General features: G+C 63.9%; 54 protein-coding genes (1 of these 54 running past the window's edge). 26 read left to right on the top strand and 28 right to left on the bottom strand.

Features of this window, described 5'->3' with window-relative positions; translation table 11 throughout:
- A protein-coding gene (locus AWB68_RS18715) for an ornithine cyclodeaminase family protein (RefSeq protein ID WP_087645835.1) crosses the window boundary here: on the bottom strand, window positions 1–343 show its 5' end (the start). The gene continues 635 nt to the left of window position 1, outside the view; the window shows 343 of its 978 coding nt (coding positions 1–343); the start codon lies at window positions 341–343; its stop codon lies off the left edge, out of view.
- Window positions 344–490: 147 nt separating this feature from the next.
- On the opposite strand from AWB68_RS18715, the gene AWB68_RS18710 reads away from it, so the two are divergent.
- The gene (locus tag AWB68_RS18710; RefSeq protein ID WP_087645845.1) at window positions 491–1,276 is read left to right on the top strand and encodes an ABC transporter substrate-binding protein; all 786 of its coding nucleotides are present in this window, start codon (window positions 491–493) and stop codon (window positions 1,274–1,276) included.
- A 56-nt stretch (window positions 1,277–1,332) separates the two neighbouring features.
- Window positions 1,333–2,574: an NAD(P)/FAD-dependent oxidoreductase gene (locus AWB68_RS18705; RefSeq protein ID WP_087645834.1), complete on the top strand. Its 1,242-nt coding sequence runs from the start codon at window positions 1,333–1,335 to the stop codon at window positions 2,572–2,574.
- Between the two features lie 46 nt (window positions 2,575–2,620).
- On the opposite strand, the gene AWB68_RS18700 is transcribed toward AWB68_RS18705, so the two are convergent.
- The 4 genes from AWB68_RS18700 to AWB68_RS18685 form a co-directional block, all read right to left on the bottom strand.
- Entirely contained in the window at window positions 2,621–3,439 is an 819-nt protein-coding gene (locus AWB68_RS18700) for an ABC transporter permease subunit (RefSeq protein WP_087645844.1), read from the bottom strand.
- On the bottom strand, window positions 3,439–4,365 hold the full coding sequence (locus tag AWB68_RS18695; protein WP_087645833.1) for an ABC transporter permease subunit: 927 nt from the start codon (window positions 4,363–4,365) through the stop codon (window positions 3,439–3,441). The genes AWB68_RS18700 and AWB68_RS18695 overlap by 1 nt, the downstream gene beginning before the upstream one ends.
- Entirely contained in the window at window positions 4,362–5,531 is a 1,170-nt protein-coding gene (locus AWB68_RS18690) for an ABC transporter ATP-binding protein (protein WP_087645843.1), read from the bottom strand. Before AWB68_RS18690 ends, AWB68_RS18695 begins: the two co-directional genes overlap by 4 nt.
- Window positions 5,532–5,711: 180 nt before the next feature.
- The gene (locus AWB68_RS18685; protein ID WP_087645842.1) at window positions 5,712–6,815 is read right to left on the bottom strand and encodes a polyamine ABC transporter substrate-binding protein; all 1,104 of its coding nucleotides are present in this window, start codon (window positions 6,813–6,815) and stop codon (window positions 5,712–5,714) included.
- 571 nt (window positions 6,816–7,386) lie between these two features.
- On the opposite strand from AWB68_RS18685, the gene AWB68_RS18680 reads away from it, so the two are divergent.
- Both AWB68_RS18680 and AWB68_RS18670 read left to right on the top strand, forming a co-directional pair.
- Entirely contained in the window at window positions 7,387–8,727 is a 1,341-nt protein-coding gene (locus AWB68_RS18680; RefSeq protein ID WP_087645832.1) for an Nramp family divalent metal transporter, read from the top strand.
- A gap of 259 nt (window positions 8,728–8,986) precedes the next feature.
- The gene (locus tag AWB68_RS18670; protein ID WP_087645831.1) at window positions 8,987–9,190 is read left to right on the top strand and encodes a DUF1289 domain-containing protein; all 204 of its coding nucleotides are present in this window, start codon (window positions 8,987–8,989) and stop codon (window positions 9,188–9,190) included.
- A 14-nt stretch (window positions 9,191–9,204) separates the two neighbouring features.
- Here AWB68_RS18670 and AWB68_RS18665 read toward each other — a convergent pair whose 3' ends face one another.
- The 5 genes from AWB68_RS18665 to AWB68_RS18645 all read right to left on the bottom strand — a co-directional run bounded on the left by AWB68_RS18665 (window position 9,205) and on the right by AWB68_RS18645 (window position 16,479).
- Entirely contained in the window at window positions 9,205–10,359 is a 1,155-nt protein-coding gene (locus AWB68_RS18665) for an NAD(P)H-dependent flavin oxidoreductase (RefSeq protein ID WP_087645830.1), read from the bottom strand.
- 248 nt (window positions 10,360–10,607) lie between these two features.
- A complete protein-coding gene (locus AWB68_RS18660; RefSeq protein WP_087645829.1) occupies window positions 10,608–12,200 on the bottom strand; it encodes an ABC-F family ATPase in 1,593 nt (530 codons plus the stop codon).
- A 238-nt stretch (window positions 12,201–12,438) separates the two neighbouring features.
- Window positions 12,439–13,884, bottom strand: coding sequence for a threonine synthase (gene thrC / locus AWB68_RS18655; RefSeq protein ID WP_087645828.1), 1,446 nt, complete (start codon window positions 13,882–13,884; stop codon window positions 12,439–12,441).
- 10 nt (window positions 13,885–13,894) lie between these two features.
- Complete coding sequence (locus tag AWB68_RS18650) at window positions 13,895–15,217, bottom strand: homoserine dehydrogenase (RefSeq protein WP_087645827.1); 1,323 nt, start codon at window positions 15,215–15,217, stop codon at window positions 13,895–13,897.
- 23 nt (window positions 15,218–15,240) lie between these two features.
- On the bottom strand, window positions 15,241–16,479 hold the full coding sequence (locus tag AWB68_RS18645; RefSeq protein WP_087645826.1) for a pyridoxal phosphate-dependent aminotransferase: 1,239 nt from the start codon (window positions 16,477–16,479) through the stop codon (window positions 15,241–15,243).
- Window positions 16,480–16,978: 499 nt separating this feature from the next.
- Between AWB68_RS18645 and AWB68_RS18640 the strand changes: the two genes are divergently transcribed.
- The 12 genes from AWB68_RS18640 to AWB68_RS18575 all read left to right on the top strand — a co-directional run bounded on the left by AWB68_RS18640 (window position 16,979) and on the right by AWB68_RS18575 (window position 30,061).
- Complete coding sequence (locus tag AWB68_RS18640; protein ID WP_087645841.1) at window positions 16,979–17,353, top strand: Mth938-like domain-containing protein; 375 nt, start codon at window positions 16,979–16,981, stop codon at window positions 17,351–17,353.
- A 351-nt stretch (window positions 17,354–17,704) separates the two neighbouring features.
- Window positions 17,705–19,390 carry a glycosyltransferase family 39 protein gene (locus tag AWB68_RS18635; RefSeq protein WP_087645825.1) on the top strand — a complete coding sequence of 562 codons (1,686 nt, stop codon included), beginning with the start codon at window positions 17,705–17,707 and terminating at the stop codon, window positions 19,388–19,390.
- 82 nt (window positions 19,391–19,472) lie between these two features.
- Window positions 19,473–19,844, top strand: a complete 372-nt coding sequence (locus AWB68_RS18630; RefSeq protein ID WP_087645824.1) for an SMR family transporter — start codon at window positions 19,473–19,475, stop codon at window positions 19,842–19,844.
- Window positions 19,845–19,870: 26 nt separating this feature from the next.
- Window positions 19,871–21,031 carry a DegT/DnrJ/EryC1/StrS family aminotransferase gene (locus AWB68_RS18625; RefSeq protein ID WP_087645823.1) on the top strand — a complete coding sequence of 387 codons (1,161 nt, stop codon included), beginning with the start codon at window positions 19,871–19,873 and terminating at the stop codon, window positions 21,029–21,031.
- Window positions 21,032–21,053: 22 nt separating this feature from the next.
- Window positions 21,054–22,091 carry a glycosyltransferase gene (locus tag AWB68_RS18620; protein WP_087645822.1) on the top strand — a complete coding sequence of 346 codons (1,038 nt, stop codon included), beginning with the start codon at window positions 21,054–21,056 and terminating at the stop codon, window positions 22,089–22,091.
- Window positions 22,088–23,074 carry a formyltransferase gene (locus tag AWB68_RS18615; RefSeq protein WP_087645821.1) on the top strand — a complete coding sequence of 329 codons (987 nt, stop codon included), beginning with the start codon at window positions 22,088–22,090 and terminating at the stop codon, window positions 23,072–23,074. Before AWB68_RS18620 ends, AWB68_RS18615 begins: the two co-directional genes overlap by 4 nt.
- Window positions 23,071–24,117, top strand: coding sequence for a bifunctional UDP-4-keto-pentose/UDP-xylose synthase (locus tag AWB68_RS18610; RefSeq protein WP_087645820.1), 1,047 nt, complete (start codon window positions 23,071–23,073; stop codon window positions 24,115–24,117). The genes AWB68_RS18615 and AWB68_RS18610 overlap by 4 nt, the downstream gene beginning before the upstream one ends.
- 9 nt (window positions 24,118–24,126) lie before the next feature.
- The gene (locus AWB68_RS18605; RefSeq protein ID WP_087645819.1) at window positions 24,127–25,023 is read left to right on the top strand and encodes a polysaccharide deacetylase family protein; all 897 of its coding nucleotides are present in this window, start codon (window positions 24,127–24,129) and stop codon (window positions 25,021–25,023) included.
- A 76-nt stretch (window positions 25,024–25,099) separates the two neighbouring features.
- Window positions 25,100–25,561, top strand: a complete 462-nt coding sequence (locus AWB68_RS18600; RefSeq protein ID WP_087645818.1) for a peroxiredoxin — start codon at window positions 25,100–25,102, stop codon at window positions 25,559–25,561.
- A gap of 402 nt (window positions 25,562–25,963) precedes the next feature.
- Window positions 25,964–27,838: a PhoH family protein gene (locus AWB68_RS18585; RefSeq protein WP_087645816.1), complete on the top strand. Its 1,875-nt coding sequence runs from the start codon at window positions 25,964–25,966 to the stop codon at window positions 27,836–27,838.
- Window positions 27,839–28,006: 168 nt separating this feature from the next.
- The gene (locus AWB68_RS18580; RefSeq protein ID WP_087645815.1) at window positions 28,007–29,191 is read left to right on the top strand and encodes an NlpC/P60 family protein; all 1,185 of its coding nucleotides are present in this window, start codon (window positions 28,007–28,009) and stop codon (window positions 29,189–29,191) included.
- A 63-nt stretch (window positions 29,192–29,254) separates the two neighbouring features.
- On the top strand, window positions 29,255–30,061 hold the full coding sequence (locus AWB68_RS18575) for an SDR family oxidoreductase (RefSeq protein WP_087645814.1): 807 nt from the start codon (window positions 29,255–29,257) through the stop codon (window positions 30,059–30,061).
- Between the two features lie 19 nt (window positions 30,062–30,080).
- Here the strand turns inward: AWB68_RS18575 and AWB68_RS18570 are convergent, their stop codons facing one another.
- From AWB68_RS18570 to AWB68_RS18535, 8 genes are all read right to left on the bottom strand, one after another.
- Complete coding sequence (locus AWB68_RS18570) at window positions 30,081–31,091, bottom strand: inorganic phosphate transporter (protein ID WP_087645813.1); 1,011 nt, start codon at window positions 31,089–31,091, stop codon at window positions 30,081–30,083.
- Window positions 31,092–31,185: 94 nt separating this feature from the next.
- The gene (locus AWB68_RS18565; RefSeq protein ID WP_087645812.1) at window positions 31,186–31,812 is read right to left on the bottom strand and encodes a DUF47 domain-containing protein; all 627 of its coding nucleotides are present in this window, start codon (window positions 31,810–31,812) and stop codon (window positions 31,186–31,188) included.
- 142 nt (window positions 31,813–31,954) lie between these two features.
- Complete coding sequence (locus AWB68_RS18560; protein ID WP_087645811.1) at window positions 31,955–33,343, bottom strand: replicative DNA helicase; 1,389 nt, start codon at window positions 33,341–33,343, stop codon at window positions 31,955–31,957.
- A 132-nt stretch (window positions 33,344–33,475) separates the two neighbouring features.
- Window positions 33,476–33,931 (bottom strand): 50S ribosomal protein L9, encoded by a 456-nt coding sequence (gene rplI / locus AWB68_RS18555; RefSeq protein WP_087645810.1) that lies wholly within the window; start codon window positions 33,929–33,931, stop codon window positions 33,476–33,478.
- A 28-nt stretch (window positions 33,932–33,959) separates the two neighbouring features.
- On the bottom strand, window positions 33,960–34,235 hold the full coding sequence (rpsR, locus tag AWB68_RS18550; protein ID WP_087645809.1) for a 30S ribosomal protein S18: 276 nt from the start codon (window positions 34,233–34,235) through the stop codon (window positions 33,960–33,962).
- Window positions 34,236–34,237: 2 nt separating this feature from the next.
- Entirely contained in the window at window positions 34,238–34,537 is a 300-nt protein-coding gene (priB, locus tag AWB68_RS18545) for a primosomal replication protein N (RefSeq protein ID WP_087645808.1), read from the bottom strand.
- 35 nt (window positions 34,538–34,572) lie between these two features.
- Window positions 34,573–34,944 (bottom strand): 30S ribosomal protein S6, encoded by a 372-nt coding sequence (rpsF, locus tag AWB68_RS18540; protein ID WP_087645807.1) that lies wholly within the window; start codon window positions 34,942–34,944, stop codon window positions 34,573–34,575.
- Window positions 34,945–35,127: 183 nt separating this feature from the next.
- Window positions 35,128–36,039, bottom strand: coding sequence for a LysR family transcriptional regulator (locus AWB68_RS18535; protein ID WP_087645806.1), 912 nt, complete (start codon window positions 36,037–36,039; stop codon window positions 35,128–35,130).
- A gap of 178 nt (window positions 36,040–36,217) precedes the next feature.
- Here AWB68_RS18535 and gcl point away from each other — a divergent pair, with 178 nt between their 5' ends.
- The 4 genes from gcl (at window position 36,218) to lysM (ending at window position 40,694) form a co-directional block, all read left to right on the top strand.
- On the top strand, window positions 36,218–37,993 hold the full coding sequence (gene gcl / locus AWB68_RS18530; protein ID WP_087645805.1) for a glyoxylate carboligase: 1,776 nt from the start codon (window positions 36,218–36,220) through the stop codon (window positions 37,991–37,993).
- Window positions 37,994–38,050: 57 nt separating this feature from the next.
- Complete coding sequence (gene hyi, locus AWB68_RS18525) at window positions 38,051–38,863, top strand: hydroxypyruvate isomerase (protein ID WP_087645804.1); 813 nt, start codon at window positions 38,051–38,053, stop codon at window positions 38,861–38,863.
- A gap of 74 nt (window positions 38,864–38,937) precedes the next feature.
- A complete protein-coding gene (locus AWB68_RS18520; RefSeq protein WP_087645803.1) occupies window positions 38,938–39,846 on the top strand; it encodes a 2-hydroxy-3-oxopropionate reductase in 909 nt (302 codons plus the stop codon).
- Between the two features lie 353 nt (window positions 39,847–40,199).
- Entirely contained in the window at window positions 40,200–40,694 is a 495-nt protein-coding gene (gene lysM, locus AWB68_RS18515) for a peptidoglycan-binding protein LysM (protein ID WP_087645802.1), read from the top strand.
- A 55-nt stretch (window positions 40,695–40,749) separates the two neighbouring features.
- On the opposite strand, the gene AWB68_RS18510 is transcribed toward lysM, so the two are convergent.
- From AWB68_RS18510 to AWB68_RS18485, 6 genes are all read right to left on the bottom strand, one after another.
- Entirely contained in the window at window positions 40,750–41,757 is a 1,008-nt protein-coding gene (locus AWB68_RS18510; protein WP_087645801.1) for an asparaginase, read from the bottom strand.
- A gap of 41 nt (window positions 41,758–41,798) precedes the next feature.
- A complete protein-coding gene (locus tag AWB68_RS18505) occupies window positions 41,799–42,725 on the bottom strand; it encodes a CysB family HTH-type transcriptional regulator (RefSeq protein ID WP_087645800.1) in 927 nt (308 codons plus the stop codon).
- Window positions 42,726–42,746: 21 nt separating this feature from the next.
- The gene (locus AWB68_RS18500; protein ID WP_087645799.1) at window positions 42,747–43,805 is read right to left on the bottom strand and encodes a sulfate/molybdate ABC transporter ATP-binding protein; all 1,059 of its coding nucleotides are present in this window, start codon (window positions 43,803–43,805) and stop codon (window positions 42,747–42,749) included.
- Window positions 43,806–43,820: 15 nt separating this feature from the next.
- Window positions 43,821–44,753 carry a sulfate ABC transporter permease subunit CysW gene (gene cysW, locus AWB68_RS18495; RefSeq protein ID WP_200828731.1) on the bottom strand — a complete coding sequence of 311 codons (933 nt, stop codon included), beginning with the start codon at window positions 44,751–44,753 and terminating at the stop codon, window positions 43,821–43,823.
- Window positions 44,750–45,640: a sulfate ABC transporter permease subunit CysT gene (cysT, locus tag AWB68_RS18490; protein WP_087645798.1), complete on the bottom strand. Its 891-nt coding sequence runs from the start codon at window positions 45,638–45,640 to the stop codon at window positions 44,750–44,752. The genes cysW and cysT overlap by 4 nt, the downstream gene beginning before the upstream one ends.
- Window positions 45,641–45,775: 135 nt before the next feature.
- Window positions 45,776–46,813, bottom strand: a complete 1,038-nt coding sequence (locus tag AWB68_RS18485; protein ID WP_087645797.1) for a sulfate ABC transporter substrate-binding protein — start codon at window positions 46,811–46,813, stop codon at window positions 45,776–45,778.
- Window positions 46,814–47,081: 268 nt separating this feature from the next.
- On the opposite strand from AWB68_RS18485, the gene lexA reads away from it, so the two are divergent.
- The 3 genes from lexA (at window position 47,082) to AWB68_RS18470 (ending at window position 48,934) form a co-directional block, all read left to right on the top strand.
- The gene (gene lexA, locus AWB68_RS18480; RefSeq protein WP_087645796.1) at window positions 47,082–47,735 is read left to right on the top strand and encodes a transcriptional repressor LexA; all 654 of its coding nucleotides are present in this window, start codon (window positions 47,082–47,084) and stop codon (window positions 47,733–47,735) included.
- Window positions 47,736–47,872: 137 nt separating this feature from the next.
- Window positions 47,873–48,199 (top strand): hypothetical protein, encoded by a 327-nt coding sequence (locus AWB68_RS18475; RefSeq protein ID WP_087645795.1) that lies wholly within the window; start codon window positions 47,873–47,875, stop codon window positions 48,197–48,199.
- An 87-nt stretch (window positions 48,200–48,286) separates the two neighbouring features.
- The gene (locus AWB68_RS18470) at window positions 48,287–48,934 is read left to right on the top strand and encodes a DUF2939 domain-containing protein (RefSeq protein WP_087645794.1); all 648 of its coding nucleotides are present in this window, start codon (window positions 48,287–48,289) and stop codon (window positions 48,932–48,934) included.
- Window positions 48,935–49,080: 146 nt separating this feature from the next.
- Here AWB68_RS18470 and AWB68_RS18465 read toward each other — a convergent pair whose 3' ends face one another.
- Window positions 49,081–49,590, bottom strand: a complete 510-nt coding sequence (locus tag AWB68_RS18465) for a universal stress protein (protein ID WP_087645793.1) — start codon at window positions 49,588–49,590, stop codon at window positions 49,081–49,083.
- Window positions 49,591–49,899: 309 nt separating this feature from the next.
- Between AWB68_RS18465 and nodI the strand changes: the two genes are divergently transcribed.
- The 3 genes from nodI to AWB68_RS18450 are packed head-to-tail and all read left to right on the top strand — an operon-like array spanning window position 49,900 to window position 51,924.
- Window positions 49,900–50,844 (top strand): nodulation factor ABC transporter ATP-binding protein NodI, encoded by a 945-nt coding sequence (gene nodI / locus AWB68_RS18460; RefSeq protein ID WP_087645792.1) that lies wholly within the window; start codon window positions 49,900–49,902, stop codon window positions 50,842–50,844.
- Between the two features lie 5 nt (window positions 50,845–50,849).
- Window positions 50,850–51,704 carry a nodulation factor ABC transporter permease subunit NodJ gene (gene nodJ / locus AWB68_RS18455; RefSeq protein ID WP_087645791.1) on the top strand — a complete coding sequence of 285 codons (855 nt, stop codon included), beginning with the start codon at window positions 50,850–50,852 and terminating at the stop codon, window positions 51,702–51,704.
- Window positions 51,705–51,723: 19 nt separating this feature from the next.
- Window positions 51,724–51,924 carry a BrnA antitoxin family protein gene (locus AWB68_RS18450; RefSeq protein ID WP_087645790.1) on the top strand — a complete coding sequence of 67 codons (201 nt, stop codon included), beginning with the start codon at window positions 51,724–51,726 and terminating at the stop codon, window positions 51,922–51,924.
- Window positions 51,925–52,072: 148 nt separating this feature from the next.
- Here the strand turns inward: AWB68_RS18450 and gnd are convergent, their stop codons facing one another.
- The 3 genes from gnd to AWB68_RS18435 form a co-directional block, all read right to left on the bottom strand.
- Complete coding sequence (gene gnd / locus AWB68_RS18445; RefSeq protein ID WP_087645789.1) at window positions 52,073–53,053, bottom strand: phosphogluconate dehydrogenase (NAD(+)-dependent, decarboxylating); 981 nt, start codon at window positions 53,051–53,053, stop codon at window positions 52,073–52,075.
- A gap of 6 nt (window positions 53,054–53,059) precedes the next feature.
- Window positions 53,060–55,165: a transketolase gene (gene tkt / locus AWB68_RS18440; protein WP_087645788.1), complete on the bottom strand. Its 2,106-nt coding sequence runs from the start codon at window positions 55,163–55,165 to the stop codon at window positions 53,060–53,062.
- A gap of 239 nt (window positions 55,166–55,404) precedes the next feature.
- Window positions 55,405–56,457, bottom strand: a complete 1,053-nt coding sequence (locus AWB68_RS18435) for an NADP(H)-dependent aldo-keto reductase (protein WP_087645787.1) — start codon at window positions 56,455–56,457, stop codon at window positions 55,405–55,407.
- Between the last annotated feature and the right edge of the window lie 110 nt (window positions 56,458–56,567).

Below are 56,567 nucleotides of genomic sequence, written 5' to 3'. Positions count from 1 at the left end.
GCGCGGCGTCGCACCACATCAGCGGCCGGCCTGTGCGCATCGACATCAGCGCCGTCCACGCGGTGATCACCGGCGCGCCGGCCGTCGCGATGTACGGCGAGAGCTTCGCGCCGAACACCTGCTCGCTCGCGAGCACGCCGAGATACGTGATGAAATCGCCCGCGTCGCGCGGAAAGAGCGTGAGCGTCTGCGGCGGCTGCACGGCCTCGCCGCGGCCGAGCGCGCCGAACATGCGCTCGAGCGCGCCGCGCACGTCGAGCGCGGGAAGTGCCGCGCGGACCTGCGCTTCATCGACGATGATCGGCACCGATATGTCAGCGCGGTCTTCAAGTGAGTGATCCATCCTTTCCTCCGTCGCCTTGCTGTAGACATTTTTGTCCATTCTAGACTTTTATTTTATTTTTGGTCTATATTTCGCTGACGGCAGCGACATTCGCAACGCGCCTGAACGGAATTCGGCACGCTCAACCCCACGACTACGGTGACGACGATGAACTGGAAAATGATTTGCTTCGCGGGCGCTGCAAGCCTTGCGTTCGCGCTTGGCTCGGCACAGGCAGAAACGCAGCAGACGCTGCGCTTCGGCGTCGAGGCGTCCTATCCGCCCTTCGAGAGCAAGTCGCCGTCGGGGCAACTGGAAGGCTTCGACATCGACATCGGCAATGCCGTCTGCCAGCGCATCAAGATGAAATGCGTGTGGGTGGAGAACAGTTTCGACGGCCTGATCGCCGCACTTCAGGCACGCAAGTTCGACGTGATCAACTCGGCGATGAACATCACCGACAAGCGCAAGCAGGCCATCGACTTCACTCCCCCCGTCTACGTGATGCCGATCCAGATGGTCGCCAGACGCGGCTCGAAACTGGAGCCGACGCCCGCGAGCCTCAAGGGCAAGTCGGTCGGCGTGCTGCAGGGTTCGACGCAGGAGGACTTCGTCCGCAAGCACTGGGCCAGTGAAGGCGTGCAGGTCGTCACGTACCAGAGCCAGGACCAGATTTTCGCGGACCTGTCGGCCGGGCGGCTCGACGGCGGCGTGCAGGAAGTGCAGACCGCGATCGACGGCTTTCTCGCCAAGCCGGAGGGCAAGGATTTCGATTTCGCGGGACCGGCGCTCTCCGATCCGAAGACACTCGGCGAAGGCACGGGATTCGGCTTGCGCAAGAACGACGCCGCGCTCAAGGCGAAGATCGTCGCGGCGCTCGACGCGCTGAAGAAGGACGGTACGCTCAGCCAGTTGTCGCAGAAGTACTTCAAGCGCGACATCATTGCAAAGTGATTCGAGCGAGTGCAATCGGGCATCATCGGGCACCGCATGTTTCGACCAGGGAGCGTATGGCTAAGGACGTGATCGTGCTCGGCGCGGGCATCGTGGGCGTGAGCGTCGCGCTGCATTTGCAGCAGCGCGGATGGAGCGTCGTGCTCGTCGACCGGCGCGCGCCCGGCGAGGAAACGAGCTTCGGCAACGCGGGGCTGATCGAGGCGTCGTCGGTCGTGCCGTATTCGTTTCCGCGCGACTGGCCCACCGTGCTGCGCTTCGCGCGCAACGGATCGACGGCGCTGCGCTACGACATCCGCTCGCTGCCGTCGTATGCGCGCTGGCTCGCGCGTTTCTGGTGGGAGTCTGCGCCCGACCGCCTTCAGGCCGCCTCGCGCGACATGCTGCCGCTGATCGGGCGATGCGTCGCGGAGCACGATGCGTTCATCGACCGGGCCGGTTTGCGCGATCTCGTGCGTCCGACTGGCTGGCTCGAAGCGTACCGGGAGGCGGCGTCATTCGAGCGCGAGGCGCTCGATGCCAAGCGGATCGCGGCGACGCACGGCCTGCACGTCGCCATTCTCGATGACGCAGCATTGCGGAGTACCGAGGCGTCGCTTGCGGGCGGGTATGCCGGTGCGATCCACTGGACCGACCCTCGAAGCGTGTCCGACCCGGGCGCGCTGACGAAGGGTTACGCGCGGCTTTTCGAGCGCGAGGGCGGCACGATTGCGCGTGGCGATGCAGCGACGCTCGAAGCACTCGCCAATGGCTGGCGCGTGCGCACGGACGCTGGCGTGATCGAAGCCGGGGCGGCGGTGGTCGCCCTCGGCGCGTGGTCGGATGTGGTGCTGCGGCCGCTTGGTTATCGCGTGCCGCTGATGGCGAAGCGCGGTTATCACATGCATTACGAGAGCGCGGCACAGGCGCCGCTGTTGCGTCCTGTCGTCGATATCGAAGGCGGCTATGTGGTCGCGCCGATGCGGCGGGGCTTGCGGCTTACGACCGGCGTCGAACTGGCTTCGCGCGAGCGGCCGGCGAACCCGGTGCAACTGGATCTGGCGGAACGCGCGGCGCGGCCGGTGTTCGGGCTGGGTCGACGGCTCGACGAGAAGCCCTGGGTCGGGCTGCGCCCGTGTACGCCGGACATGCGCCCGGTGATCGGTGCGGGGCATCGGCATGCGGGGCTGTGGTTCGCCTTTGGCCATGCGCATCACGGGCTTACGCTCGGGCCGGTGACGGGGCGGCTTCTGGCCGAGATGATGTCGGGGGAGACGCCCTTCACCGATGTTGCGCCGTATCGGGCGGCGCGGTTTTAGCGCTGGCCGCTGACGCCTGAAGGTGGGGCGTGGGGGTCAGCGACAATCAGATAACCCCGGCCAACCGCCGCCTCTCACTGCGCTGCATGAAGTAATTGGCGGCCACCACGCCCGCCGTCACGAACGCGATGAACAACGTCGCGAGCGCATTCATCTCGGGATTCAGCCCGAGCCGCACGCGCGAAAACACCACCAACGGCAATGTCGTCGACCCCGGCCCCGAAAGAAACGCCGACAACACCAGGTCATCGATCGAAAGCGTGAACGACAACAGCCACCCGGCCACCAACGCCTGCGAAATCAGCGGCAGCGTGATCGAAAAAAACACCCGCAACGGCGTGGCGCCCAAATCGAGCGCCGCCTCTTCGAGCGAAGGATTCAATTCCCGCACGCGCGATTCCACGATAATCGCGACATACGAGATACACAGCATGACGTGCCCGATCCAGATCGTGAAAATGCCACGTCCGGCGGGCCAGCCCAGCACCTTCGCCATTTCCACAAACAACAACAGCAGCGAAATCCCCTGAATCACTTCCGGAATCACGAGCGGCGCATTGATCATGCCGGTATAAAGCGTAAATCCGCGAAACCGCCCCATCCGGGCGAGCACGAACCCGGCCCAGGTCCCGATCACCACCGAGGCGCAAGCCGTCAACAGCGCGACGCGCAAGGAAAGCCACGCAGCGTTGATCAATTCTTCGTCGTGCAGCAGCGCCTTATACCAGCGCAGCGAAAATTCCGTCCAGACCGTCACCAATTGCGACTCGTTGAACGAATAAACAATCAAACTGATGATCGGAATATAAAGAAACAAGAAACCGATTCCGAGCGAAGTCATCTGGAGCGAGCGACTCGGCTTGATCATCGCCTCTCCTCCAGTTGCTTCGCCTGATAATGCTGGAAGAGCGCCATCGGCACGAGCAGCAGCAGCACCATCGCGCAGGTGACGGCGGAGGCCATCGGCCAGTCGGCGTTATCGAAGAACTCGTTCCACATGACGCGGCCGATCATCAGCGTATCCGCGCCGCCAAGCAGTTCAGGAATCACGTATTCCCCGACCGCCGGAATGAATACGAGCAAACAACCCGCGATAATCCCATTTTTCGAGAGCGGCAACGTGATCTGCACAAACGCTTTCCACGGTTTCGCGCCGAGATCGTAAGCCGCTTCGAGCAAGGTCAAATCCATTTTCACGAGATGCGCGTAAAGCGGCATCACGAGAAACGGCAGATACGAATACACCATGCCGATATAAACCGCGATATTCGTGTGATAAAGCTCGATCGGCGAATGAATCAGCCCGATCGACATCAGGAAATTGTTGAGCAAGCCGTTGTTCTTCAGAATGCCGATCCACGCATAAACCCGGATCAGAAACGATGTCCAGAACGGCAGCATGACCGCCATCATCAGGATATTGCGCGTCTCCGGATTCGAGCGCGCGATGTAATACGCCATCGGATAACCGATCAGCAAACACAGCAGGGTCGATACCGCCGCCACCAGCAGCGAATTCATATAGGTGGCGAAATACAGGCTGTCGGTGAAAAGGAACGCGTAATGCGAGAAATCGAGCGCGATACTGAGCACGCCCTCTTTCATCGCGACGAGTTCGGTATAAGGCGGAATGCCGAGGCGCGAATCGGCGAAGCTGATCTTCACGACCAGCAGGAACGGCACGAAGAAAAACAGCAGCAGCCAGACGTACGGACCGCCGATCACAGCCGTTCGCCCCGTCAATCCCATGCGCCGCCACGGCGCGGTCACCAGTGCGAGCGCGCGCTTCATGCCGTCAGCACGACGCCGGCCGACGCGCTCCAGCGCACGTAGACCTCGTCGTCCCAAGTGGGCGAATCGATTTCGCCGAGCGCGAGACTCGACACGTTCGCGACCACGATCTTGCCGCTGTCGAGCTTCACGTGATAGAGCGTGTAGCCGCCCATGTACGCGATGTTCGACACCAGGCCGCGGCCCCAGTTGTAGGCGCCGTCGGGCGGCTTGCGCATCAGCGCGATGCGCTCGGGCCGCACGGAGATCGTCACCGGCATGCCCAGCGGCCCGGTAATGCCGTGATTCACGTAAAGCCGCACCGGCAGTTCCGCCGACTCGACGAACACATGGTCCGGCTCGTCCTCGACCACCGTGCCGTCGAACAGATTGGTCGAGCCGATGAACTCCGCCGAAAAGCGGCTGTTCGGATATTCGTAGACTTCGTGCGGCGTGCCGAGCTGGACGATCTGCCCTTCGCTCATGACGGCGAGCCGGTCGGCCATGGTCATCGCTTCCTCCTGGTCGTGCGTGACCATGATGCAGGTCACGCCGACCTGATCGAGGATATTCACGAGTTCGATCTGCGTGCGCTGGCGGATCTGCTTGTCGAGCGCGGACATCGGTTCGTCGAGCAGCAGCAGTTTCGGCCGCTTGACGAGGCTGCGCGCGAGCGCCACGCGCTGCTGCTGGCCGCCCGAAAGCTGATGCGGCTTGCGCTTCTCAAAACGCGCCATCTGCACGAGTTCGAGCACACCGTGCACGCGGCTCTTCAGTTCGTCGCCGCGCACGCCTTCCTGCTTCAGCCCGAAGCCGACGTTCGCTTCCACCGTCATGTGCGGAAAGAGCGCATACGACTGAAACATCATGTTGGTGGGCCGGTTATACGGCGGCATCTTCGCGAGGTCTTCGCCTTCGATCAGGATCTGGCCGGACGTCACCGATTCGAGCCCCGCGAGCATACGCAGCAGGGTCGACTTGCCGCAGCCGGAACTGCCGAGCAACGCAAACAACTCGCCCTTCTTGACCGACAGGCTCACGCCCTTCACCGCCGTCGTCTCGCCGAATTTCTTCACGACATCGACGATCTGCACAAAGTTGTCCGTATCGGCCGACGCCGCGGAATTGCCCGGCTGCGGCCTGCCGGAGTTAGGCGCTGCGTGCACTGCGCTCGACTGCTCACTCATGATTGCCTGCTCGACTCCTGCGGTATTCGCTTTGTGCTGCGCGTGGTGCGCGTGGTGCGTGTGGCGCCGGGAATGCGTGGCATCCACGCGGCATCCACGCGGCATGCATCGTCCCGGCGACGAACAAAGCCCCCGGCGGTCCAGGGGCTTCGTGTCATGACGGCTACAAACGGCTCAAGTCTAACGGCCGGACTTGAATTCGGTCCAGAGCCGCGTCTGCAGGCGTTGAATCTCCGGCGGCAGCGGTTTCAGCAGGAACAGCGTCTTGATCACGTCCTGCGACGGATACACCGCCGGATCGTCCGCCACGTCCTTGTCGACGTACTTCTTCGCCTCGGCATTCGCGCTCGGGTAATACACCGCATTCGTGATCGCGGCGTGGACCTGCGGCGTCTCGATGTAGTTGATCCATTCGAGCGCGGCTTCCTTGTTCTTCGCGTCCTTCGGGATCGCCATCACGTCGAACCAGACCGGCGCGCCGCCCTTCGGAATGTAGTACTCGATCTTGAACGGCTTCTTCGCATCGACCGCGCGATGCTTCGCAATTACCACGTCGCCCGACCAGCCGTAGGCAAAGCACACGTCGCCGCCGACCATGTCGTTGATATAGCCCGACGAGTTGAACTGCGTGATGTACGGGCGGATCTTCTTCATCATCGCGAGCGCGGCGCGATAGTCGGCCGGGTTCGTGCTCATCGGGTCCTTGCCGATGTAATGGAGCGCGGCGGCGAACATCTGGTCCGGCGCGTCGAGCACCGAGACGCCACATGCCTTCAGCTTCGAAATGTTCTCGGGCTTGAAGAGGATGTCCCAGTTGTCGAGCGCCGCGCCCTTGCCGAGAATCTGCTGCGCCTTCGTCACGTTGTAGCCGAGGCCGGTCGTGCCGTAGGCCCAGGGCACCGTGTACTTGTTGCCCGGGTCGGCACCGGCGACGAGTGCCATCAGCGAAGGATCGAGATACTTCAGGTTCGGCAGCTTCGACTTGTCGAGCGGCGCGAAGATGTCCGCGGCGATCTGCTTGCCCGCGTAGTTGCTGGTCGGCACGACGATGTCGTAACCCGAATTGCCGGTGAGGAGCTTCGCTTGCAGGGTGTCGTCGCTGTCGTAGTTGTCGTACTTGACCTTGACGCCGGTCTCTTTGGTGAAGTTCGGGATCGTGTCCTTGGCGATGTAATCCGACCAGTTGTAGACGTTGAGCTGCGTATCCTTCGCCGATGCCGTCACCGGCACGAGCGCCGCCACGCAAGCGACCAGACCGGCCAGGGCAGCTACCTTTTCTTTCATCTCGATTCTCCGTCGTTCGACTTTCGACAGCTTCATGCCGCGCGGACCGCCTGCTCTTTTGCCGGCTCGTCCGCGGCTCCCTTTAAAAGTCCGAAAACTACCATTAAACCCGGGCGGGACAAAAAACAATCGCCGCTTGTCGCGCGAAATTCACACGCCGCGCGCGCCGGCGATACAGGCTCGCGACGCCGCCAGCATTCGCGCACGCGAAACGCGCCGATCCCGCCCCATGAAACGCGCGCAATTCTAGCCGTTAATTCGCGGGTGCGACACGGGCAAAAACCACACTCGCATCAATGAATCCAATCGGGGTACGGGCTGCGTAGTTCAATATGCGCTTTCGGAAGTCGTGGCCGGCCAACCGGTCGCGATGGAATCGAATAGCCCTAGCGGAACAGTCATTGCTTAGCCATTTCGAATACGCGCCGGACGCCGGCGCGTATCTCACGGGCGGTGCTCTCGGCGATTCGCGGCGCATGCGGCATTGAGCGGCCGGCTTTCCGGGCCGGCTGCCGCCCCTCCTTTCACGATGCGCCGCACTCCGTTTCAGCTATTCGAGGCCAGGATCACGATGAACACCACGCCGTCCGCACTCACGCCGTGCCCCGCCGAGCGCCAGCCGTCCGAACGCGACCCGCGCGACGACCGCCGCCCGCTGCTGCCGGAAGGCGCGCCGCGCGGACGCTGGTTCTCGTTCGTCGGCGCGGGCGCGCTCGTCGCAGTCGGCTACATGGACCCCGGCAACTGGGCGACGGCGCTCGGCAGCGGCGCGAAATACGGCTATCAGCTGCTCAGTGTCGTGCTGGTCGCGAGCCTGATGGGCATGCTGTTGCAATGGGTGGCGTCGCGCGTGGGCGTCGTGACGGGGCGCGATCTCGCGCGCCTGTGCCGCGAGCGCTTCAGCCGCCGTACGACCGTGTTTCTCTGGATCACCTGCGAGATTGCGATCATCGCGTGCGACGTCGCGGAGGTGGTCGGCAGTGCGGTCGCGCTGCAATTGCTGCTCGGCGTATCGCTGACGGCCGGCGTGCTGATGTCGGCGATCGGCACCTTCGCGATGCTCGCGCTGCAAAGCCGCGGCAAGCGTCCGCTGCAGATGTTCATCACCGCGCTGATCTTTTTCATCGGCTTTTGCTTCGTGGTCGAACTCGCGCTGGCCCGGCCGGTGTGGCACGAAGCGCTCGCCGGACTTGCGCCGCCGAAGGAACTGCTGCGCGACGCCGGCATGATCTGGCTCGCGGCGGGCATCCTCGGCGCGACGGTGATGCCGCACAACCTGTATCTGCACTCGGCGCTGGTCAAGGACCACGCCCCGCACGGCGACGACCGTTCCATCGCCGAAGCGCTCTACGGCGTCAACATCGATACCTTCGCGTCGCTCGCGCTCGCGTTCACCGTCAATGCGTCGCTGCTGATCGTCGCGGCAGCGGTGTTTCACGCGAGCGGCCACGTCGATGTCGAGGATCTCGCGGACGCGCACCGGCTGATCGCGCCGCTCGTCGGCAACCAGTGGGCCAGCATCTTCTTCGCCGCCGCGCTGCTCGCGTGCGGGCTGAACGCGACCGTGACCGGCACGCTCGCCGGACAGGCGGTGATGGAAGGCTTCCTGCGCTTGTCGATCGCGCGCTGGGCGCGGGCGCTCCTGACGCGCGGGCTGGCGATCGGGCCGGCGCTGCTCGCGGTCGGCTCGTTCGGCGAACACGGGTCGAATCAGTTGCTCGTGGCAAGCCAGGTGGTGCTGAGCATGCAATTGCCGCTCGCGGTAATCCCGCTCGTGCGTTTCGCATCGGACGCCGGACTGATGGGCCGCTGGCGCGTCGCGCGGATTCCGCTCGCGCTGGCGTGGGCGTGCGCGGGGATCATCGTCCTGCTCAACTTCGCGCTGTTGTGGCAGTGGGTGGGCGGCGCCTGACGACGGCCACCTCCGAGCGTCGCCTCTCGACCTTCGAGCCGATGTATTTCGGCGACGGTCAGAACGGCTAGAACCGCGCGAAATTCAAGTTCCGCTTCAAGAACCGCTTGATGCTGCCGGACGACCCGCACGACGGCAAGGACATCCTCGATTACAACCAGCGTACTCACCGGATCGCGCGGATCGGCTACAGTATCGCCCGCTGAGGTTTATCTCGTCCGCCCGCCAGTGTTGGCGGGCGGACGCAAACGGGTTTTTTATGTCATCGAATCTTCACGGCTTGCCGGACAGCCCCTGTATCGGCGTCTGTTCGACCCTCTTCGACGAAATCTGCAAGGGCTGCGGCCGCACGGCGGGCGAAGTCTCGAACTGGGTTTTTCTCTCGGAAGAGGAAAAGCGGGTGGTCTGGGAACGCATCACCCGCGAGGGAACCGCGATACGGTTCCGCAACGATCGGCTGTAACCAGGGTTGTAAGCTCAGGCCGTCACCGGCTGGCGGTTGGTAAGCAAAAGGTCCAGCAATTCACGCACGCTGCGGATCGCCGATCCGAACGGCAGCGCCTCGCGGCCGCGAAAGAACAGGCCGTTCGAGAAATCGCCGCGCAACGCGGCGGAGAGCCGCGTGTCGATACAGAAGTGGCCGAACTTTTCGATGCCGTCGCGCAGCCCGCACACCGCAAGGCAGTCGAGCCCGGTCGGACAGGTTTGCTTGCGCGCGCCGATCTTCGTGCGGATGCGTTCCTCGTTGCGCAGATAACGCATGAGCCACGGCGTCTTGACGGCGCGCGCCGGCAGTCCCGTCACGCTGACGAAATCGACGATGTCTTCGGGTTCCGCTTCGGCCAGGATGCGCTTGAAGTTCGGATGCGCATCGCCTTCCTCCGTCACCGCGAAAGGCGTGCCAAGCTGCACGCCCGCCGCGCCCGCCGCCAGGCACGCGCGCACCGTAGCGTGGCTGTTGATGCCCCCCGCGACGATCAGCGGAATGCGCGTGCGCTCGATGCCGAGGGTGTCGAAGGTCTGCATCGTTTCCTCGATCACGCGGGCAAAATCGAAGCGCGCGTCCTGCATGTCACCGAGGTTCGCGACGCCGAGATGGCCGCCGGCATGCGCCGGATGCTCGATCACGATGGCGTCGGGCAGGCGGTTCTTCTTGATCCATTTCTTCAGCACGAGCGCGATGCCGCGACTATCGGACAGGATCGGAATCAGCGCGATGTCGACGCCTTGCGTCAGGTCCGGCAAATCGAGCGGCAGGCCCGCGCCCATGACGATCGCGTCCGCGCCGGCCTCGCACGCGGTTTTCACGGAGTCGGCATACGAACTGACCGCGCGCATCACGTTCACGGCGATCATGCCGCGGCCTTCGCTCAATTGCTTCGCGGCCTTGATCTCGCGTGCGAGCGCTTCCTGGTTGGCAGCTTCGAGCGTCGCGCGATCCGGGTTCGCCTTGCAGCGTTCGAGCAAGTCGGCGTGATGATGACGCAGGTCGATACTCGCGATCGTGCCGAGTGCGCCCTCGCGCGCGACTGCACCCGCCAGGCGATGCGCCGAAACGCCGACGCCCATTCCACCCTGCACGATGGGTAACAGCGTGCGGCCGCGGAGGGTCAGCATGGGGAGCGTGGTCATGACGAGATGTCCTTCGATGGATTCAGATCGGGAAAGTGTGATCGAAGGATGCAGGGCGACGCTTGCGGAATATCAAGGCAGGTAGCGGCAAGCCGTCGCGTGCGACCTTGTTACGCGGAGTGCCCGGAGCGTTTTATCGAGCCAGCGGGCCTCGTGCTGGCTCGATATTCGGAAGGCTTTTGCAAAACAAAGCGGCCCGCTTCTTGCGAAGCGGGCCGTTCTCAGTGGCGATGCCAGAAGCCGCAGACTTACTGAATCCCCTGGCTCGCCAGAAACTCCTCGTACGTGCCGCCGAAATCCCGCAGCGTGCCATCGGTGCGCACTTCGATAATGCGGTTCGCCAGCCCGCTCACGAACTCCCGGTCGTGCGACACGAAGATCAGCGTGCCCTCGTATTTCTCGAGCGCGATCTGCAGCGATTCGATCGATTCCATGTCCATGTGGTTGGTCGGCTCGTCCATCAGCAGCACGTTGTGGCGGCCGAGCATCAGCTTGCCCCAAATCATGCGGCCCTTTTCACCGCCCGACAGCACCTTCACGGACTTGCGGATGTCGTCGGCGTTGAAGAGCAGCCGCCCGAGCGTGCCGCGCACCATCTGGTCGTCGTCGCCTTCCTGGCGATACTGGTAGACCCAGTCGGTCAGCGTCTCGTCGTCCGGAAACTCTTCGTAGGTGTCCTGCGGCATGTAGCCGACATTCGCGTTTTCCGCCCATTTCACCGTGCCGCCGTCGAGTGCGGTTGCGCCCTTGAGCGACTTCAGGAGCGTGGTCTTGCCCGCGCCGTTCTCGCCGATGATCGCAATCCGTTCGCCCGGCTGCACGCTCAGGTCGAAGCGCTCGAAGATGGTCCGGTCGTACTTCTTGGTGATGCTGTCCGCGACCACGGCAATGTTGTACAGCTTCTTCTCGAAGTCGAAACGGATGAACGGATTCTGGCGCGACGACGGCTTGAATTCCTCGATCTTGATCTTCTCGATCTGCTTCGCGCGGCTCGTGGCCTGGCGCGCCTTCGACTTGTTCGCCGAGAAGCGGCGCACGAAGTCCTGCAAATCGGAGATGCGGTCCTTCGCCTTCTGGTTCGCGGCCTGCTGGCGTTCCTTCGCCTGCGTGCTCGCGAGCATGTAGTCGTCGTAGTTGCCCGGATAGACCTTCAGCGTGCCGTAATCCATGTCCGCCATGTGCGTGCAGACCTGGTTCAGGAAGTGTCGATCGTGCGAGATGATGATCATCGTCGAGTTGTACTGGTTCAGCACGTCTTCGAGCCAGCGAATCGAGTTGATGTCGAGGTTGTTGGTCGGCTCGTCGAGCAGCAGCACGTCGGGCTTCGAGAACAGCGCCTGCGCGAGCAGCACGCGCAGCTTCCAGCCCGGCGCCACGTTGCTCATCGGACCGTTGTGATCGGCGATTGCGATGCCGATGCCGTGCAGCAGCTCGCCCGCGCGCGCTTCGGCCGTATAGCCGTCGTATTCGGCGAACTTGGCTTCGAGGTCGGCGGCGCGCATGTAGTCGTCGTCGGTGGCGTCGGGGTTCGCGTAGATCGCGTCGCGCTCGGTCATCGCGGCCCACATTTCGGTGTGGCCCATCATGACGACGTCGAGCACGCGCATGTCCTCGTACGCGAACTGGTCCTGGCGCAACTTGCCGAGGCGGATGTTCGGCTCGAGCATGACGTTGCCGGAACTCGGTTCCAGGTCGCTGCCGAGGATCTTCATGAAGGTCGACTTGCCGCAGCCGTTCGCCCCGATCAGGCCGTAGCGATTTCCTTCCCCGAACTTGACCGAAATGTTCTCGAAGAGGGGCTTCGGCCCGAATTGCATGGTGATATTGGCAGTAGACAGCACAGCGCGTCCTTTTGAATGGTATACGGCGAAAAACCGCGTATTTTAGCAGTTTTTGCGATGGTTTTGCGGAATTCTCCGATAGCGGCGGCGCGAGAACGGGCCTCTTTGCGGTCCCCCGACGAAGCCGATTCCGGCCAAGCGGCGCCGTGCCGCGGCGAAAGCCCCAGCCCCAAGCGAAACGGGGCGCGGCAAGTCTGCCGCGCCCCGCGCTGCGTCGATAAGGCGTTACGTCGCCGGTTCAGGTCCGCTCGGCGATATACGCTTTCACGACGCTCGCGTCCGCAGACACGATATCGAATCTTTGTGGCAATTTTTCAAGCCCGACGAACGCCTGCGGCCGTTCCGGCTCACGCTTGAGCGCCTCGCGGATCGTCTCGCCGAATTTGATCGGCTGCGCGGTTTCCAGCACGATCATCGGCACGCCCGGCTGCAGGTTTTCCCGCGCGACTTTGAGTCCGTCGGCGGTGTGGGTGTCGATCATCGTGTCGTAGCGCTCGAATACGTCGCGGATCGCTTCCACGCGGTCGGCGTGGCTGCTGCGCCCCGACACGAAGCCAAACTCCTTCACGCGGGCGAAATCGCCGCTTGCCGCGAGATCGAAGCCGCCCTTCTCCTCGACGTCGCGGAACAATTGCAGCACGCGCGCCGGATCGCGGCCGAGCAGGTCGAACACGAAGCGCTCGAAGTTCGACGCCTTCGAGATGTCCATGCTCGGGCTCGTCGTGTGATACGTCTCGTCGGCCGAGCGCACGCGATAGATGCCGGTGCGGAAAAACTCGTCGAGCACGTCGTTCTCGTTGGTCGCGACGACCAGTTGCGCGATCGGCAGCCCCATCATCCGCGCGATGTGACCGGCGCACACGTTGCCGAAATTGCCCGACGGCACCGTGAACGACACGCGCTCGTCATTGCTCTTCGTCGCGGCGAAATAGCCCTTGAAGTAGTAGACGACCTGCGCCACGACTCGCGCCCAGTTGATCGAATTGACCGTGCCGATCTTGTGCGCGGCCTTGAACGCGTGGTCGTTGGAGACGGCCTTGACGATGTCCTGGCAGTTGTCGAAGTTCCCTTCCACCGCCAGATTGAAGATGTTCGGGTCCTGCAGCGAGAACATCTGCGCGGTCTGGAACGCGCTCATCTTTTTGTGCGGCGAGAGCATGAACACGCGCACGCCCGACTTGCCGCGCATCGCGTATTCGGCCGCGCTGCCGGTGTCGCCGGAGGTCGCGCCGAGGATGTTCAGCGTCTCGCCGTGCTTCGCCAGCGTGTACTCGAACAGATTGCCGAGCAACTGCATCGCCATGTCCTTGAACGCGAGCGTCGGACCATTCGACAGTTCCAGCAGCGACAGCGGCGCGCCGTTCTCGACACCGAGCGTCTTCAACGGCGTGATCTGCGCGGCGCTCTCCTCGTGGCGCACGTTGCTGTAGACCTGCGCGGTATAGGTCTTGCGCGTGAGCGAGCGCAGTTCCCCGGCGGGGATGTCGTCGCTGAATTTCGACAGCACTTCGAATGCGAGATCCGCATACGACAGCGTGCGCCAACGCGCGAGTTCATCGGCTGAGACACGTGGATATTCGTTTGGCAGGTACAGCCCGCCGTCCTTCGCGAGACCGCCGAGCAGGATGTCCGAAAACGTGTGGCGCTCGCCAATGCCGGCGCCGCGCGTCGAGATGTAATTCATGGCTTCGATCCTAGTTCAGCGCTTCCATGCGCAGCTTGGTCACGTTCGACACGACGGTGGAGAGCGCCTCGATCTCGCCGATCGCCACGTTCACGTTCTTTTCGACCGTCTCGTGCGTGATCAGGATGATGTCGGTTTCGCCCTTGTCGACGCCGTCGACCTGCTCCGATTCCTTCTGCAGCAACGCGTCGATCGAGATGCCTTTGTCGGCGAGGATGCGCGTGATGTTGGCGAGCACGCCCGTCACGTCCGCGACGCGCAGGCGCAGGTAGTATCCGCTCGTCACGTCGTCGATCGGCAGGATCGGCGTGTTCGAGAGGCTGTCGGGCTGGAACGCGAGATGCGGCACGCGATGCTCGGGGTCGGCCGTATGCAGGCGCGTCACGTCGACCAGGTCGGCGACCACGGCGGACGCCGTCGGCTCGGCGCCCGCGCCCTTGCCATAGTAGAGCGTCGTGCCGACCGCGTCGCCATGCACGACGACCGCGTTCATCGCGCCTTCGACGTTCGCGAGCAGGCGCTTGGCCGGAATCAGCGTCGGATGCGTGCGCAGTTCGATGCCCTTCTCCGTGCGCCGCGTGATGCCGAGCAGCTTGATGCGATAGCCGAGTTCCTCGGCGTAGCGGATGTCGACGGCCGACAGCTTGCTGATGCCTTCCACGTAGGCGCGCTCGAACTGCACCGGCACGCCGAACGCGATCGCGCTCATGATCGTGACCTTGTGCGCGGCGTCGACGCCTTCGATGTCGAAGGTCGGATCGGCTTCGGCGTAGCCCAGTTCCTGCGCGGCCTTGAGCGCGGTCGCGAAGTCGAGCCCGCGGTCGCGCATCTCCGAGAGAATGTAGTTCGTCGTGCCGTTGATGATGCCCGCGATGTACTGGATGCGGTTCGCCGTCAGCCCTTCGCGCAGCGCCTTGATGATCGGAATGCCGCCCGCCACCGCCGCCTCGAACGCGACCATCACGCCCTTCGCGCGCGCCGCCTCGAAGATTTCGCTGCCATGCACGGCGAGCAGCGCCTTGTTCGCCGTGACGACGTGCTTGCCGTTCGCGATGGCGCGCAGCACCAGTTCGCGCGCCGCGCCCGTCCCGCCGATCATCTCGCAGACGATGTCGATGGAAGGATCGTCGACGACGGCGTTGAAGTCATCGGTCACCGCGATGCCTGCGTCCGCGGCGGCCTGGGCCTTCGACGGCGTGCGCACGGCGACCCGCGCGATTTCGATGCCGCGGCCGGCGCGGCGCTTGATTTCTTCCTGGTTGCGGCGCAGTACCGTGAAGGTGCCGCTGCCCACCGTGCCGAAGCCCAGCAGTCCAACTTTGATCGGTTCCATGCAGCGTGAGTCTTATAGAAGGGTTAAGCGGAGTGACGTTTGCGATAACCGTCGAGAAAACGCGCGATGCGATGAATCGAATCCGCGAGGTCGTCGACGTTCGGCAGGAACACGACACGGAAATGGTCAGGCGTCGGCCAGTTGAAGCCCGTTCCCTGCACGAGCAGCGTGCGCTCTTCGAGCAACAGGTCGGTGATGAACTGCTGGTCGTCCTCGATCGGGTACATCTTCGGGTCGAGTTTCGGGAACATGTAGAGCGCGGCCTGCGGCTTCACGCACGATACGCCCGGAATGGCGGTGAGCATGTCGTACGCGAGCTCGCGCTGCTTGAAGAGGCGCCCGCCCGGCAAGATCAGGTCGTTGATGCTCTGGTAGCCGCCGAGCGCCGTCTGGATCGCGTACTGGCCGGGCACGTTCGCGCAGAGGCGCATCGACGCGAGAATGCCGAGGCCCTCGATGTAGTCGTTCGCGCGGCGGCGGTTCTCCTCGATCAGGCCGGAGATGAACATCCAGCCCGCGCGATAGCCGCACGAGCGATAGCTCTTCGACAAACTGTTGAACGTCACCGTCAGCACGTCTTCGGAGAGCGCGGCCACCGACGTATGCGTCTTGCCGTCGTAGACGATCTTGTCGTAGACCTCGTCGGCGAAAATGATCAGGCCGTGCTCGCGCGCGATCTCGATCAGGGAAAGCAGCAGTTCGTCCGAATACAGCGCGCCCGTCGGATTGTTCGGGTTGATGACGACGAGCGCCCGCGTGTTCGGCGTGATCTTCGCGCGGATATCGTCGAGATCGGGCATCCAGCCGGCGCCCTCGTCGCAGATGTAGTGGCGCGGCGTGCCCGACGACAGGCTCACGGCGGCCGTCCACAGCGGGTAGTCCGGCGCGGGCAGCAGCACTTCGTCGCCGTCGTTGAGGAGCGCCTGCATCGCCATCACGATCAGTTCCGACGCGCCGTTGCCGATGAAAATGTCGTCCAGTTCGACGCCCGTCACGCCCTTTTGCTGCGTGTAGTGCATGATCGCCTTGCGCGCGGCGAAGACGCCCTTCGAGTCCGAATAGCCCGACGACGACGGCAGGTTGCGGATCATGTCCTGGATGATTTCGTCCGGTGCGTCGAAGCCGAACGCGGCCAGGTTGCCGATGTTGAGCTTGATGATCCGGTGGCCTTCCTCTTCGAGGCGCTTCGCGTGCTCGAGGACCGGCCCGCGAATGTCGTAGCAGACGTTTTGCAACTTGTTGGATTTGAGGATCGGTTTCACGGCTGGCTGCTCTGGGTAATCAAGCGGACTAATCGGCGATGGTTCTTGACGGTGCGACGAGCGGCGTCGCGGGGAATTTTAAGCGACCGCGCCCGCTGCGGCGATTTTTTGCGCCGATCCGGGGCTCGGGTCACGGCTCGGATGGCGGCGCGGGCGAACGTCGGTGAACTGGCGGACGGCGGTCTGGCGTGCTTGCGCAGGATAAGTGGCGCGCGGCGCCGGGCCGGATCGGCCCAAGGTCGAGGCAGGTGTTGCGGACCAGATTGCGTGTCGATCGCGGCTTGTGGCGGCGCGGCGAGTGCAATGGATGCCGGTCGAGCGGTCTCGCCGGCTGGAAAGTTATAATTTAGCGGATTATGACCGACTTCCGCAATGCACCAATCGAAGGCGGCTCGCCGCCGGAATTGCCACGATCGGCCCAGCGATCGCCGAGCCGATTGGCCGCCGCGCGAACGACCGTCTGCCCTTCCCGCCATCCACGCCTGTCGGAAATATCGTTTTGAAACTACACCAGGAATCCAGCGGCGCGCTGAACACGATCACCAGTTACGGCGACGGCTACGTCGCCATCAACCTCGAACGGCACGAAGGCAGCATCATCGTGATGCCGGAAGGGGCCGTCATCGAGTGGCCGGTCTCTTCGTTCGAAGCGCTCGCGCCCGAGCACTTCGAAGCGCTCGTCGCGGCCGCGCCGGAAGTGGTGATCTTCGGCAGCGGATCGCGCCTGCGCTTTCCGCATCCGCGCCTGACCGCGCAGCTCGCGAAGCATCGCATCGGCGTCGAGACGATGGATTTTGGCGCCGCCTGCCGCACCTACAACATTCTGATGTCCGAGGGGCGCCGCGTCGCGGCGGCCTTGCTGATCGAAGCCTGATCCGGGCCTGAGCGCCGCTTTATCGCGCAGATTCACGAAATCGGGGCCGCAGTGCGGTAAACTCGCGGCCGTCGTCGCGGGAGCGGGCTCCGGCACGTCCATTCCGGCCGAGCAAACGGCCTGCCGACCGGCGCGGGACGCGTGTGAAAACTGGGCCGCCATTGCGGCGAGAGGCTTACGGCGGGTTCATAGGGAGCCCCAGCGCGCCGTGCCTGTGCTGCCGCGCCACGACGCGAGCCAGCTAGCCCCGCCTTGATCCCGTAAGCGTTCCATAAGGTTCGCCGCGCGATACTCGAGCCCTTTTTTGTTTTTGTTAGCGCCGCGCGTGCGGCATCGGACAGGTCGACTCTCATGAACGATACGCCTTCGCGGCTACCGCTCACCCGCCTAACGCTACTCCTCCTCATTCTCGCGCTCGCGCTGATCTGGTTCGTGCCGCTCGGGTTGCGCCACCTCGTGCCGAGCGACGAAGGCCGCTACGCTGAAATGGCGCGCGAAATGTTCGTCACCGGCGACTGGATCACGCCGCGCTACAACGGCTACAAATACTTCGAGAAGCCGCCGCTGCAGACCTGGGCGAACGCGCTGACGTTCGCCTGGTTCGGCATCGGCGAATGGCAGGCGCGGCTCTACACGGCGCTGACGGGCTTCGCGGGCGTGCTGCTCGTCGGCTACACGGGCGCGCGCGTGTTCAACGGCGTGACGGGTTTCTGCGCGGCGGTCATCCTCGCGACGGCGCCGTACTGGAACCTGATGGCCCACTTCAATACGCTCGACATGGGCCTGTCGTTCTGGATGGAACTGACGCTGTGCGCGCTCCTGCTCGCGCAGCGCCCGAACCTGCCGTCTCGCGAAGTGCGCCTGTGGATGTGGGTTTGCTGGGCCGGGATGGCCGCGGCGCTCCTATCAAAAGGGCTGGTCGGCATCATCCTGCCGGGCGCCGTGCTCGTGCTCTATACGCTGATTACCCGCGACTGGGCACTCTGGAAGCGCCTCTACCTCGCGAGCGGGCTGATCGTGTTCCTGATCGTCGCGGCGCCGTGGTTCATCCTCGTGCAGATCAAGAACCCCGAATTCTTCAATTTCTTCTTCATCGTCCAGCAGTTCAAGCGCTATCTCACGCCCGAGCAGAACCGTCCCGGCCCGTTCTATTACTTCGTGCCGGTGCTGATCGTCGGCTTCCTGCCATGGCTCTCGATCACCTTCCAGAGCGTGCGCCACGCGTGGAAAGTGCCGCGCCAACCCAACGGTTTCGCGCCCGCGCCGCTTTTGATGATCTGGACGGTCTTCATATTCCTGTTCTTCAGCGCATCGCATTCGAAGCTGCTGTCCTACACGCTGCCGATCGCGCCCGCCATCGCCCTGCTGCTCGGCGTCTACCTGCCGCTCGTCACGCGCGTGCAGTGGCACCGGCATCTGGTCGGCTACGCCGTGTTCCTGATCGCGGCGGCGTTCGGCGCGATCTTTCTCGGGCGCGCGGGCAGCGGACACACGCCGAACGCGCTCTATCGCGAGTTCCAGGTCTGGGTGTACGCGGCGCTCGCGGTGGCGTTCGTCGTGACGCTCGTTGCGTTGTGGCTCAACCGGCGCAGCACGATCGCGGCGGCGGTCGCGCTCGGCACGGCGTGGCTCTTGCTCGGCACGATCGCGGGTACGGGGCATGACGTCTTCGGCCGCGAAAGCTCGGGCGTGAAGCTCGTGCCGGCGGTCAAGGCCGCGATGGCGAAACTCCCGCCCGACACGCCGTTTTATTCGATCGCCAAGCTCGACCACACCATGCCGTTCTATCTCGGCCACACGATGATCATGGTCCAGGAAGCCGACGAACTGCGCTTCGGCGTCGAAACGGAGCCGCAGAAGTGGGTGCCGACGATCGACGAATGGGTGAAGCGCTGGGACGCCGACCGCTACGCGCTCGCGCTGATGCCGCCCGGCCGCTACGACGAATTGCTCGCGCGCCACGTGCCGATGGAGGTCATCGCGCGCGACGACCGGCGCGTGATCGTGGAAAAGCCCGCGGCACAAGCCCAGCCGTGAATCCCGTGAAACGATCGCACGGTCGTTCGGTAAGATGATTTAATCCGCTGAAATCGAGCCTCGAGACCTTTTACCGCCCGTAATGAACCCGATATCCTTCCTTTGCATCGTCATCGGCGTATTGTTGAACGCCTGCGCGCAGTTGTTGCTCAAAGCAGGCGTGAACGCCGTCGGGCACTTCGAATTCAGCCGCGAGAACATCCTGCCGGTCGGCTTGAAGCTTGCGACGCAGTGGCCGATCGTCGGCGGCCTGACGTGCTACGTGTTCAGCGTCGGGGTGTGGATCATCGGTCTGTCGCGGGTGGACGTGTCGATCGCCTATCCGATGCTCTCGCTCGGATACGTCGTGAACGCCTTCGCGGCGTGGTATTTGTTCGGCGAGGTGCTGTCGATGCAGCGCCTCATCGGGATTGGCATCATCCTCATCGGCGTCGCCATCCTGGCGCGCGGCTAAACCCTTCATTTTTAAGCAGATAGTCCATGAATCAGACATCGCTGCCTTTCCTTCCGTTCGTGCGCGCCGAGATCGACGAAGAGACGATCCAGGGCGTCGTCGACGTGCTGCGCTCGGGCTGGATCACGACCGGCCCGCAGAACCAGCAGTTCGAAGCCGAATTGTCGGCGTATTGCGGCGGCCGGCCGGTGCGCTCGTTCAACTCCGGCACGGCGACGATGGAAATCGGCTTGCGGATCGCGGGCGTCGGCGCGGGCGACGAAGTCATCACCACGCCGATGACCTGGGTGTCCACCAGCAACGTGATCCTGGAAACGGGCGCGACGCCGGTGTTCGTCGATATCGACCCGGCCACCCGCAACATGGATCTCGACCTGCTGGAGAAGGCGATCACGCCGCGCACGAAGGCGCTCATGCCGGTGTATCTGTCGGGCCTGCCGGTCGACATGGACCGGCTCTACGACATCGCGCGCGCCCACAAGCTGCGCGTGATCGAAGACGCCGCGCAGGCATTCGGCTCGACCTGGCGCGGCAAGCGGATCGGCTCGTTCGGCGACATCGTCTCGTTCAGCTTTCACGCGAACAAGAACGTGACGACGATCGAAGGCGGCGCGCTCGTCCTGAACAACGAGGAAGAAGCGGTCCTCGCGCAGAAATACCGGCTGCAGGGCATCACGCGCACGGGTTTCGACGGCATGGACTGCGACCTGCTCGGCGGCAAGTACAACCTGACGGACGTCGCCGCGCGGGTCGGCCTCGGCCAGTTGAAGCACGTCGAGCGGTTCACGGAAAAGCGCCGGCAACTCGCTCGCGTGTATTTCGAAGCCTTCGCCAACGGCGCGGCGGCGAAACTCGGCGTGGGGTTTCCCGCTCAGAATTTCACCGACAGCAACTGGCACATGTTCCAGATCGCGCTGCCGCTGGATCGCCTGAAAATGACGCGCGCCGAGTTCATGGCGCAGATGAAGGAACGCGGCATCGGCACCGGCGTGCACTACCCGGCGCTCCATCTCTTCACGCTGTATCGCGCGCGCGGCTTTCATGAAGGCATGTTCCCGCACGCGGAACGCTACGGCGCATCGACGGTCACGCTGCCGCTCTTCACGCTGATGAGCCAGGACGATGTGGCGCGCGTCGTGCGCGCCGTCGACGAGATCTGCGAGCAGTTCGGCCAATACGGCACCTAACCCCAAGGGAACCCAGCGCAACATGAGTCATACGGATTTTCTGCCGGCGGCGCCTGAAGTTTCGGTCGTCATTCCGGTCTACAACGAGGAAGCCGGCCTCGCCGCGCTTTTCGAGCGTCTCTATCCGGCGCTCGATGGGCTCGGCGCGTCGTATGAAGTGATCTTCATCAACGACGGCAGCCGCGACAAGTCGGCCGCGCTCCTCGCGCAGCAGTTCCATGTGCGTCCCGACACGACCCGCGTGATCCTGCTCAACGGCAACTACGGGCAGCACATGGCGATTCTCGCGGGCTTCGAGCAGTCGCGCGGTGAGATCGTCGTCACGCTCGACGCCGATTTGCAGAACCCGCCGGAAGAAATCGGCAAGCTCGTCACCAAGATGCGCGAGGGCTTCGACTACGTCGGCACGATCCGACAGCAGCGCCAGGACAGCTTGTGGCGCAAGAAGGCGTCGCGGGTGATGAACCGCCTGCGCGAGCGCATCACGCACATCAAGATGACCGACCAGGGCTGCATGTTGCGCGCCTACAGCCGGCACATCATCGACACGATCAACCGCTGCGGCGAGATCAACACGTTCATCCCGGCGCTCGCGTACACGTTCGCGCAGAACCCGATCGAAGTCGACGTCGCGCACGAGGAGCGCTTCGCGGGCGAATCGAAGTATTCGCTCTACAGCCTGATTCGCCTGAACTTCGACCTCGTCACCGGCTTTTCGGTCGTGCCGCTGCAATGGCTGTCGTTCATCGGCGTGATCCTGTCGACGGGGTCGGCCGCGCTGTTCCTGCTGCTGCTGATTCGCCGCTTCATGTTCGGCGCGGAAGTCGAGGGTGTGTTCACCCTCTTCGCCATCACGTTCTTCATGCTCGGCGTGATCATCTTCGCGCTCGGGCTGCTCGGCGAATATATCGGCCGCATCTATCAGCAAGTGCGCGCGCGGCCGCGCTATCTCGTGCAGACGATCCTCGAACAGCGCGACGGCCGCACGACGCTCAACAAGCCGCGCCAGGAAGCCGTGCAGACGGTCGCCGTGGTGCAGCGCGAGGAACAAGGGCGATGAAGCCGCGCGCCGTGGTCTTCGCGTATCACAACGTCGGCGTGCGCTGCCTGCAGGTGCTGCTCGCGCGCGGTGTCGAGGTCGCGCTCGTCGTCACGCACGAGGACAGCCCGACCGAGAACATCTGGTTCGGCAGCGTGGCGGCGGTGGCGGCGGAACATGGCATCGACGTGATCACGCCCGCCGATCCGAAAGCGCCCGAACTCTTCGACGCCGTGAACCGGCTCGCGCCGGACTTCATCTTCTCGTTCTACTACCGGCACATGCTGCCGGTCGAACTGCTCGCGACAGCGAAGCGCGGCGCGTACAACATGCACGGGTCGCTGCTGCCGAAGTATCGCGGGCGCGTGCCGACGAACTGGGCCGTCCTGCGCGGCGAGACCGAGACCGGCGCGACGCTCCACGAAATGGCCGCCAAGCCCGACGCCGGCGCGATCCTCGCGCAAACGCCGGTGCCGATTCTCCCCGACGACACCGCGAGCCAGGTTTTCGACAAGACCACCGTCGCCGCCGAGCAGACGCTCTGGCGCGTGCTGCCCGCGCTGCTGGCGGGCGAGGCGCCGCGCCTGCCGAACGACCTCGCCGCCGGCAGCTACTTCGGCGGACGCAAGCCCGAGGACGGCCGCATCGACTGGTCGCAGCCGGCAGCGCAGGTGTACAACCTGGTCCGCGCGGTCGCGCCGCCGTATCCCGGCGCGTTCACCGACATCGGCGACGAGCGCTTCATCGTCGCGCGTGCCCGGCTCGTGCCGGAAAGCGGCACGCCGGCCATCCCGGCCGGGCTTCTGCGAACCGTCGCAAATTTGCCCGCGGGCGTGGCCGTAGCGGATAATGCGCTGTTTGGCGTCTGCGGCGACCGTCGCGTGATCGCCATCCATGAATTGCGGCACAAAATTGCGAGCAGCAGCGCGGATCCAGCCGACGGCGAACGCGTCGTCAGTCCTGCCGACTTCGGCCGACTCACTCAATCCAATCGTCATTCATGAAAAAAGTCCTGATCCTCGGCGTCAACGGCTTCATCGGCCATCACCTGTCCAAGCGCATCCTCGAAACCACCGACTGGGAAGTCTTCGGGATGGACATGCAAACCGATCGCCTCGGCGACCTCGCGAATCACGAGCGGATGCACTTCTTCGAAGGCGACATCACGATCAACAAGGAGTGGGTCGAGTATCACGTGAAGAAGTGCGACGTGATCCTGCCGCTGGTCGCGATCGCCACGCCCGCCACCTACGTGAAGCAGCCGCTGCGCGTGTTCGAACTCGACTTCGAGGCGAACCTGCCGATCGTCCGCTCGGCCGTGAAGTACGGCAAGCATCTGGTGTTTCCGTCGACGTCGGAAGTCTATGGCATGTGCGCCGACGAGCAATTCGACCCGGAAGAGTCGCTGCTCTCCTACGGCCCGATCAACAAGCCGCGCTGGATCTATGCGTGCTCGAAGCAGTTGATGGACCGCGTGATCTGGGGCTACGGCATGGAAGGCCTGAACTTCACGCTGTTCCGACCATTCAACTGGATCGGCCCGGGCCTCGACTCCATCTACACGCCGAAGGAAGGCAGCTCGCGCGTGGTCACGCAGTTCCTTGGCCACATCGTGCGCGGCGAGAACATCAGTCTCGTCGACGGCGGCGCGCAGAAGCGCGCGTTCACCGACATCGACGACGGCATCGGCGCGCTGATGAAGATCATCGAGAACAAGGACGGCGTGGCGACGGGCAAGATCTACAACATCGGCAACCCGAGCAACAACTTCTCCGTGCGCGAACTCGCGAACATGATGCTCAAGCTCGCGAACGAATTCCCCGAGTACGCGCCGAGCGCGAAGGACGTGCAACTGGTCGAGACGTCGTCGGGCGCCTATTACGGCAACGGCTACCAGGACGTCCAGAACCGCGTGCCGAAGATCGACAACACGATGCAGGAACTGGGCTGGAAGCCGCTCGCCACGATGGACGACGCGTTGCGCAAGATCTTCGAAGCGTATCGCGGCCATGTCGGCGATGCCCGCAAGCTGGTCGAGCAATCGTAAGGGTAGCGCGTGGCTCGCATCGTCCTGAAGATCGACGTCGACACGCTGCGCGGCACGCGTGAAGGCGTGCCCAATCTCGCGCGCCTGCTCGACAAGTTCGGCGCCCGGGCCACGTTTCTCTTCAGCCTCGGCCCGGATCACACCGGCTGGGCGCTGCGGCGCGTATTCCGGCCGGGGTTTCTGAAGAAGGTGTCGCGCACGTCGGTGGTCGAGCATTACGGCGTCAAGACGCTGATGTATGGCGTGCTGCTGCCGGGGCCGGACATCGGCCGGCATGCCGTCGCCGAGATGCGCGCGATCCATGAGGCCGGTTTCGAATGCGGCATCCATACGTGGGATCACGTGTACTGGCAGGACAACGTGCGCCAGCGTGACCGTGCGTGGACCGCGGCGCAGATGCAGCAAAGCCACGCGCGCTTCATCGAGATTTTCGGCACCGCGCCCGTCACGCACGGCGCGGCCGGCTGGCAGATGAACGGCTACGCGTTCGAGCAGATCGACGCGTGGGGCATGCAGTATGCGTCCGATGGACGCGGCCACACGCCATATATCCCGGTGCTCGACGGCCGGACGCTCAAGCACATCCAGATGCCGACCACGCTGCCGACGCTCGACGAAGTGCTGGGCGTCGATGGCGTCGACGTGAGCAACGTCGCCGGGCATCTGCTGCAGCACACCGCGAACAATCCGCACGACCAGGTGTTCACGCTGCACGCCGAACTCGAAGGGCAAAAGCTCGCGCCGGTATTCGAGCAACTGCTTGCCGGCTGGCGCGCGCAAGGACACAGCTTCGCCACGATGGGCGATTATCATGCGACGCTGGACCGCTCGACCCTGCCCACGTACCCTGTGACGTGGGGCGAGATTCCGGGGCGCGCGGGCGAACTGATCGTGCAGCCGGGCTGAAATCCGGCCGACGCGCCGCTTTTCCCGCACCCTGGCAACCGAATCACGCAACCGAATAACAACAGGAGAAAACTTCGTGCCGATTGCAGTCGACCAGCCCGTTCCCGATTTCACCGCGCCCTCGACGGCCGGCGACTTCACGCTTTCCAGCCTGCGCGGCAAGAAGGTCGTCCTTTTTTTCTATCCGAAGGACAACACGCCGGGCTGCACGACGGAAAGCCTGCAGTTCCGCGACCTGTACGCGCAATTCCAGGCGGCGGGCGCCGAAGTGGTCGGCATCTCGCGCGACAGCGTGAAGTCGCACGACAACTTCAAGGCGAAGCTCGAACTGCCGTACACGCTGGTGTCGGACGCCGACGAAAAGATCTGCGCCCTCTTCGATGTCATCAAAATGAAGAAGATGTATGGCAAGGAAGTGCGCGGAATCGAGCGCTCGACCTTCCTTATCGATGCCAAAGGAATACTCCGGCGCGAGTTTCGCGGCGTGAAGGTGCCCGGGCACGTAGAAGCCATTGTGGACGCTGTACAAGCGGTTTGAGGCCGGTTATATTGGTCTGCAATGAGCGCCTGTCCACCCCATTCCTCCTGCCGTAGCGCCAGCCACCACGTGCCTTTCAGCGCGGTCGGCATGGATCCGGGCTACGCGGAAACGGCAAGTGCGAGGCGCCTCCGAATCGATGTCGAGCCGCTGATCCCCATGTCCGGGACGGCGGCTTTTTTGTTTGCGTCGCGTGAAAGCCACGCCCTGTGCCTGACGCGCGCGATGTCCCCGTTGCAAGCAACTTCCAAGGAGCCGATCGAAACTTAGGCGAACCGGCGTTTTCGACAACGAAGCGCGTCTCCGGGCGCAAACTGCACTAACCGTTTCAGTGTTACGGCTTGCAAGCAGGATGCGACAGGCGGCGCACGATATACGACCCGATTCCTTTCGAGGGAAACCATGCCTTTGCCTACCGCCCCCGCCAAGCTCGGCAACCTCCTGCCGTCTGAAGAATACAAAGCCAAAGCCCGGCCTGCGAAACAGTCGAAGAAGCAGGCAGAAGGCGACGAATCCGAAGCCGCCGACTACGCCACGGCCGAGAGCGCCGTCGGCAGTGCGCGGCCCGCCGCCAATGCGGCGAGCGCGCTGCATGCGGTCGCCAGCGAAACACTCGCCCGCGCCAAGGGCGCGACTGCTGAAGCCGAAGCAGAATCCGAAGCCAAAGCGCCCGCTCCGGCCGCGCGCAGCCGTCGCTCGAAACAGACGGCGGCGCTCCTGCAACCGGTGCCGTCGCCGGATGTCGATGACAGCGATGCCGTGAAACCCGCCGCGCGTGAAGCGCGCGCGGAAGCGCCCACGCCGGCAGCGGCGCCCGCCCCCGCGCTCGCCGCCGAACCGCGCATGCAGAACAAACGGCGCCAGCGCGGCCAGCCGGAAGTCGAGATGCGCAAGCTGTTCGTGCTCGATACCAACGTGCTGATGCACGACCCGAGTTCGCTCTTCCGCTTCGAGGAACACGACGTCTATCTGCCGATGATGACGCTCGAGGAACTCGACAACCACAAGAAGGGCATGTCCGAAGTGGCGCGCAATGCGCGTCAGGTGAGCCGTACGCTCGATGCGCTCGTGGCACACGTCGGCGAGATGTCGGCGGGCCTGCCGCTCGCGTCGCAGGGCAATCGCGACGCGCTCGGCCGGCTCTATTTCCAGACCACGCTCACGCATATCGAGCCGGTCGAAGGGTTGCCCGTCGGCAAGGCGGACAACCAGATTCTCGGCGTCGTGCGCGCGCTGCAGAAGGAGCGCCAGGACCGCCAGGTCGTGCTGGTGTCGAAAGACATCAACATGCGCATCAAGGCGCACGCACTCGGCCTGCCCGCCGAGGACTACTTCAACGACCAGGTTCTCGAAGACAAGGACCTGCTCTATTCCGGCGTGCGCGCGCTGTCCCAGGACTTCTGGACCAAGCACGCGAAGGGCATGGAAAGCTGGCAGGACACCAAGACCGGCACGACGTATTACCGCGTGACGGGGCCGCAATGCCAGTCGATGCTGGTCAACGAGTTCGTGTATCTGGAGCCGCAGAACGGCGAGCCGTCGTTTCATGCGGTCGTGCGCGAGCTGAATGGCAAGACCGCGCTTCTGCAGACGCTGCGTGACTACGGCCACCACAAGAACAACGTGTGGGGCATCACGGCGCGCAATCGCGAGCAGAATTTCGCGCTGAACCTGCTGATGAACCCGGACGTCGATTTCGTCACGCTGCTCGGCCAGGCCGGCACCGGCAAGACGCTGATGGCGCTCGCCGCCGGCCTCGCGCAAGTGCTCGACGACAAGCGCTACAACGAGATCATCGTGACGCGCGCGACGGTTCCGGTCGGCGAGGACATTGGTTTCCTGCCGGGCACCGAGGAAGAGAAGATGCAGCCGTGGATGGGCGCATTCGACGACAACCTCGAAGTCCTCCAGAAGACCGACGACGCCGCCGGCGAATGGGGCCGCGCGGCGACCCAGGAACTGATCCGCTCGCGGCTCAAGGTGAAGAGCATGAACTTCATGCGCGGGCGGACCTTCGTCGACAAGTACGTGATCATCGACGAAGCGCAGAACCTGACGCCCAAGCAGATGAAAACGCTCGTCACGCGCGCGGGTCCGGGCACGAAGATCATCTGTCTCGGCAATATCGCGCAGATCGACACGCCCTATCTGACCGAGGGCAGTTCGGGTTTGACGTATGTCGTCGACCGCTTCAAGGGCTGGACGCACAGCGGTCACGTGACGCTCGCGCGCGGTGAACGCTCGCGCCTCGCGGACTACGCTTCCGACATTCTTTAATCGGCGGCGGTTATTGAACGGCCCGGCAGGTTTGCTCCTGCCGGGCCGTTTTTCGTCCTGGCTGCGCAACACTTACGACGCAAAGCTAAAGTAATACATAAGGAAATCTTGCCGCAGCCCCGTGCGACCGGCTAGTATCGGCAGACTACCCCGCGTTCGCCCTTCTCAATGCGTCGATTCTGGTTCTTGCTGGTCGTTACACTCCTGCTCGCCGCGTGTGGCAGCGCGCCGCAGAAGCTATCGCACAAGCCAGCCGCCAGTTCCAATGCCTCCCGCACCTACGCCACGCCGTCCGATTTCCCCAATTTCGTCGACCACAGCGTCGGGCGCGAGGAAATCTCCATTCAGGCGATGTCGCTCGTCGGCGTGCCGTATCGCTGGGGCGGCAACACGCCGGAAGCGGGTTTCGATTGCAGCGGTCTCGTGCGATACGTCGTCGACCGGGCGGCTTCGGTGAACCTGCCGCGCACCACCGCCGACATGAGCAGCCGCGGCGAATCGATCGAACCGGAAGAAGTCGCGCCCGGCGACCTGATTTTTTTCAACACGACCGGGCGGCCGCATTCGCACGTCGGGATCTATGTCGGCAAGTTGCGGTTCGTGAACGCGCCGTCGACAGGTGGCACGGTGCGGCTCGATTACCTCACGAATCCGTATTGGGCGAAGCGTTTCGACGGGATCAGGCGCGTCGCGCCCGCGAAGTCGGCGCCGACTCCGTTCGACGCGCCGACTTACCTTGCGTCGCCGGGAGCCCCGGCGGCCGCCGATTCCGCGAGTTCCGCGCTCGCGCAGCAGCAAACACGGGCGGTTGTGCCGGGACGAACGCCGCCACAAGTTGCGACGTCCACCGACCGGTCCGAACCGGCGCCTTCCGCGCTTGCGTCGACGCAGCGGCAAGCGCGCGTCGCCGACGCACCGGCACGAACATCAACACCCGTCGCAGCTTCTAGCGATCCGTTCGAACCGCCGCCTTCGTCGTTGTCTGCGGCGGAGCGGCAGTCACGGCTGGCAAACGCGGCCACGCCGATGCCGGTGCGTGCCACGTCCGCCGACCCATTCGAACCGCCGCCACAAGCCCTCACTGCGGCCCAGCGTCAGGCGCAAGCAGCGGGCGCAGTGTCGCCCGCCGCGACCGCACCCGACCCGATCGCAGCCGCCGCCGACGCGTTCGAACCACCGCCGCCCACGGCCCGCCTCGCCGCCCAGCAGGCACGCTCGGTGCAGACGCAAACACCCCCCGCAGAGGAACCGCCGGCGCACGTAATGCGCGCATCGACCGGTTCGCTCGCCGCGCCGCGCCCGAGCGCCACGACCGACGATCCGATTGCCCGCTTCGCCAACGGCAGCAACTAACCCTCGCGCCCTGCTCTCTGCTATCGTGTCCCGATAATCTCGGCTAGATAGGAGCGCAACGTCATGGACCTGGGACTCGCCGGCAAGGTCGTCCTGATTACGGGCGGCAGCAAGGGAATCGGTTTCGCCTGCGCGCGCGCGTTTGCGGGCGAAGGCGCGAAAATCGCGATCGTTTCGCGCGACCCCGCCAATCTCGCCCGCGCCCGCGAGCAGCTCGCCCACGCGGGTTATCACGTGCATCTCGCGCGCGCCGACCTTCATGAAGCGCACAGCGCGCAGGACATCGTCGAGGAAGCGACGAGCGCGCTTGGCCCCATCGACATCCTGATCAACAGCGCGGGCGCGGCCAAGCGCTACGATCCCGACTTGCTCGACGCCGCCGCTTTCAGGGCGGCGATGGACGCCAAATATTTCTCCTATATCTACCCGCAGCAGGTCGTGCTCAAGCAAATGGCCGAGCGCGCGCGTGCGAATCCCGACGCGCAGCCGGGCGCGATCGTGAACATCATCGGAATGGGCGGGAAAATCGCGAGCGACATCCACATCGCGGGCGGCGCGGCGAACGCGGCGCTGATGCTCGCGACCGTCGGCCTGGCGCATCACTACGCGAAGCTCGGCATCCGCATCAACGCGATCAATCCGGGCGCGACGCTCACCGAACGCGTCGAGGAAGCACTCGTGCTGGAGGCGCAGCAACAAGGCGTCACGCGTGACGAAGCGCTGGCAGGCGGGCAGTCGAGGGTGCCGCTCGGGCGTTATGCAAAACCGGAGGAAATCGCCGACGTCGCGCTCTTTCTGGCGAGCCGCCGGGCGAGCTATGTATCGGGCGCGATCATCCCGATGGATGGAGTCTCGGCGCCGCTCATCTGAGCAGCGCCGGAGAGAGCGACTACAGGAAGTGGTGGCCGAACCACCAGCCGGCCGCCGCGAGTCCGGCCGACGCCGGAATCGTCAGGATCCACGCCCAGACGATGTTGCCCGCGACGCCCCAGCGCACCGCGCTGAATTTCTGCGTCGCGCCGACGCCGACGATCGCGCCGGTGATCGTATGGGTCGTGGACACCGGAATGCCGAGCATCGACGCGACGAACAGCGTGATCGCCCCGCCCGTTTCCGCGCAGAAACCGCCGACGGGCTTGAGCTTCGTGATCTTCTGGCCCATCGTGCGCACGATCCGCCAGCCGCCGAACAAGGTGCCGAGACCCATCGACAGATAGCATCCGCCGATCACCCAGACAGGCGGCGCTTCGGAGATCGACGACGCATAGCCCGTCGCGATCAGCAGCATCCAGATGATGCCGATGGTTTTCTGCGCATCGTTGCCGCCGTGCCCGAGCGAATAAAGCCCCGCCGACACGAGTTGCAGGCGCCGGAAACGCCGGTCGACCCGCGATGGCGGCGTGCGGAAATACATCCACGACACGAGCAGCATGAAGAACGAGCCGAGCACGAAACCGAGCAGCGGCGAGATGAAAATGAACGAAAGCGTTTTCAGCAGGCCGTCGACGTTGAGCGAACTCCAGCCCGACTTGGCGAGCGCCGCGCCGACCAGCCCGCCGATCAGCGCGTGCGACGAACTGGACGGGATGCCGTAGTGCCAGGTGACGATGTTCCAGCCGATCGCGCCGACGAGCGCGCCGAAGATCACGTAATGGTCGACGATGTTCGGATCGATCGTGCCCTTGCCGACCGTGGCCGCGACCTTCAGGTGAAAGATGAAATACGCGATGACGTTGAAAGCGGCCGCGAATGCAACCGCCTGCTGCGGCTTGAGCACGCCGGTCGAGACGACCGTCGCGATGGAATTGGCGGCGTCGTGGAAGCCGTTCATGAAGTCGAACACGAGTGCGACCAGGACGAGCGTGGCGACAGCCCAGATGGCGAGTTGAATCGAATGCATCGGTGGTGGTTTTTTTACCTGTTCTTTGACGCGATTGACGGCTGGTTAAGCGCCGCCCGGAAAGCCGGCCGAGCCGCTCGCCGGCCCCGAGGCCTCAGGCGTTTTCCAGCACGATGCCTTCGATGATGTTCGCGACGTCCTCGCACTTGTCGGTGATCGTTTCGAGCAGTTCGTAGATCGCCTTCAGCTTGATCAGCGTCTTGACATCGTCTTCCTCGCGGAAGAGCTTCGACATTGCCGCGCGCAGCACCCGGTCCGCGTCCGATTCCAGCCGGTCGATTTCCTCGCAGATCTTCAGGATTTCGCTCGCCCGCTTCATGTCGGCGAGCAGTTCGACCGCCTTCTGCACCCGCACCGACGTGGCCGTGCAGATATGCGCGAGTTGGCTCGCCTCCGACGTTACGTGCCGCACGTCGTACAGGAAAATGGCGGTGGCGACGTCTTCCATCAGATCGAGGATGTCGTCCATCGTCGTGATGAGCTTGTGGATTTCGTCCCGGTCGAGCGGCGTGATGAACGTCTTGTGCAGCAGGTCGATGGTTTCGTGCGTGAGCTTGTCCGCGCGTTTTTCGTTGGTCTGGACGTTCTGCTTGTGAATTTCGGCGTCGTCGAGGTTGTCGATCAGCAGTTCGAGCTCGCGGCTCGCATCGACGATGCACTTCGCGTGCGCATTGAAAATTTCGAAGAATTTGCCCTCGGTGGGCATGAATCGACCGAACATGAAAATCCCGATAGATGGGTCAATATGGGGCTGACATCAAAGCGTCACATTGTACCCTTTGCGCGACAGCCGGCGCACTCGCGCCGGCTCGCGCATGTTCTTGCAAGATGGCCGCGTGATAGCGGCCGATTGACGCGCGGCGTTACTCGCCGTAGAAGCTTTGAGCGCCGGCGAAGTTGTCGAACTTCGTGTACTGGCCGTGAAAGGTGAGGCGCACCGGCCCGATCGGCCCGTTACGCTGCTTGCCGATGATGATTTCCGCCGTGCCCTTGTCGGGACTGTCGGGGTTGTAGACTTCGTCGCGGTAGATGAAGAGGATCACGTCCGCGTCCTGTTCGATGGCGCCGGATTCGCGCAGGTCGGACATGATCGGCCGCTTGTTCGGGCGCTGCTCGAGGCCGCGATTCAACTGCGACAGCGCGATCACCGGCACGTCGAGTTCCTTCGCGAGACTTTTCAGCGAACGCGAAATCTCCGAGATTTCCGTCGCACGGTTTTCGCCGCTGTGCCCCGAGCCCGACATCAACTGCAAATAGTCGACGATGATGAGCCCCAGCTTGCCGCACTGCCGGGCGAGACGCCGCGAGCGCGAGCGCAATTCCATCGGGTTCAGGCCGCCGGTTTCGTCGATGAAAAGCTGCGCCTCGCTCATTTTTTGCACCGCGTGCGTGAGCTTCGGCCAGTCTTCGTCGGTCAGGCGTCCGGTTCGCATGCGGTGCTGGTCGAGCCGGCCGACCGAGCCGAGCATACGCATCGTCAATTGCGTGCCCGGCATTTCCATCGAGAACACCGCGACCGGCAGTCCGTATTCGACGGCCACATATTCGCCGATGTTCATCGAAAACGCGGTCTTGCCCATCGACGGGCGCCCCGCCACGATGATCAACTCGCCGCCGTGCATGCCGGACGTCATCCGGTCGAGGTCGACAAAGCCGGTCGGCGTGCCGGTGACGTCGCTCGGATTGGCGGTGTGATAAAGCGTGTCGATGCGCTCGACGACCTGCGTCAGCAGCGGCCCGATTTCGAGGAAGCCCTGCGTGCCGCGCGCCCCGGCTTCGGCGATCGAGAACACCTTCGCTTCGGCTTCGTCCAGCAACTGGCGGACTTCCTTGCCTTGCGGATTGAAGGCGTCGGCGGAAATTTCGTCGGCGACTGAAACGAGGCGCCGCAACACCGCCCGGTCGCGGACGATTTCGGCATAGCGGCGGATATTCGCCGCGCTCGGCGTGTTCTGCGCGAGCGCATTCAGGTAGGCGAGCCCGCCGACCTCCTCCGCCTTGCCCGCCGTGGAGAGCGCTTCGTGGACGGTGATCACGTCGGCGGGCCGCGTGGTCGCGATCAGCTTGCCGATGTGTTCATAAATGATCCGATGGTCGTAGCGATAGAAGTCGCTGTGCGACATGACATCGGCGATGCGATCCCACGCCGCGTTGTCCAGCAGCAGGCCGCCAATCACGGACTGCTCGGCTTCGATCGAATGCGGCGGGACTTTCAGCGCATCGAGTTGCGGATCTTTCGACGGAGCGTTCATGGGGTGAAATTATCGATGAAATGATCGGCCGCGGCCAACAAAAAAGGCAGGAACCGCGCGCGGTTCCTGCCCTTCTTTTTTTACAGCGTCAGCTTCGAGCGTGAGTCACGTTGGTGACTGACGCCCGCGGCCTCAAGCGTGTTCGCCGAGCACCGACACCGTGACGTCGACCACGACGTCCGTGTGCAGCGCAACTTGCACCGAGTGGTCGCCGACCAGCTTCAGCGGGCCTTCCGGCATGCGAACCTGCGCCTTTTCGACTTCAGCGAAGCCTTGCTTCTTCAGCGCGTCGGCGATGTCCGCGTTCGTCACGGAACCGAACAAACGGCCGTCGACGCCGGCCTTCTGCGAGATCTGCACGGTCGAACCGTTCAGCTTTTCGCCTTGGGCCTGAGCGGCTGCCAGCTTCTCGGCGGCGACCTTTTCGAGGTCGGCGCGACGCACTTCGAACTCGGCGATGGCGTCCTTCGTGGCACGGCGAGCTTTCTTGCCGGGGATCAGGAAGTTACGTGCGAAGCCATCCTTGACCTTGACGATGTCGCCCAGGTTGCCCAGGTTGACGACTTTTTCCAAAAGAATGATTTGCATTTGGCTGTTCCTTTTTTACGTCGTCTGATTAGGCCTTGTGCAGGTCGGTGTACGGCAAGAGCGCGAGAAAACGCGCGCGCTTGATTGCCGAGTCGAGCTGACGTTGATAGTGGGCCTTCGTACCCGTCAAACGAGCCGGCGTGATCTTGCCGTTTTCGCCGATGAAGTCCTTGAGCGTTTCCGTGTCCTTGTAGTCGATGGTATCGACGTTGGCAGCCGTGAAACGGCAGAACTTCTTGCGCTTGAAGAGCGGGTTTTGTTGCTGACGACGTTTGTCGAATTTCTTACCAGTCGGGCGGGCCATGTTCAGTCCTTTCCAATGTCCTGCAATTCTGTGATGTGAAACACCAGGGTTCGCGCGTTGCGGCTCTTTTTCGCCAGAAAGCCGGTGAAGCGCGTTTCCACGCCCATCGGACAGCTTTCCAGCCTGCCGCTCGCCTCACCGGCTGCGACCGCCGGCATCGTCAATTCGATCTGGCGGGTAATGCCCGCTTCGACGACTTCCGTGCGGTGATGCAACGTGCAGCTTGCTATCGGTACGCCGGCGGGTGTGTACCGCACCGGTTCGCGTTCCACGACGCAAGCTGAAAGTTGCAGCCGGTTCATCTAGTTCCTGGTGGCTTGACGACCCGAAGTCGTCCTTAAGCCTGCGCTTCGGTCGGCTGCGAGGCCGCCTTCTTGGCTTCTTCGCGCTGCACTTCCTTCATCATCGGCGACGGGCCGGTTTCGGCCTTCTTCATCTTGACGATCAGGTGGCGCAGGACCGCGTCGTTGAACTTGAACGCGTGTTCGAGTTCTTCGAGCGTTGCCTGGTCGCACTCGATGTTCATGCAGACGTAGTGAGCCTTCGCGAGTTTCTCGATCATGTAGGCCAGTTGGCGACGGCCCCAGTCTTCGATACGGTGGATCTGGCCACCGTGCGTGGCGATCGTGCTCTTGTAGCGCTCGATCATGGCGGGCACCTGCTCGCTCTGATCGGGATGCACGATAAATACGATTTCGTAATGACGCATATTCACTCCTTGTGCTGACTTGTGGATTAAAGCCACCCGGGCGTCGGACCGGTGCGGCAAGTGAGAAGCCCAAGAGTGTAACCTTGACCGGACTCCCGCGCAAGTCGGAGCGACATTTCGCGATTTACTTCCGCTGTCTTTTCAATGATTTAGCGCTCGTAGCCCGAAGTTACGCCGCAGGCATCAGGGCGCGCGGCTCCAGTAATCCGGCTGCGCGTAGATTTCCTTCAGATAATCAATGAAGTAGCGCACTCGCGCCGGCACGTAGCGCTGCTGTGGATAGACCGCGAGGATGTCGTAGTCGGGCAACGCGTATTCGTCGAGGACGGTTTCCAGTTCGCCCGCCGCCAGCTGGCGCTGGATTTCCCACGTCGAGCGCCAGCCGAGCCCAAGCCCTTCCGACATCCACCGGTGCAGCAATTCGCCGTCGTTGCAGTCGAGATTGCCCGACACGCGCACGGTCGCGAGCTTGCCGTTGCGACGGAAATACCAGCCGCGGTTTTGTCCACCCTGCAGATTGAACGCGAGGCAGTTGTGCGCCGGGAGGTCTTCGAGCGTTTTGGGCTTGCCGTGCTTCTTGAAATACGCCGGCGTGCCGCACACGACGCGCCGGTTGGTCGCCAGCTTCACCGCGACGAAGTTCGGATCGACCGCTCCGCCGATCCGGATCGACAGATCGTAACCCTCGCGCACGAGGTCCACGACGCGGTCGGTCAGATTGAACGACATCTGCAATTCCGGCTTGTCGGCGATGAAGGCCGGCGCGTGCGGCGCCACGTGCATCCGTCCGAACGCCGCCGGCGCCGATACGATCAGGTGCCCATTCACCGCGCGCCGGCCGGCGGTCAGTTCGTTCTCCGCCTGGTCCCACTCGGTCAGCAGGTTGCGGCAGCGGTCGAGAAACGCCGCGCCGTCTTCGCTGACAACGAGGCGCCGCGTCGAGCGGTACATCAGTTTCACGCCGAGGCGCTTTTCCAGCGCATCGATGCGCCGCCCGAGAATCACCGGCGACACGCCCTCCTCCAGCGCCGCAGCCGCGAGGCTGCCGGCTTCCGCGACGCGCACGAACGTTTCTATCTGCTTGAAGCGGTCCATCTCCTGTCTCCTGACTACTGACCGTGTCCGTGTTTCGAACCACGATTCGATACTTTTTGTTTCGAAGAAAGCGACCTGAGCTGATCTTATCAAACCTTTAGTGGAGGCTTAAAGTCCACCTCAACCCTGCTCAACAGCAGTCAGAGACATTCGGAAGAATCAACGGAAGGAGACAACCATGGCCAAGATGAGAGCCGTCGACGCAGCCGTCCTCGTGCTGGAAAAAGAAGGCATCGACACCGCGTTCGGCGTGCCGGGCGCAGCGATCAACCCGTTCTACTCGGCATTGCGCAAGGCAGGCAGCATCAGCCACGTGCTGGCGCGCCACGTCGAAGGGGCATCGCACATGGCCGAAGGCTATACGCGTGCGGCTCCCGGCAATATCGGCGTGTGCATCGGCACGTCGGGGCCCGCGGGCACCGACATGATCACGGGCCTCTACTCGGCGCAGGCCGATTCGATCCCGATCCTCGCGATCACCGGCCAGGCGCCGCGCGCGCGTCTCTACAAGGAAGACTTCCAGGCCGTCGATATCGAATCGATCGCCAAGCCCGTCACGAAATGGGCCGTGACCGTGCGCGAGCCGGCACTCGTGCCGCGCGTGTTCCAGCAGGCGTTCCACTTGATGCGCTCGGGCCGTCCGGGTCCGGTGCTGGTCGACCTGCCGATCGACGTGCAGATGGCCGAGATCGAATTCGACATCGACACCTACGAGCCGCTGCCGATCTACAAGCCGAAAGCGACGCGCGCGCAGGTCGAGAAAGCGCTGACCATGCTGAACGACGCCGACAAGCCGTTGATCGTGTCGGGCGGCGGCGTGCTGAACGCGGCGGCCGAAGACCTGCTCGTGCAGTTCGCGGAAACGCTCGGCGTGCCGGTGATCCCGACGCTCATGTCCTGGGGCGCGATCCCCGACGACCATCCGCTGATGGCCGGCATGTGCGGCCTGCAGACGTCGCACCGCTACGGCAACGCGACGATGCTCGCCTCCGACTTCGTGCTCGGCATCGGCAACCGCTGGGCGAACCGTCATACGGGCAGCGTCGAGGTGTACACGAAGGGCCGCAAGTTCGTGCACGTCGATATCGAACCGACGCAGATCGGCCGCGTATTCGGCCCGGATCTCGGCATCGTGTCGGATGCGAAGCTGGCGCTCGAACTGTTTGTCGAGGTGGCGCGTGAATGGAAGGCCGCGGGCAAGCTGAAGGACCGCGGCGCATGGGTCAAGGATTGTCAGGAACGCAAGCGCACGATGCTTCGCAAGACGCACTTCGAAAACGTGCCGATGAAGCCGCAGCGCGTCTACGAAGAGATGAACCAGGCGTTCTCTCGCGATACCTGCTTCGTCACGACGATCGGTCTCTCGCAGATTGCGGGCGCGCAGTTCCTGCATGTGTTCAAGGCACGCAACTGGATCAACTGCGGTCAGGCCGGCCCGCTCGGCTGGACGATTCCGGCAGCGCTCGGCGTGCGTGCAGCGGATCCGCAGCGCCAGATCGTCGCGCTTTCCGGCGACTACGACTTCCAGTTCATGATCGAGGAACTCGCGGTCGGCGCGCAATTCAAGCTGCCGTACATCCACATCGTCGTGAACAACTCGTACCTTGGGCTGATCCGCCAGGCGCAGCGCGGCTTCGAGATGGACTACTGCGTGCAGCTCGCGTTCGACAACATCAATGCGCCTGAACTGGAAGGCTACGGCGTCGATCACGTCGCGGTGGCCGAAGGCCTCGGCTGCAAGGCGATCCGCGTGCACAAGCCCGAGGACATCGCACCGGCGCTCAAGCAGGCTCAGGCGCTGATGGCCCAGTACAGCGTGCCGGTCGTCGTCGAGATGATCCTGGAGCGCGTGACGAACATTTCGATGGGCACCGAGATCGACGCGATCAACGAGTTCGAGGAACTCGCGGAACGCAAGGAAGATGCGCCGACCGCGATCAGCCCGCTCGACTGATAGAGCGAGTCGAAAGCAACCACTGAGCAACCACTGACCGACCATCAGGAAAAAGACATGCCGAAATTTGCTGCGAACCTGACCATGCTGTTCAACGAAGTCCCGTTCCTCGACCGCTTTGCGGCGGCGGCGGATGCGGGCTTCGAAGCGGTCGAGTTCCTGTTTCCGTATCCGTATTCGATCGGCGATCTGCAGAGCCGTTTGCGGGACAACAACCTGAAGCTCGTGCTGCACAACCTGCCGGCGGGCAACTGGGAAGCCGGCGAGCGCGGCATCGCATGCCTGCCGGATCGCGTGGGCGAGTTTCGTGATGGCGTCGGGCGTGCGATCGAGTATGCGAAGGCGTTGAAGGTGCCGCAACTGAACTGCCTCGTCGGCATTCCGACGGCCGGCGTGAGCCGCGAACAGGCTCGCGCGACGATCATCGAGAACCTCGGCTTCGCGGCGTCCGCGTTGAAGAAGGAAGGCATCAGGCTGCTCGTCGAGCCGTGCAACTCGTTCGACATTCCCGGCTTCGCGCTGAACCGCTCGGGCGAAGCGCTGGACGTGATTCAAGCGGTCGGCTCGGACAACCTGTTCCTGCAGTACGACATCTATCACATGCAGCGCATGGAAGGCGAACTGGCCGCGACGATCAAGAAGAACCTGCCGTCGATCGCGCATGTCCAGCTCGCCGACAACCCCGGCCGCAACGAACCGGGCACGGGCGAGATCAACTACGCGTATCTCTTCGCGCTGCTCGATTCGATCGGCTATGCAGGCTGGATCGGCTGCGAATACAAGCCGCGTTCGACGACGACCGAAGGCCTCGGCTGGCTTCAGGAAATCGCGGGCTGGCCCGCATCGAACAACGTACGCGCTGCTGTTTGAGACATCAGCAATCATCTTGCAGGGGACCTGAGTGCCCGCAACTGCATGAGACCAGAGTAAGGAGACTTTGAAGCATGGCAACAATCGGATTCATCGGCCTCGGCATCATGGGCGCGCACATGGCGCGCAACCTTCTGAAGGGCGGGCACAAGCTGGTCGTGAACGGCAAGTTCCCGGTGCCGGACGACATCCGCGCGCAAACCAGCGTGGTGGCCGACTCCACCGCCGTCGCGCAGACGAGCGAAATCATCATCACGATGGTCCCGGATACGCCCGATGTCGCGAACGTCCTGTTTGCCGATGACGGCATCGCCAACGGGCTGACGAAGGGCAAGCTCGTGATCGACATGAGCTCGATCTCCCCGCTCGACACGCAGGAGTTCGCGAAGAAGATCAACGCACTCGGCTGCGATTATCTCGACGCCCCCGTATCGGGCGGCGAAGTCGGCGCGCGCGAAGCGACGCTCACGATCATGGTCGGCGGCCCACAGCGCTCGTTCGATCTCGCGAAGCCGCTCTTCGACCTGATGGGCAAGAACATCTCCCTCATCGGCGACAACGGCGCGGGACAGACCTGCAAGGTCGCGAACCAGATCATCGTGGCGCTGAACATCGAAGCCGTGGCAGAAGCGCTGCTGTTCGCATCGCGTTCGGGCGCCGATCCGGAGCGCGTGCGTAAGGCACTGATGGGCGGCTTCGCATCGTCGCGGATCCTCGAAGTCCACGGCGAACGCATGACCAAGCGCACGTTCAATCCGGGCTTCCGTATCGAATTGCACCAGAAGGACCTGAACCTGGCACTCGATGGTGCACGCAAGATGGGCCTTGCCCTGCCGCACACGGCAAGCGCACAGCAACTCTTCAGCGTCTGCGCCGCGAATGGCGGCAAGGCGTGGGACCACTCGGGCATGGTGCGCGCGCTCGAAATCATGTCGAATCACAAGGTTGCCGAAGAGCCGGCGGAAGCGGCCAAGGCAGCCTGAACCGTGGGGCGTCCCGCGTATGGGCACGCGGGACAACTGCCGCCCTGGGCTGAGGGTGGCAAGTGGGGTCCGAGAGCGGCACCCGGCGGGCGCCGGGGAAGCCTTGGTCGGTCAGACGGTTTTCGTCGGGTGTCCGCGTCGGATTTAGCTTGGGGTTGGCTCGATCGTTGCGTTTGGTACATGTCATTGGCATGTCATCGAGCGTCGCGGCCGCGTCAGCCCTTTTTGTTTTTACAACTCCTGCTGACGAATCTCAGAACTATCTGGTGGACCGCGCGACTAAAGTGCCTAGACTTCGCGAGCGGTATAACCGTGGTTAGTGTCGTTACTGTCGTTACTTAAGGAGTTGAAACATGGGTATTCTTAGTTTTATCAAGGACGCAGGTGAGAAGCTGTTCGGCGCGGTATCGGCGCCTGCACAGGCCGCTCCGGCCGCAGCCCCCGTCGATGTCGCGGCGCTGAACCAGAAGGCCGGCGACGCGATCGCCACCTATATCCGCTCCCAGGGCCTCAACGCCGACAACCTGCAAGTCACGTACGACGGCGCCTCGCATACGGTCACGGTAGCGGGCCAGGCCGCCGATCAGGCGACCAAGGAAAAGATCCTCGTCGCAGCGGGCAACGTGCAGCACGTCGACAAGGTCGACGACAAGCTGACCGTGCCGAACCCGGCGCCGGAATCGCAGTTCCACACGGTCGTATCGGGCGACAACCTCTGGAAGATCGCCGAGAAGTACTATGGCAGCGGCGCGAAGAACGACCTGATCTTCGAGGCAAACAAGCCGATGCTGAAGAGCCCGGACAAGATCTATCCGGGACAGGTATTGCGCATTCCGGCTGCTGCCTGAACGCACTGCCGCCGCGAGTCTGAAAAACGCGAACTTCGGTTCGCGTTTTTTTATTTCAGTACGTGTCGAATATCTGCTGGATGGCGGCGGCATCCGTGATGCCGGCGGCCAGTGCCAGCATGAGCAGCACGCGGGCCTTGTAGGGGTTGAGCGTACCGGCGCTGACCGAACCGAGCGCATCGTCCGGTGCCGCGCCGTTGCGCATCACGTGCCCCGAGCTGACCCGCGATGAACGCACGACCGCGACGCCCTTCCCGATCGCATCGGCGAGGGCTTGCTGAAGCGTCGCGTGCACCGAACCGTTGCCGGTTCCCGCGATCACGAGACCCTTGACGCCCGCCGCGACGAACGCATCGATTGCCGCGCGCGATGCACCCGCATAACTCGCCACGATCTCGACCGAAGGCAACGCGGCTTCCAGGTCGAACTGGCTTTGCGCAGTATGCCGGCGCACGACCGCACGCTGGAATTCCACGCGACCGTCCTGCACCCAGCCGAGCGCGCCGACCTCAGGTGAACGGAACGCATCGACGGCGTAGGTGCTGGTCTTCGTGACGTCGCGGGCACTGTGAATCTGGTTGTTGAACGCGACCATGACGCCCTGCTTCGCCGCGCTCCCATGAGCGGCCACCGTCACCGCATTCAGCAGGTTCAACGGACCATCGGCGGATAGCGCGGTCGACGGACGCATCGCCGCCGTCAGTACGACGGGCTTCTCGCTTTTCACCGTCAGGTGCAGCAGGTAGGCGGTTTCCTCGAGCGTATCGGTGCCATGCGTGACGACGACGCCATCGATGTCGTCTTGCGCGAGCAGCACGTTGATGCGCTTGCCGAGCGTGACCCAGAGGGCCGTGCTCATGTCCTTGCTGTCGATGCTCGCGACCTGCTCCGCGTGGATGCGCGCGACTTGCGAGAGCGCGGGCACGGCGTCGAGCAGTTTGTCGACGCCCACGACGCCCGCCTTGTAGCCTGCGGTTTTCGACGCATCGCCCGCCTGGCCCGCGATGGTTCCGCCAGTCGCGAGAACGGCGATGCGCGGCAGTGAAATATTCGATGTAGTCATGCCCCCAATTGTAGTTCAGCAATCGAAGCCATGACCGAGACTCAGGCCGCCTCGCGCAACTGGCTTGCGATTTCGGCCTCGTTGAGTTGCGGCGCAAACATCTCGATCAGCCGATACGCGTACGCCCGCAAGAACGCGCCCTTCCTCAACCCGACGCGCGTCGTGCTCGCCTCAAAAAGATGCTGCGTGTCGAGTGCGACGAGTTCGGTATCGCGCTTCGCGTCGTAGGCCATCGCCGCAACGATCCCGATGCCCATGCCGAGTTCCACATACGTCTTGATCACGTCGGCATCGATCGCGGTCAGCACGACATCGGGCAGCGCACCCGCTTTTGCAAACGCCTGGTCGACGTGCGAACGGCCGGTGAAATCGTTGTCGTAGGTGACGATCGGGTACTCGGCGATTTCATCCAACGTGATGTTCTCGCGGCCGACGAGCGGATGATCCTTCGGCACGACCACCGTGTGATGCCACGAATAGCACGGGAACGTGACGATGTCGGGATAACGGTCGAGCGCTTCGGTCGAGATGCCGATGTCCGCTTCGCCGTTGATGATCATCTGCGCGATCTGCTGCGGACTGCCCTGGCGCAGCGCGAGATGCACCTTCGGAAAGACTTCCGTGAACTGGCGGATCACCTTCGGCAACGCGTAGCGGGCTTGCGTGTGCGTGGTCGCCACGACCAGATGCCCGTTGTCCTGGTCGGCGAACTGGCGCGCGACGCGGCGCAGGTTCTCCGCATCGAGCAGCATCCGCTCGATCAGCTGATGCACTTCCTTGCCCGGCTCGGTGAGGCCCGTCAGGCGCTTGCCTCGACGAATAAAGATATCGACGCCAAGTTCATCCTCGAGGTCCTTGATCTGCTTCGACACGCCCGATTGCGACGTGTAGAGCACATTGGCGACCTCGGTCAGGTTCATGTTCTGGCGCACCGCTTCACGCACGAAGCGCAGTTGCTGGAAATTCATGTCGGTCTCTTCTTCTCGATGTCATTGCGCGGGAAACACGCGCAGCACGCGCGGCACGGCGGTCACGCCGTCGCCGATATTCAGGTTGAGATCGCGCCACGTTTCGCGATCGAGCTCCGCTTCGAGCACGTTGCCTTCGCTGCCTTCCAGTTCGATGCGCACCGAGCCGCCGAGCGTCACGACGCGCCGCACATCGACGACGATGCCGTCGCGATGGCCCGACTCCGTCGGATACAGCGTGAGATCGTGCGGCCGCACATACGCGAGCGCGGGGCCGGAAAAATTCGCCGCGGCGGCGATCGGTTTCGCGGCGCCCTGCGCAACAAAGCCATTCGCGTCGACGCTGCCCTTCAGCCGGTTCGCCGCGCCGAGGAATTCGTAGACGAACGAAGTCTGCGGATGATCGTACACGTCCTGCGGGCTGCCGACCTGCTCCACGTGTCCCCGATTCAGCACGACGATCCGGTCCGCCACTTCGAGCGCTTCTTCCTGATCGTGCGTGACGAAGATCGTCGAGATGTGCAGGTCGTCGTGGAGACGCCGCAGCCAGCTTCGCAACTCCTTGCGGACCTTGGCGTCGAGCGCACCGAACGGTTCGTCGAGCAGCAGTACCTTGGGCTCTACGGCGAGCGCACGGGCCAGCGCGATGCGCTGCCGCTGGCCGCCCGACAACTCCGACGGAAATCGCTGCGCGAGCCAGTCGAGTTGCACGAGCTTGAGCAGTTCATGCACCTTCTCGCGGATCACGGCTTCGGTCGGCCGCTCACGGCGCGGCTTCACGCGCAGCCCGAACGCGACGTTCTCGAACACCGTCATGTGACGGAACAGCGCGTAGTGCTGGAACACGAAGCCGACCTGACGCTCGCGTGCGCCGACTGTCGCTACGTCCTCGCCGTGCAGCACGACCTGTCCGGCGTCGGCATATTCGAGGCCCGCGATCACCCGCAGGAGCGTGGTCTTGCCGCAGCCCGAAGGTCCGAGCAGCGCGACGAGTTCGCCCGCCGGAAAGTCGAGCGTGACGTTGTCGAGCGCGGTGAAATCGCCGAAGCGCTTTTGCAGGTTGCGAACGATGATGCTCATGATGGTCCAGGCCTTTCAGTTTTGAACAGAAGTCACCGGCGCCTCATACGGCACGGCCTGCGCTTCCTTGATCGATTGCGCCATGCGGCGTTCGGCGAGCAGCTTGAGCCCGAGCGTGACGAGCGCGAGCATCGCGAGCAGCGACGCGACCGCGAACGCGGCCGAGAAGTTGTACTCGTTGTAGAGGATCTCGACGTGCAGCGGCATGGTGTCGGTTTGTCCGCGAATGTGGCCCGACACCACCGATACCGCGCCGAATTCGCCCATCGCCCGCGCATTGCACAGGATCACGCCATAGAGCAGGCCCCACTTCACGTTCGGCAGCGTCACGCGGCGGAAGGTCTGCCAGCCCGACGCGCCGAGCACGTGCGCGGCTTCTTCCTCGTCGTTGCCCTGCGCCTGCATCAGCGGGATCAGCTCGCGCGCGACGAACGGGAACGTCACGAAGATCGTCGCGAGCACGATGCCGGGCACGGCGAAGATGATCTGCACGTCGTGCGAGATGAGCCACGGGCCGAACCAGCCCTGCGCCCCGAACATCAGCACGTAGATCAGGCCGGAGATCACCGGCGAGACGGAGAACGGCAGGTCGATCAGCGTCGTGAGCAGTGCCTTGCCCCGGAACTCGAACTTCGCGATCGCCCACGACGCCGCGAGCCCGAACACCACGTTCAGCGGCACGGCGATCGCGGCGGTCAGGAGCGTGAGCTTGATCGCGGACCACGCGTCCGGGTCCTTGAGCGACTCGAAGTAATAGTCGACGCCCTTGCTGAACGCCTGCACGAACACGGCCGCGAGCGGCACGACGAGAAAGAGCGCGAGGAACACGAGCGCGATCGTGGTCAGCACGTAGCGCACGACGCGCGATTCGGTGACGGGATCGAGCTTGTGCTCGGCCAGGCGCGCGGGTGCGTCGATCGATACGGCTTTGGGGCTCGGCGTGCTCATGCGCGGCTCCCTTCGATGTGCAGCGATCCGGCGACCGCGGGCACCGCGCCCGTCCGGCTCGTGCGGCGCTGCAGGAACCACTGGAGCGTGTTGATCAAGAGCAGCATCAGGAACGACACGCAGAGCATCACGACCGCGATCGCCGTGGCGCCCGCGTAGTCGTATTGCTCGAGCTTCGTGATGATGAGCAGCGACGTGATCTCCGACTTCATCGGCACGTTCCCCGCGATGAAGATCACCGAGCCGTATTCGCCGAGCGCCCGCGCGAACGAAAGCGCGAAACCGGTCAGGAGCGCCGGGAACAGCGACGGCAGCACGACGCGCCGGAACGTCAGCCAGCGCGTGGCGCCGAGGCACGCGGCGGCTTCCTCCTGTTCGCGCTCGAAGTCCTCCAGCACCGGCTGCACCGTGCGCACCACGAACGGCAAGCCGATGAACGTGAGCGCGACCAGCACGCCGAGCGGCGTGAACGCGACCTTGATGCCGAGCGGCGCGAGAAATTGCCCGATCCAGCCATTGCCCGCGTAGACGGCGGCGAGCGAGATGCCGGCGACGGAAGTTGGCAGCGCGAACGGCAGGTCCACGACCGCATCGACCACGCGCTTGAACGGGAACGTGTAGCGCACCAGCACCCACGCGACCAGGAAGCCGAACACGGCATTGATCAATGCGCCGCCGAGCGCCGCCGTGAAGGTGAGCCGGTAAGAAGCCAGCACGCGCGGCGAGGTGACCGCGCGCACGAACTGCGCCCAGTCGAGCGTGGCGGTTTTGGCGAATGTGGCCGCGAGCGGAATCAGCACCACGAGGCTCAGATAAGCCACCGTGATGCCGAGTGTCAGCCCGAAGCCGGGCAGCGCGCTCGGCTTGCGGAAAGTGAAAGTGGTCATCCTTGATTCATCCTGTTCCAGCGCGCCGGGGTGTGGCGCATTTCACTGCCTGTCTTTATACGCGGTCGTCATATGCGCCGCTTGGATGCTGCCTGCTGCAAGGACGTCGCGTCGGCGGCGCCCTTTCCCTACGTCTTATTGAGGTTGATAGATCGAATCGAACACGCCGCCGTCGGCGAAGTGGGTTTTTTGCGCCTTGGTCCAGCCGCCGAAGGTATCGTCGATGGTGTAGAGCTTCAGCTTCGGAAACTGCTGCGTGAGCGCGGCCGGGACCTTCGTCGAACGCGGACGATAGAAGTTGCGTGCCGCGATCTCCTGCCCTTCTTCGCTATACAGGTACTTCAGGTACGCCTCGGCGAGCTTGCGCGTGCCATGTTTATCAACCACCTTGTCGACCACGGCGACCGGCGGCTCCGCCAGGATGCTGACCGACGGCACCACGATCTCGAACTTGTCCGACCCGAACTCCTTCAGCGACAGGAACGCCTCGTTCTCCCACGCGATCAGCACGTCGCCCTGCCCGCGCTGCACGAAACTGGTCGTCGCGCCGCGCGCGCCGGAATCGAGCACGCCGGCGTTCTTGTAGAGCTTCGTGATGAACTCCTTCGCGGTCTGCTCGTTGCCGCCGGGCTGGTGCTGCGCATAGGCCCACGCCGCGAGGTAGTTCCAGCGCGCGCCACCGGACGTCTTCGGGTTCGGCGTCACGATGGACACGCCCGGCTTCGTCAGGTCGTTCCAGTCCTTGATCTGCTTCGGATTGCCCTTTCTCACGAGGAACACGATCGTCGACGTGTACGGCGACGCGTTGTCCGGCAAACGCTTCTGCCAGTCCGCGTTGATGAGGCCCTTGCCGGCGAGCGCGTCGATGTCGTAGGCGAGCGCGAGCGTGACGACGTCCGCCTGCAAGCCGTCGAGCACCGCGCGCGCCTGGCCGCCCGAGCCGCCGTGCGACTGCTTGAACGTCACCGCTTCACCGGTGTCCGCTTTCCACTTCTTCGCGAATGCCTGATTGAAGTCCTGATACAACTCGCGCGTCGGATCGTAGGAGACGTTGAGGAACGACGTGTCCGCGTGCGCCTGCCCCACGACACCCAGACCCGCGACCACGCCCAGCACGAGCGCCGCAAAGAGGCCACGCGTGCGCGCGCCCAAACCCGATTTCCGACTATGCATTCCCCGTTCTCCGTCTTATTGAGTTGACGAAGGCAGTCTATCGACCGGTTGTCATTATTAAAAATAATCGTTCTTCATTTTTTAAGATGCAAAAGTGCTAACGACCGGCCGGCGCGGCGTTGCAGCTTCGGAAGCGCTGTGATCGCGGGTGAAATCTCGCCCGGCGCGGCGAACTTAAAGTAAACCTTGAAAAGCGCGGAATACTGTATAAAAATACAGTCACCTGTCCATCCATACAGTGCACCAGAGGCCCGAGCCAGTGACCAAGATGAGCAAACTAACCGCGCGGCAGCTGCAGGTGTTCGAACTGATCCAGCGCGCGATCGACCGAACGGGGTTTCCGCCCACGCGCGCGGAGATCGCCGCCGAGCTTGGCTTTTCGTCGGCGAATTCGGCCGAGGAGCATTTGCGCGCGCTGGCCCGCAAGGGCGTGATCGAACTGGCCGCGGGCGCGTCGCGCGGCATCCGGCTACTTGGCGGCGGCAGTGAAGACGCACCGCATCAGTTCACGCTGCCGCACGCGAGCATCATGCAACTGTCGCTGCCGCTCGTCGGACGAGTGGCCGCCGGCAGCCCGATCCTCGCGCAGGAACACATCGCGAAGCACTATGCGTTCGACCCGGCGCTCTTTTCGAGCAAGCCGGACTATCTGCTGAAGGTACGCGGGCTCTCGATGCGCGACGCCGGCATCTTCGACGGCGACCTGCTCGCGGTACAAAAGAAAAGCGAGGCGAAGGACGGCCAGATCGTCGTCGCGCGCCTTGGCGACGACGTCACGGTGAAGCGCTGGAAGCGCCGCCCGGACGGCGTCGAACTGATCGCCGAGAACCCGGATTACGAGAACATCTTCGTGAAGTCCGGCAGCGCGGAATTCGCGCTGGAAGGCATCGCGGTCGGGCTGATCCGCTCGGGCGAGCTCTGAGCGCGGGGTTGTACCGGGTGTCGTACATATTTAGTACCACCCGGGCACGCGCTCACGCCATTCTTCTATCGATTCAAAGTCTGACGGCTGCCGCTTCCCGGCGAGCCGCGGTGCATCCTGTCGCCTGGAGAACCATCATGGAACGATTTGCCCGTTTGCTGCCCTTTCGCCAGTTCGGTCGCCTGCGTAACCTGCGCTCGTTGATTTCATGCAAGGCGCCGCAGCCCGACGCCACGCCCGGCCTCTTCGACGAACTGCCGGCGCTGCCCTCGCGCCAGCCAGCTTTTGCGCGGGTGTCGCTGAATGCGTCGCTGCATCAGGAAGCCGGGCGGCGCGCGCCGGTGCGCGTGTATCGCGGGCAGTCGCGCGTGATCATGGTCGGCAGCATCGACGAGGTGTCGCGGATGATCGACCGGTGCATCGACGAAGAGCGCGCGGGAATTGCGGGCGGACTTTTCGCTTGATTCGCGCTTGATTCGCATTGTCGGGATAAATCTCGCGTTCGCGTGGTCCATTACCAGACCCACCGTTCACGCGAGGTATCCAGTCGTATGACCCGCACCACCAAGTCGGTTTTTGTCACGTTCGTCGTGCTCGTTGTCGTCGCGGCGCTCGGCTTCGTTTATGCGTCGCCGTATATTGCCCTCGATCGCGTCAAGCGCGCCGCCGACGCGCGCGACGCCCAGACCGTCAACGAGTACGTCGATTTCCCGGCGCTGCGCGACAGCCTGAAGCAGCAGGTGACCGAACTGTTGACGCGGCGCATCGACATACAGAAGAGCGGCAATCCGCTTGCGGTCATCGGGGCGATGATCGGCGCGGCGCTGGTCGGTCCGCTCGTCGATTCGTATGCGACGCCGGATGGCGTCGCCGCGATCCTCAACGGCATTCCGCCGCGCGGCAATCCGGGCGAGCGGCCGCCGGCGCCGGCAAGCGTTGCGGCTGGATCAGGCACGGATACGGCGGGCAGTAGCGCAAACGCTGTGACGAACGGCACGGGTTCACCAACCGTTCCGGCTTCGGGGCTTGCCAGCGGTCAGGAAGCACCGAAGCCGCCGCAGACCACGGCCGGCTACCGGGACTTCAACACCTTCGTGGTGACGTATCAGCACGGCGCGGGCGACGCGCGTTATTCCGCGATCTTCCGGCGTAGCGGCCTGATCTCGTGGAAGCTGGTGGCCGTCGACCTGAATGGGTGACGGCGTTTGCGAAAAACGTTGACTGACCGGCGCGGAAATCGCGCCGTGCAGGCGCGAACCGCTACGCGCCGGCTTTCGGCCTTGACCGTTTCGCGAGGGACGCCGAGTCTTCCGCGCATCGCGGCCGACTATCGGCCCGCCAATCGCTACGCGCTGACTTCCGTCTTGACCGGTTTCGCCGCATACGCCGCGTCCTCGGCAGCATCGGCCGATTCTCCAACCGGACACACGGCCACGAGAATGCTGCACGACACACGGTCGAGCAGCGGCGTGTTGCCTGCGCCCATCCACCAGCGCGCGAGGCCGCTGCGGCATCGATGGCCGACCACCACGAGATCCACCTTCAGCTGATCGGCGAGATGGGCGATTTCATCGATCGGATGGCCGAACGCGAAATGCCCCTGCGCGGGCACGCCGCGCTCCGTGAGCCAGTCGACGCCTTCCTGCAGGATGTCGCGCGCCGCGTCCTCGAATCGTCCGCAGGCCATGTCGGTGAGCAGGCCCGCGCTTTGGGCGATCGACGAACGCATGTCGACGACCGCCAGCACGTGCGTCTCCGCCTTCAGGTCCAGCGCCAGATTGGCGCCATGGCGCAGCGCCTTGCGGCCTTCGCGGGTGCCGTCGTAGCACAAGAGGATTTTCTGATAGCTCGCCATGGTGGATCTCCCAAGCCGCGTGAAGTTCGATGCAGCGGTGTCTGCATGATGGTGCGTCGCCGAGCGGGCGGCAACGATGGAAAACGCTTATGCGGCCCCCCATAAGCTCGCATCGTGCCAGCTTGGCCGAAGCCCTGTCGGCCAAGGCGCTGGCGTTTTCGGCCGTTGCTCCAGCCCGATTTTCGCCGTGTGTGTGCGCACGCGCAGTGCAGCCGGGGCTGCTCAAGCGCCCGCATGGTGCATTGGATTACACTAGCCGGCTCGGCTTCGCCACAAATACGCATGTCAATGCATGGTCGGACGCACACTATGGCAGTTTTGGAACCCTTAACAATCTCGACAGGCCGAGCGGCCATCGACTTCGCTGATGTAAGGAAGTACTACGGCGATAAAGTCGTCGTCGACGGGCTGTCGTTCCACGTCCAGCCGGGCGAATGCTTCGGCCTGCTCGGCCCGAACGGCGCCGGCAAGACGACGACGCTCAAGATGCTGCTCGGCATCACGTCGCCGGATGCGGGCGCGATCCGCCTCGTCGACGAGCCGATTCCCGCGCGCGCCCGCTTCGCGCGCCGGCGCGTGGGCGTCGTGCCGCAGTTCGACAACCTCGATCTCGATTTCACGGTCCGCGAGAACCTGCTGGTGTTCGGCCGCTACTTCGGCATGAGCCACGCGGAGATCGCGGCGCTCGTGCCGTCACTGCTCGAATTCGCGCGGCTCGAAAACAAGGCCGACGCACGCGTGAGCGAGCTTTCGGGCGGCATGAAGCGGCGGCTCACGCTCGCCCGCGCACTCGTGAACGATCCGGACGTGCTCGTGATGGACGAGCCGACCACCGGCCTCGACCCGCAGGCGCGGCATCTGATCTGGGAGCGGCTGCGCTCGCTGCTCGCGCGCGGCAAGACGATCCTGCTCACCACCCACTTCATGGAAGAGGCCGAGCGCCTGTGCGACCGGCTCTGTGTCATCGAGGAAGGCCGCAAGATCGCGGAAGGCCGGCCGCACGAGCTGGTCGAATCGGTGATCGGCTGCGACGTGATCGAGATCTACGGTCCCGATCCGCAAACACTGCGCGATGAACTCGCGCCGTTCGTCGAGCGCATGGAGATCAGCGGCGAGACGCTTTTTTGCTACGTCGACGATCCGCAACCGGTGCATCAGCGCGTGAAGGCCCGGCCGGGCGTGCGCTATCTGCACCGGCCGGCGAATCTCGAAGATGTTTTCCTGCGCCTGACCGGGCGCGAGATGGTGGATTGACCGATATGAACACCTATGACTCGTCTCGCGTGGCGGCCAAGCGCGCCCAAAGCGAGCAACAGAAGCATGCGGGCGGCAAGCACTATCCGTCCGCGATGCCATCGAGCGCGACGAACTGGATTTCGGTCTGGCGGCGCAACTACCTGGTCTGGAAGAAGCTCGCGATCGCGTCGATGTTCGGCAACCTCGCCGATCCGATGATCTACCTGTTCGGCCTCGGACTCGGGCTGGGCCTGATGGTCGGCCGCGTGGATGGCGTCTCGTACATCGCGTTCCTCGCCGCGGGCACGGTCGCGTCGAGCGTGATGATGTCGGCGAGCTTCGAGTCGATGTACTCGGGCTTCTCGCGCATGCACGTCCAGCGCACGTGGGAGGCGATCATGCACACGCCGCTCACGCTCGGCGATATCGTGCTCGGCGAAGTGATCTGGGCGGCGAGCAAGTCGGTGCTGTCGGGGGTCGCGATCATGCTGGTCGCGGCCGTGTTCGGGTACGCGAGTTTTCCGTCGATGCTGCTCGCGCTGCCCGTGATCGCGCTGACCGGACTCGCGTTCGCGAGCAGCACGATGATCGTCACGGCGCTGGCGCCGAACTACGACTTTTTCATGTTCTACCAGACGCTCGCGCTCACGCCGATGCTGCTGCTCTCCGGCGTGTTCTTCCCGATCACGCAGTTGCCCGCGCTCGCGCAGCACATCACGTTGCTGTTGCCGCTTTCACATGCGGTCGAGCTGATCCGGCCGGCGATGCTCGGGCGGCCGCTGGGGAACGTGGCGTTGCATGTCGGCGTGCTGGTCGTTTATTCGGTCGTGCCGTTTTTCATCTGCGCGGTGCTGTTCAGGCGGCGGATGATGAAGTGAACGGTAAGGAGAAAGGCAAATGAACGCGAAAGCAAAACCCTCGCACCGCACTTGGGTTGACCACGACGACGCCCCGGAACTCACTGGCGAGTGGATCGAACAGGCTGAATTGCGTGACGGCGACAAAATAGTGCGCCAAGGTCGCCGCGTCGACAGCGCGAAAACACCGACAACGGTGCGACTCGACAACGAAGTGTCCGACGCATTCCGCATTACTTGAACGCCGCGCTGGCGGACTGGCTCAAGACACATTCGCCGGAGGTGCTCGCGGTCTGAGGTCGGATCCACGCTGCGATGATCGCGAGCAAGCTGGCATAGGACAAAACCGGCCGCGCAGACCGCGGCCCGGCCCATTCGAAGCGAGTTCCCTACTTCACCGGAAACTCCTTGTGCCCTCCAAACCCAAACCGCATCGCCGAGAGCATTCGCTCCGGAAACGCCCCGGCATCGCGTGACTTGAAGCGCGTGTAAAGCGCCGCCGACAACACCTGCGCCGGCACCGCTTCCTCGATTGCCGCCTCGATCGTCCAGCGTCCTTCGCCGCTATCCGCGACCTCCGTCGAGTAGTGTTCCAGCGTGCCGTCCTGCGCGAGCGCGCCCGCCGTCAGGTCGAGCAGCCACGACGACACCACGCTGCCCCGCCGCCACACTTCCGCGACATCGGCGAGATCGATGTCGTAGCGCTGCTCCGGCACGAGATCCTCCGATGCCTTGTGCTTGAGGATATGAAACCCCTCCGCATACGCCTGCATCAGCCCGTACTCGATGCCGTTGTGCACCATCTTCACGAAGTGCCCCGAGCCGACCGGCCCCGTATGCATATACCCCTGCTCGACGCGCGGATCGCGCCCTTCGCGACCTGGCGTCAGCGGAATATCGCCGCGATTGGGCGCGAGCACCGAAAGAATCGGATCGATGCGCCGCACGACGTCCACGTCGCCGCCGATCATCATGCAATAACCGCGCTCTAGCCCCCACACACCGCCCGACGTCCCGACATCGACGTAATGCACGCCCTGCTCGCGAAACTGCGCGGCGCGGCGGATGTCGTCCTTGTAGAAGCTGTTGCCGCCGTCGATCACGACGTCGTCCGCGCCGAGGATCTTGTGCAAGTCGTTCAGCGTGTCTTCCGTGATCTTCCCCGCCGGCAACATCAGCCAGATCACGCGCGGCGCGGCGAGCTTGCTCACCAAATCGCCGAGATCGCCCGCGCCCGTCGCGCCTTCCCCGGCGAGCGCTTGGGTCGCGTCGGGGTTGTGATCGTAGACGACGCAGGTGTGACCGCCGCGCATCAGCCGCCGCCCGATATTGCCGCCCATCCGTCCGAGTCCCACGATGCCGATCTGCATGATGGCTTACTCCTTGCCGTTGGTGCTGCTGGATTTGACGCGCTCGATCTGCTTTTTCGCCTCTTCGTAGACGCGCTCGGGCGTGAAGCCGAACTTCGTCTTCAATGCCTTGAGCGGCGCCGATGCGCCGAACGTATGCATCACGATCTGCGAACCGAGCCGGCCGACATAGCGGTCCCAGCCGAGCGTCGCCGCCTGCTCGACCGCGACCCGCGCGTTCACGTCGGGCGGCAGCACGGAGTCCTTGTAAGCATGGTCCTGCTGCTCGAAGATGTCCCACGACGGCATCGACACCACGCGCGCCGCGATGCCCTCGCCCGTGAGCTTCTCGTACGCGTCGACACACAGCGACACTTCGCTGCCGGTCGCCAGCAGCAGCACTTCGGGCTTCTTGCCGTTCGGTGCGTCGGCGAGCACGTAGGCACCGCGTTTCACCCCATCGGCCGATGCGAACTTCTTGCGATCGAAGGTCGGCAGCGCCTGGCGCGTCAGGACGATGCACGACGGCACATGCGGGCGCGACAGCGCCACCCGCCACGCCATGCCGACTTCGTTGGCGTCGGCCGGACGCAGCGTCGTCAAGCCCGGCACGCCACGCAGCGAGGCGAGTTGCTCGATCGGCTGGTGCGTCGGGCCGTCCTCGCCGACGCCGATCGAATCGTGCGTGAACACGTAGACGACCGGCACCTCCATGATGGCGGAGAGCCGGATCGGCGGCTTCATGTAGTCGCTGAAAATCAGGAACGTCGACGCATACGGCCGCAAGCCCGAGAGCGCGAGGCCGTTGGCGACCGCGCCCATGCCGTGTTCGCGGATGCCGAAGTGCAGGTTGCGGCCGCCGTAGTTGTCGTGCTCGAAGCTGCCGGCGCCTTCGAACTTGAGATTGGTCTTCGTCGACGGCGAGAGATCCGCCGCACCGCCGATCAGCCACGGAATGCGCTGGGCGATCGCGTTGAGCACCTTGCCCGACGAGTCGCGCGTGGCGATGCCCTTCGCATCCGCCTCGAAGACGGGGATGTCGGCATCCCAGTCATCGGGCAATTGCGACGCGCGCATCTGGCTGAACTCCTTGGCGAGTTCGCCATGCTTCTTGCTGTAGTCGTCGAAGCGCTTCTCCCATTCGTCGCGCGCCGCCTTGCCGCGCGCACCCATGCCTTGCGCGAAGCGCTCGCGCACGCCTTCGGGAACGAGGAACTGCGCGTCTTCCGGCCAGCCGTACGCGCGCTTCGCGAGCTTGACTTCCTCCTCGCCGAGCGCTTCGCCGTGCGCCGAGGACGTGTCCTGCTTGTTCGGCGCGCCCCACCCGATGATGCTCTTCACGACGATCAGCGTCGGCCGGTCGGTGGTCGCCTTCGCCTTGTTGATCGCGGCTTCGAGCGCGGCTTCGTCGTTGGCGTCGTCGACGTGCATCGTGTTCCAGTTGTAGCCCCGGAAACGCGATTCCACGTCGTCGCTGTAGGCGAGGTCCGTGTGGCCTTCGATCGTGATGCGGTTGCTGTCGTAGATCCAGATCAGGTTCGAGAGCCGCAGATGGCCCGCGAGGGATGCCGCCTCGTGCGACACGCCTTCCATCATGTCGCCGTCGCCGCAGAGCGCGTAGACGCGGTAGTCGAACAATGCGTTGTCGGGCTGGTTGAAGTGCGCCTCGTGCCAGCGCGCGGCCATCGCCATGCCCACGCTATTGCCGAGACCCTGGCCGAGCGGGCCGGTCGTCGTCTCGACGCCGCTCGTCATGCGGTATTCCGGGTGTCCGGGCGTCTTGCTGTCGAGCTGGCGGAACTGCTTGATGTCGTCGAGCGAGACGGCGGGCGTGTCTTCCGGATTGCCGTGCTCGTCGACGGATTTCACGCCCGCGAGATGCAGCAGCGAATAGAGCAGCATCGACGCGTGCCCGACCGACAGCACGAAGCGGTCGCGATTGGGCCAGAGCGGATCGTCCGGGTCGTAGCGCAGATGGTTCTGCCACAGGTGAAAAGCGACGGGAGCCAGCGCCATCGGCGTGCCGGGGTGGCCGGAGTTGGCCTTCTGCACGGCGTCCATCGACAGCGTTCGAATCGTGTTGATGCAGAGTTGATCGAGTTCGGCGGGGGACTTCGCGGCGGGTTGTGACATGAGCGACGACTCCTTGGAAAGAGCGCGCGCTGAGGCACGACAGGCGCCACAGCGGGCAACCAGGACAATCGAGCAAGTGTAGTGCCTCGACGACGGCACTGCACTGGAAAACCTCAGAGACTCGCCGCACCGGGCTGTGCGGCGGATGTTACGCGGACGGCGCGGCCGCCTGCCTTTCAAAGATTAGCAGCCGCGCGCCCTTGCAGCAGGTCACGACGCTTTACGACACCTCACGACGCTTACGGCGCCGGATTCGGCTGCTTCTCGTGCAGCGCATCGATTTCGGCAAGTATTTCATCGGACAGTTTCACGTCGATGCTGCCAATGTTTTCTTTCAACTGTTCGAGCGACGTCGCGCCGATCAGCGTGCTCGTCGTGAATGGCCGGCTGTTCACGAACGCGAGCGCGAGTTGCGCCGGCGCGAGGCCGTGGCGACGCGCCAGTGCGCAATACGCGTCGGTGGCGGAAATTGCCTGCGGCTTGCTGTAGCGCTGGAACCGCTCGAATAGCGTGATGCGCGCGCCGGCGGGCCGCGCACCGGCTTCGTACTTGCCCGTGAGCCAGCCGAACGCGAGCGGCGAATACGCGAGCAGGCCGATGCCGTCCCGGTGCGTGAATTCCGAAAGCCCGGTTTCGAAATTGCGATTCACGAGGCTGTACGCATTCTGGATGCTGACGATGCGCGGCAGCCCGAGCTTCTCGGCCGCGCGCAGGAACTGGGCGACGCCCCACGGCGTCTCGTTCGACACGCCGACATTACGGATCTTGCCCGCCTTCACGAGCTCGCCGAGCACGGAGAGCGTTTCCTCGATCGGCACCGTGTATTCGTCATCGATATACGGATAGTTCGGGCGGCCGAACGTCATCGTGCTGCGGTCGGGCCAGTGCATCTGGTACAGGTCGATGTAATCGGTCTGAAGGCGCTTGAGGCTGCTGTCGACGGCTTCGGTCAGGTTCGCGCGGTCGAACTGGTTGCCGGACCCGCGAATGTGGCGCGGATTGTGCGGCTGGCGCGCCGGTCCGGCGATCTTGGTGGCGAGCACGATTTTCTCGCGCTGGGCGGGATTCGCCTTGAGCCATGTGCCGATGTATTCCTCGGTGCGGCCCTGCGTCTCGGGACGCGGCGGCACCGGGTACATCTCGGCGGCATCGATCAGGTTCACGCCCTGGGCGAGCGCGTAGTCGATCTGCGCATGCGCCTCGCTTTCCGTGTTCTGTTCGCCCCATGTCATCGTGCCAAGGCCGATCAGGCTCACATCGACGTCCGTCGCCCCTAGTTTCCGATACTCCATCGCTTGATTCCTTTGATTCGTCTGGTTGGTTCACCGGCAAAGATACTGGCCGAACGCCGAAACTACCATAGCCACGCCGGCTCTGCTTCGACGCTAAAATGGCGGGCCCC

The sequence above is a fragment of the Caballeronia choica genome, assembly GCF_001544535.1.
In the GTDB taxonomy this organism is placed as follows: domain Bacteria; phylum Pseudomonadota; class Gammaproteobacteria; order Burkholderiales; family Burkholderiaceae; genus Caballeronia; species Caballeronia choica.
Note: the sequence above shows the minus strand (reverse complement) of the source record. Positions and strands in the feature narration are given on the sequence as shown.

Coding starts and splice junctions, on each gene's coding strand:
- AWB68_RS18710 (WP_087645845.1), top strand. CDS start 491: ATGAACTGGAAAATGATTTGCTTCGCGGGCGCTGCAAGCCTTGCGTTC.
- AWB68_RS18705 (WP_087645834.1), top strand. CDS start 1,333: ATGGCTAAGGACGTGATCGTGCTCGGCGCGGGCATCGTGGGCGTGAGC.
- AWB68_RS18695 (WP_087645833.1), bottom strand. CDS start 4,365: ATGAAGCGCGCGCTCGCACTGGTGACCGCGCCGTGGCGGCGCATGGGA.
- AWB68_RS18690 (WP_087645843.1), bottom strand. CDS start 5,531: ATGAGTGAGCAGTCGAGCGCAGTGCACGCAGCGCCTAACTCCGGCAGG.
- AWB68_RS18685 (WP_087645842.1), bottom strand. CDS start 6,815: ATGAAAGAAAAGGTAGCTGCCCTGGCCGGTCTGGTCGCTTGCGTGGCG.
- AWB68_RS18680 (WP_087645832.1), top strand. CDS start 7,387: ATGAACACCACGCCGTCCGCACTCACGCCGTGCCCCGCCGAGCGCCAG.
- AWB68_RS18670 (WP_087645831.1), top strand. CDS start 8,987: ATGTCATCGAATCTTCACGGCTTGCCGGACAGCCCCTGTATCGGCGTC.
- AWB68_RS18665 (WP_087645830.1), bottom strand. CDS start 10,359: ATGACCACGCTCCCCATGCTGACCCTCCGCGGCCGCACGCTGTTACCC.
- thrC (WP_087645828.1), bottom strand. CDS start 13,884: ATGAATTACATCTCGACGCGCGGCGCCGGCATTGGCGAGCGCCACACG.
- AWB68_RS18650 (WP_087645827.1), bottom strand. CDS start 15,217: ATGGAACCGATCAAAGTTGGACTGCTGGGCTTCGGCACGGTGGGCAGC.
- AWB68_RS18635 (WP_087645825.1), top strand. CDS start 17,705: ATGAACGATACGCCTTCGCGGCTACCGCTCACCCGCCTAACGCTACTC.
- AWB68_RS18630 (WP_087645824.1), top strand. CDS start 19,473: ATGAACCCGATATCCTTCCTTTGCATCGTCATCGGCGTATTGTTGAAC.
- AWB68_RS18625 (WP_087645823.1), top strand. CDS start 19,871: ATGAATCAGACATCGCTGCCTTTCCTTCCGTTCGTGCGCGCCGAGATC.
- AWB68_RS18620 (WP_087645822.1), top strand. CDS start 21,054: ATGAGTCATACGGATTTTCTGCCGGCGGCGCCTGAAGTTTCGGTCGTC.
- AWB68_RS18615 (WP_087645821.1), top strand. CDS start 22,088: ATGAAGCCGCGCGCCGTGGTCTTCGCGTATCACAACGTCGGCGTGCGC.
- AWB68_RS18610 (WP_087645820.1), top strand. CDS start 23,071: ATGAAAAAAGTCCTGATCCTCGGCGTCAACGGCTTCATCGGCCATCAC.
- AWB68_RS18585 (WP_087645816.1), top strand. CDS start 25,964: ATGCCTTTGCCTACCGCCCCCGCCAAGCTCGGCAACCTCCTGCCGTCT.
- AWB68_RS18580 (WP_087645815.1), top strand. CDS start 28,007: ATGCGTCGATTCTGGTTCTTGCTGGTCGTTACACTCCTGCTCGCCGCG.
- AWB68_RS18575 (WP_087645814.1), top strand. CDS start 29,255: ATGGACCTGGGACTCGCCGGCAAGGTCGTCCTGATTACGGGCGGCAGC.
- AWB68_RS18570 (WP_087645813.1), bottom strand. CDS start 31,091: ATGCATTCGATTCAACTCGCCATCTGGGCTGTCGCCACGCTCGTCCTG.
- AWB68_RS18565 (WP_087645812.1), bottom strand. CDS start 31,812: ATGTTCGGTCGATTCATGCCCACCGAGGGCAAATTCTTCGAAATTTTC.
- AWB68_RS18560 (WP_087645811.1), bottom strand. CDS start 33,343: ATGAACGCTCCGTCGAAAGATCCGCAACTCGATGCGCTGAAAGTCCCG.
- rplI (WP_087645810.1), bottom strand. CDS start 33,931: ATGCAAATCATTCTTTTGGAAAAAGTCGTCAACCTGGGCAACCTGGGC.
- rpsR (WP_087645809.1), bottom strand. CDS start 34,235: ATGGCCCGCCCGACTGGTAAGAAATTCGACAAACGTCGTCAGCAACAA.
- priB (WP_087645808.1), bottom strand. CDS start 34,537: ATGAACCGGCTGCAACTTTCAGCTTGCGTCGTGGAACGCGAACCGGTG.
- rpsF (WP_087645807.1), bottom strand. CDS start 34,944: ATGCGTCATTACGAAATCGTATTTATCGTGCATCCCGATCAGAGCGAG.
- AWB68_RS18535 (WP_087645806.1), bottom strand. CDS start 36,039: ATGGACCGCTTCAAGCAGATAGAAACGTTCGTGCGCGTCGCGGAAGCC.
- gcl (WP_087645805.1), top strand. CDS start 36,218: ATGGCCAAGATGAGAGCCGTCGACGCAGCCGTCCTCGTGCTGGAAAAA.
- hyi (WP_087645804.1), top strand. CDS start 38,051: ATGCCGAAATTTGCTGCGAACCTGACCATGCTGTTCAACGAAGTCCCG.
- AWB68_RS18520 (WP_087645803.1), top strand. CDS start 38,938: ATGGCAACAATCGGATTCATCGGCCTCGGCATCATGGGCGCGCACATG.
- lysM (WP_087645802.1), top strand. CDS start 40,200: ATGGGTATTCTTAGTTTTATCAAGGACGCAGGTGAGAAGCTGTTCGGC.
- AWB68_RS18510 (WP_087645801.1), bottom strand. CDS start 41,757: ATGACTACATCGAATATTTCACTGCCGCGCATCGCCGTTCTCGCGACT.
- AWB68_RS18505 (WP_087645800.1), bottom strand. CDS start 42,725: ATGAATTTCCAGCAACTGCGCTTCGTGCGTGAAGCGGTGCGCCAGAAC.
- AWB68_RS18500 (WP_087645799.1), bottom strand. CDS start 43,805: ATGAGCATCATCGTTCGCAACCTGCAAAAGCGCTTCGGCGATTTCACC.
- cysW (WP_200828731.1), bottom strand. CDS start 44,753: ATGAGCACGCCGAGCCCCAAAGCCGTATCGATCGACGCACCCGCGCGC.
- cysT (WP_087645798.1), bottom strand. CDS start 45,640: ATGACCACTTTCACTTTCCGCAAGCCGAGCGCGCTGCCCGGCTTCGGG.
- AWB68_RS18485 (WP_087645797.1), bottom strand. CDS start 46,813: ATGCATAGTCGGAAATCGGGTTTGGGCGCGCGCACGCGTGGCCTCTTT.
- lexA (WP_087645796.1), top strand. CDS start 47,082: ATGAGCAAACTAACCGCGCGGCAGCTGCAGGTGTTCGAACTGATCCAG.
- AWB68_RS18475 (WP_087645795.1), top strand. CDS start 47,873: ATGGAACGATTTGCCCGTTTGCTGCCCTTTCGCCAGTTCGGTCGCCTG.
- AWB68_RS18470 (WP_087645794.1), top strand. CDS start 48,287: ATGACCCGCACCACCAAGTCGGTTTTTGTCACGTTCGTCGTGCTCGTT.
- AWB68_RS18465 (WP_087645793.1), bottom strand. CDS start 49,590: ATGGCGAGCTATCAGAAAATCCTCTTGTGCTACGACGGCACCCGCGAA.
- nodI (WP_087645792.1), top strand. CDS start 49,900: ATGGCAGTTTTGGAACCCTTAACAATCTCGACAGGCCGAGCGGCCATC.
- nodJ (WP_087645791.1), top strand. CDS start 50,850: ATGAACACCTATGACTCGTCTCGCGTGGCGGCCAAGCGCGCCCAAAGC.
- AWB68_RS18450 (WP_087645790.1), top strand. CDS start 51,724: ATGAACGCGAAAGCAAAACCCTCGCACCGCACTTGGGTTGACCACGAC.
- gnd (WP_087645789.1), bottom strand. CDS start 53,053: ATGCAGATCGGCATCGTGGGACTCGGACGGATGGGCGGCAATATCGGG.
- tkt (WP_087645788.1), bottom strand. CDS start 55,165: ATGTCACAACCCGCCGCGAAGTCCCCCGCCGAACTCGATCAACTCTGC.
- AWB68_RS18435 (WP_087645787.1), bottom strand. CDS start 56,457: ATGGAGTATCGGAAACTAGGGGCGACGGACGTCGATGTGAGCCTGATC.